This window comes from Methanofastidiosum sp. (genome assembly GCA_035362715.1).
In the GTDB taxonomy this organism is placed as follows: Archaea; Methanobacteriota_B; Thermococci; order Methanofastidiosales; family Methanofastidiosaceae; genus Methanofastidiosum.
Genome location: DAOSDU010000010.1, coordinates 1 through 56,977 on the forward strand (window position 1 = coordinate 1; position 56,977 = coordinate 56,977).

At 34.9% G+C, this 56,977-nt stretch carries 69 protein-coding genes, 3 tRNA genes and 1 pseudogene (1 of these 73 cut by a window edge); 55 read left to right on the plus strand and 18 right to left on the minus strand.

What is annotated here, in order from left to right; genetic code table 11:
- Window positions 1-4 precede the first annotated feature (4 nt).
- The 33 genes and pseudogenes from PLI06_07015 to PLI06_07175 all read left to right on the plus strand — a co-directional run bounded on the left by PLI06_07015 (window position 5) and on the right by PLI06_07175 (window position 15,892).
- A complete protein-coding gene (locus PLI06_07015) occupies window positions 5-148 on the plus strand; it encodes an uL22 family ribosomal protein (GenBank protein HOI77344.1) in 144 nt (47 codons plus the stop codon).
- Entirely contained in the window at window positions 148-741 is a 594-nt protein-coding gene (locus PLI06_07020) for a 30S ribosomal protein S3 (GenBank protein ID HOI77345.1), read from the plus strand. Before PLI06_07015 ends, PLI06_07020 begins: the two co-directional genes overlap by 1 nt.
- Window positions 742-754: 13 nt before the next feature.
- Window positions 755-964 carry a 50S ribosomal protein L29 gene (gene rpmC / locus PLI06_07025; GenBank protein HOI77346.1) on the plus strand — a complete coding sequence of 70 codons (210 nt, stop codon included), beginning with the start codon at window positions 755-757 and terminating at the stop codon, window positions 962-964.
- The gene (gene yciH, locus PLI06_07030; GenBank protein ID HOI77347.1) at window positions 957-1,265 is read left to right on the plus strand and encodes a stress response translation initiation inhibitor YciH; all 309 of its coding nucleotides are present in this window, start codon (window positions 957-959) and stop codon (window positions 1,263-1,265) included. Before rpmC ends, yciH begins: the two co-directional genes overlap by 8 nt.
- Window positions 1,262-1,495 (plus strand): ribonuclease P protein subunit, encoded by a 234-nt coding sequence (locus PLI06_07035; protein ID HOI77348.1) that lies wholly within the window; start codon window positions 1,262-1,264, stop codon window positions 1,493-1,495. Before yciH ends, PLI06_07035 begins: the two co-directional genes overlap by 4 nt.
- A gap of 4 nt (window positions 1,496-1,499) precedes the next feature.
- Complete coding sequence (locus PLI06_07040) at window positions 1,500-1,811, plus strand: 30S ribosomal protein S17 (protein HOI77349.1); 312 nt, start codon at window positions 1,500-1,502, stop codon at window positions 1,809-1,811.
- Entirely contained in the window at window positions 1,808-2,233 is a 426-nt protein-coding gene (locus PLI06_07045) for a 50S ribosomal protein L14 (GenBank protein ID HOI77350.1), read from the plus strand. The genes PLI06_07040 and PLI06_07045 overlap by 4 nt, the downstream gene beginning before the upstream one ends.
- A 12-nt stretch (window positions 2,234-2,245) precedes the next feature.
- Complete coding sequence (gene rplX / locus PLI06_07050) at window positions 2,246-2,614, plus strand: 50S ribosomal protein L24 (GenBank protein HOI77351.1); 369 nt, start codon at window positions 2,246-2,248, stop codon at window positions 2,612-2,614.
- 9 nt (window positions 2,615-2,623) lie between these two features.
- Window positions 2,624-3,337 (plus strand): 30S ribosomal protein S4e, encoded by a 714-nt coding sequence (locus PLI06_07055; GenBank protein HOI77352.1) that lies wholly within the window; start codon window positions 2,624-2,626, stop codon window positions 3,335-3,337.
- An 11-nt stretch (window positions 3,338-3,348) separates the two neighbouring features.
- Entirely contained in the window at window positions 3,349-3,879 is a 531-nt protein-coding gene (locus PLI06_07060) for a 50S ribosomal protein L5 (protein ID HOI77353.1), read from the plus strand.
- Window positions 3,876-4,019 carry a 30S ribosomal protein S14 gene (locus tag PLI06_07065; protein HOI77354.1) on the plus strand — a complete coding sequence of 48 codons (144 nt, stop codon included), beginning with the start codon at window positions 3,876-3,878 and terminating at the stop codon, window positions 4,017-4,019. Before PLI06_07060 ends, PLI06_07065 begins: the two co-directional genes overlap by 4 nt.
- A 10-nt stretch (window positions 4,020-4,029) precedes the next feature.
- Window positions 4,030-4,416, plus strand: a complete 387-nt coding sequence (locus tag PLI06_07070) for a 30S ribosomal protein S8 (protein HOI77355.1) — start codon at window positions 4,030-4,032, stop codon at window positions 4,414-4,416.
- A 9-nt stretch (window positions 4,417-4,425) separates the two neighbouring features.
- A complete protein-coding gene (locus PLI06_07075) occupies window positions 4,426-4,974 on the plus strand; it encodes a 50S ribosomal protein L6 (GenBank protein ID HOI77356.1) in 549 nt (182 codons plus the stop codon).
- Window positions 4,975-4,984: 10 nt separating this feature from the next.
- Window positions 4,985-5,356 (plus strand): annotated as a pseudogene (locus PLI06_07080) (50S ribosomal protein L32e).
- A 160-nt stretch (window positions 5,357-5,516) separates the two neighbouring features.
- Window positions 5,517-5,978: a 50S ribosomal protein L19e gene (locus PLI06_07085; GenBank protein ID HOI77357.1), complete on the plus strand. Its 462-nt coding sequence runs from the start codon at window positions 5,517-5,519 to the stop codon at window positions 5,976-5,978.
- A gap of 4 nt (window positions 5,979-5,982) precedes the next feature.
- Entirely contained in the window at window positions 5,983-6,555 is a 573-nt protein-coding gene (locus tag PLI06_07090; protein ID HOI77358.1) for a 50S ribosomal protein L18, read from the plus strand.
- A 274-nt stretch (window positions 6,556-6,829) separates the two neighbouring features.
- A complete protein-coding gene (locus PLI06_07095) occupies window positions 6,830-7,486 on the plus strand; it encodes a 30S ribosomal protein S5 (protein HOI77359.1) in 657 nt (218 codons plus the stop codon).
- An 8-nt stretch (window positions 7,487-7,494) separates the two neighbouring features.
- The gene (gene rpmD / locus PLI06_07100) at window positions 7,495-7,956 is read left to right on the plus strand and encodes a 50S ribosomal protein L30 (GenBank protein ID HOI77360.1); all 462 of its coding nucleotides are present in this window, start codon (window positions 7,495-7,497) and stop codon (window positions 7,954-7,956) included.
- 10 nt (window positions 7,957-7,966) lie between these two features.
- Entirely contained in the window at window positions 7,967-8,422 is a 456-nt protein-coding gene (locus PLI06_07105; GenBank protein HOI77361.1) for an uL15 family ribosomal protein, read from the plus strand.
- Window positions 8,422-9,795, plus strand: coding sequence for a preprotein translocase subunit SecY (secY, locus tag PLI06_07110; protein HOI77362.1), 1,374 nt, complete (start codon window positions 8,422-8,424; stop codon window positions 9,793-9,795). Before PLI06_07105 ends, secY begins: the two co-directional genes overlap by 1 nt.
- 9 nt (window positions 9,796-9,804) lie before the next feature.
- Window positions 9,805-10,359 carry an EMC3/TMCO1 family protein gene (locus PLI06_07115; protein HOI77363.1) on the plus strand — a complete coding sequence of 185 codons (555 nt, stop codon included), beginning with the start codon at window positions 9,805-9,807 and terminating at the stop codon, window positions 10,357-10,359.
- 12 nt (window positions 10,360-10,371) lie between these two features.
- Window positions 10,372-10,647: a 50S ribosomal protein L34e gene (locus PLI06_07120; protein HOI77364.1), complete on the plus strand. Its 276-nt coding sequence runs from the start codon at window positions 10,372-10,374 to the stop codon at window positions 10,645-10,647.
- Entirely contained in the window at window positions 10,647-11,189 is a 543-nt protein-coding gene (locus PLI06_07125; protein HOI77365.1) for an AAA family ATPase, read from the plus strand. The genes PLI06_07120 and PLI06_07125 overlap by 1 nt, the downstream gene beginning before the upstream one ends.
- A 15-nt stretch (window positions 11,190-11,204) precedes the next feature.
- Window positions 11,205-11,459 (plus strand): 50S ribosomal protein L14e, encoded by a 255-nt coding sequence (locus tag PLI06_07130; protein ID HOI77366.1) that lies wholly within the window; start codon window positions 11,205-11,207, stop codon window positions 11,457-11,459.
- Window positions 11,456-12,427 (plus strand): RNA-guided pseudouridylation complex pseudouridine synthase subunit Cbf5, encoded by a 972-nt coding sequence (locus PLI06_07135; GenBank protein ID HOI77367.1) that lies wholly within the window; start codon window positions 11,456-11,458, stop codon window positions 12,425-12,427. The genes PLI06_07130 and PLI06_07135 overlap by 4 nt, the downstream gene beginning before the upstream one ends.
- Entirely contained in the window at window positions 12,428-12,997 is a 570-nt protein-coding gene (locus tag PLI06_07140) for a methyltransferase (protein ID HOI77368.1), read from the plus strand.
- Window positions 12,997-13,081 (plus strand) — tRNA-Ser (locus PLI06_07145). Before PLI06_07140 ends, PLI06_07145 begins: the two co-directional genes overlap by 1 nt.
- A gap of 13 nt (window positions 13,082-13,094) precedes the next feature.
- Window positions 13,095-13,550: a 30S ribosomal protein S13 gene (locus PLI06_07150; GenBank protein HOI77369.1), complete on the plus strand. Its 456-nt coding sequence runs from the start codon at window positions 13,095-13,097 to the stop codon at window positions 13,548-13,550.
- 5 nt (window positions 13,551-13,555) lie between these two features.
- Window positions 13,556-14,092, plus strand: coding sequence for a 30S ribosomal protein S4 (locus PLI06_07155; GenBank protein ID HOI77370.1), 537 nt, complete (start codon window positions 13,556-13,558; stop codon window positions 14,090-14,092).
- Entirely contained in the window at window positions 14,093-14,488 is a 396-nt protein-coding gene (locus PLI06_07160; protein HOI77371.1) for a 30S ribosomal protein S11, read from the plus strand.
- Window positions 14,488-15,273: a DNA-directed RNA polymerase subunit D gene (locus tag PLI06_07165; GenBank protein ID HOI77372.1), complete on the plus strand. Its 786-nt coding sequence runs from the start codon at window positions 14,488-14,490 to the stop codon at window positions 15,271-15,273. Before PLI06_07160 ends, PLI06_07165 begins: the two co-directional genes overlap by 1 nt.
- Before the next feature lie 3 nt (window positions 15,274-15,276).
- Window positions 15,277-15,361: transfer RNA gene (locus PLI06_07170), tRNA-Leu, on the plus strand.
- 384 nt (window positions 15,362-15,745) lie between these two features.
- On the plus strand, window positions 15,746-15,892 hold the full coding sequence (locus PLI06_07175) for a hypothetical protein (GenBank protein ID HOI77373.1): 147 nt from the start codon (window positions 15,746-15,748) through the stop codon (window positions 15,890-15,892).
- An 85-nt stretch (window positions 15,893-15,977) separates the two neighbouring features.
- On the opposite strand, the gene PLI06_07180 is transcribed toward PLI06_07175, so the two are convergent.
- The 3 genes from PLI06_07180 to PLI06_07190 all read right to left on the minus strand — a co-directional run bounded on the left by PLI06_07180 (window position 15,978) and on the right by PLI06_07190 (window position 19,118).
- Complete coding sequence (locus PLI06_07180; GenBank protein ID HOI77374.1) at window positions 15,978-17,993, minus strand: CARDB domain-containing protein; 2,016 nt, start codon at window positions 17,991-17,993, stop codon at window positions 15,978-15,980.
- Window positions 17,994-18,104: 111 nt separating this feature from the next.
- Window positions 18,105-18,560, minus strand: a complete 456-nt coding sequence (locus PLI06_07185; GenBank protein ID HOI77375.1) for a 30S ribosomal protein S15 — start codon at window positions 18,558-18,560, stop codon at window positions 18,105-18,107.
- The gene (locus PLI06_07190; GenBank protein ID HOI77376.1) at window positions 18,561-19,118 is read right to left on the minus strand and encodes an XTP/dITP diphosphatase; all 558 of its coding nucleotides are present in this window, start codon (window positions 19,116-19,118) and stop codon (window positions 18,561-18,563) included.
- 49 nt (window positions 19,119-19,167) lie between these two features.
- Here PLI06_07190 and PLI06_07195 point away from each other — a divergent pair, with 49 nt between their 5' ends.
- Window positions 19,168-20,097: a hypothetical protein gene (locus tag PLI06_07195; protein ID HOI77377.1), complete on the plus strand. Its 930-nt coding sequence runs from the start codon at window positions 19,168-19,170 to the stop codon at window positions 20,095-20,097.
- On the opposite strand, the gene PLI06_07200 is transcribed toward PLI06_07195, so the two are convergent.
- Together PLI06_07200 and PLI06_07205 are read right to left on the minus strand one after the other, a co-directional pair.
- Window positions 20,094-21,449 (minus strand): hypothetical protein, encoded by a 1,356-nt coding sequence (locus PLI06_07200; GenBank protein ID HOI77378.1) that lies wholly within the window; start codon window positions 21,447-21,449, stop codon window positions 20,094-20,096. The genes PLI06_07195 and PLI06_07200 overlap by 4 nt on opposite strands.
- The gene (locus tag PLI06_07205) at window positions 21,373-22,830 is read right to left on the minus strand and encodes an STT3 domain-containing protein (GenBank protein ID HOI77379.1); all 1,458 of its coding nucleotides are present in this window, start codon (window positions 22,828-22,830) and stop codon (window positions 21,373-21,375) included. The genes PLI06_07200 and PLI06_07205 overlap by 77 nt, the downstream gene beginning before the upstream one ends.
- Window positions 22,831-22,888: 58 nt before the next feature.
- Between PLI06_07205 and PLI06_07210 the strand changes: the two genes are divergently transcribed.
- A complete protein-coding gene (locus PLI06_07210; protein HOI77380.1) occupies window positions 22,889-24,214 on the plus strand; it encodes a cyclic 2,3-diphosphoglycerate synthase in 1,326 nt (441 codons plus the stop codon).
- Here PLI06_07210 and PLI06_07215 read toward each other — a convergent pair.
- From PLI06_07215 to PLI06_07225, 3 genes are all read right to left on the minus strand, one after another.
- Window positions 24,211-24,564, minus strand: coding sequence for a carboxymuconolactone decarboxylase family protein (locus PLI06_07215; protein HOI77381.1), 354 nt, complete (start codon window positions 24,562-24,564; stop codon window positions 24,211-24,213). The two genes, PLI06_07210 and PLI06_07215, sit on opposite strands and share 4 nt — an antisense overlap.
- A complete protein-coding gene (locus tag PLI06_07220) occupies window positions 24,554-24,913 on the minus strand; it encodes a carboxymuconolactone decarboxylase family protein (protein HOI77382.1) in 360 nt (119 codons plus the stop codon). The genes PLI06_07215 and PLI06_07220 overlap by 11 nt, the downstream gene beginning before the upstream one ends.
- Before the next feature lie 191 nt (window positions 24,914-25,104).
- Window positions 25,105-25,353 (minus strand): hypothetical protein, encoded by a 249-nt coding sequence (locus PLI06_07225; protein ID HOI77383.1) that lies wholly within the window; start codon window positions 25,351-25,353, stop codon window positions 25,105-25,107.
- A gap of 109 nt (window positions 25,354-25,462) precedes the next feature.
- On the opposite strand from PLI06_07225, the gene tsaA reads away from it, so the two are divergent.
- Window positions 25,463-25,906, plus strand: coding sequence for a tRNA (N6-threonylcarbamoyladenosine(37)-N6)-methyltransferase TrmO (gene tsaA / locus PLI06_07230; protein HOI77384.1), 444 nt, complete (start codon window positions 25,463-25,465; stop codon window positions 25,904-25,906).
- A gap of 74 nt (window positions 25,907-25,980) precedes the next feature.
- A complete protein-coding gene (locus PLI06_07235; GenBank protein ID HOI77385.1) occupies window positions 25,981-26,175 on the plus strand; it encodes a hypothetical protein in 195 nt (64 codons plus the stop codon).
- A gap of 24 nt (window positions 26,176-26,199) precedes the next feature.
- On the opposite strand, the gene PLI06_07240 is transcribed toward PLI06_07235, so the two are convergent.
- Window positions 26,200-28,971, minus strand: a complete 2,772-nt coding sequence (locus tag PLI06_07240) for a cation-transporting P-type ATPase (GenBank protein HOI77386.1) — start codon at window positions 28,969-28,971, stop codon at window positions 26,200-26,202.
- A 149-nt stretch (window positions 28,972-29,120) separates the two neighbouring features.
- Between PLI06_07240 and PLI06_07245 the strand changes: the two genes are divergently transcribed.
- From PLI06_07245 to PLI06_07260, 4 genes are all read left to right on the plus strand, one after another.
- A complete protein-coding gene (locus PLI06_07245; GenBank protein ID HOI77387.1) occupies window positions 29,121-29,390 on the plus strand; it encodes a hypothetical protein in 270 nt (89 codons plus the stop codon).
- Window positions 29,391-29,456: 66 nt separating this feature from the next.
- On the plus strand, window positions 29,457-30,536 hold the full coding sequence (gene pdhA / locus PLI06_07250; GenBank protein ID HOI77388.1) for a pyruvate dehydrogenase (acetyl-transferring) E1 component subunit alpha: 1,080 nt from the start codon (window positions 29,457-29,459) through the stop codon (window positions 30,534-30,536).
- Window positions 30,537-30,541: 5 nt separating this feature from the next.
- The gene (locus PLI06_07255) at window positions 30,542-31,510 is read left to right on the plus strand and encodes an alpha-ketoacid dehydrogenase subunit beta (protein HOI77389.1); all 969 of its coding nucleotides are present in this window, start codon (window positions 30,542-30,544) and stop codon (window positions 31,508-31,510) included.
- Complete coding sequence (locus tag PLI06_07260; GenBank protein HOI77390.1) at window positions 31,504-32,703, plus strand: dihydrolipoamide acetyltransferase family protein; 1,200 nt, start codon at window positions 31,504-31,506, stop codon at window positions 32,701-32,703. The genes PLI06_07255 and PLI06_07260 overlap by 7 nt, the downstream gene beginning before the upstream one ends.
- Here the strand turns inward: PLI06_07260 and PLI06_07265 are convergent.
- Window positions 32,690-33,430: a biotin/lipoate A/B protein ligase family protein gene (locus PLI06_07265; protein HOI77391.1), complete on the minus strand. Its 741-nt coding sequence runs from the start codon at window positions 33,428-33,430 to the stop codon at window positions 32,690-32,692. The two genes, PLI06_07260 and PLI06_07265, sit on opposite strands and share 14 nt — an antisense overlap.
- Before the next feature lie 158 nt (window positions 33,431-33,588).
- Here PLI06_07265 and PLI06_07270 point away from each other — a divergent pair, with 158 nt between their 5' ends.
- Window positions 33,589-34,005 carry an arsenate reductase ArsC gene (locus PLI06_07270; protein HOI77392.1) on the plus strand — a complete coding sequence of 139 codons (417 nt, stop codon included), beginning with the start codon at window positions 33,589-33,591 and terminating at the stop codon, window positions 34,003-34,005.
- Window positions 34,006-34,125: 120 nt separating this feature from the next.
- On the opposite strand, the gene PLI06_07275 is transcribed toward PLI06_07270, so the two are convergent.
- Window positions 34,126-34,767 (minus strand): TetR/AcrR family transcriptional regulator, encoded by a 642-nt coding sequence (locus PLI06_07275; protein ID HOI77393.1) that lies wholly within the window; start codon window positions 34,765-34,767, stop codon window positions 34,126-34,128.
- A 130-nt stretch (window positions 34,768-34,897) separates the two neighbouring features.
- Here PLI06_07275 and PLI06_07280 point away from each other — a divergent pair, with 130 nt between their 5' ends.
- The 4 genes from PLI06_07280 to PLI06_07295 all read left to right on the plus strand — a co-directional run bounded on the left by PLI06_07280 (window position 34,898) and on the right by PLI06_07295 (window position 41,092).
- The gene (locus PLI06_07280) at window positions 34,898-35,329 is read left to right on the plus strand and encodes a nuclear transport factor 2 family protein (GenBank protein ID HOI77394.1); all 432 of its coding nucleotides are present in this window, start codon (window positions 34,898-34,900) and stop codon (window positions 35,327-35,329) included.
- 128 nt (window positions 35,330-35,457) lie between these two features.
- Complete coding sequence (locus tag PLI06_07285) at window positions 35,458-37,644, plus strand: MMPL family transporter (GenBank protein ID HOI77395.1); 2,187 nt, start codon at window positions 35,458-35,460, stop codon at window positions 37,642-37,644.
- A complete protein-coding gene (locus tag PLI06_07290) occupies window positions 37,631-39,130 on the plus strand; it encodes a hypothetical protein (protein ID HOI77396.1) in 1,500 nt (499 codons plus the stop codon). The genes PLI06_07285 and PLI06_07290 overlap by 14 nt, the downstream gene beginning before the upstream one ends.
- A 21-nt stretch (window positions 39,131-39,151) precedes the next feature.
- On the plus strand, window positions 39,152-41,092 hold the full coding sequence (locus tag PLI06_07295; protein HOI77397.1) for a hypothetical protein: 1,941 nt from the start codon (window positions 39,152-39,154) through the stop codon (window positions 41,090-41,092).
- A gap of 169 nt (window positions 41,093-41,261) precedes the next feature.
- Here the strand turns inward: PLI06_07295 and PLI06_07300 are convergent.
- The 7 genes from PLI06_07300 to PLI06_07330 all read right to left on the minus strand — a co-directional run bounded on the left by PLI06_07300 (window position 41,262) and on the right by PLI06_07330 (window position 46,693).
- A tRNA-Glu gene (locus PLI06_07300) sits at window positions 41,262-41,336 on the minus strand.
- Window positions 41,337-41,379: 43 nt separating this feature from the next.
- Complete coding sequence (locus PLI06_07305) at window positions 41,380-41,523, minus strand: YHS domain-containing protein (protein HOI77398.1); 144 nt, start codon at window positions 41,521-41,523, stop codon at window positions 41,380-41,382.
- A 12-nt stretch (window positions 41,524-41,535) separates the two neighbouring features.
- On the minus strand, window positions 41,536-43,956 hold the full coding sequence (locus PLI06_07310; protein HOI77399.1) for a heavy metal translocating P-type ATPase: 2,421 nt from the start codon (window positions 43,954-43,956) through the stop codon (window positions 41,536-41,538).
- A 105-nt stretch (window positions 43,957-44,061) separates the two neighbouring features.
- A complete protein-coding gene (locus PLI06_07315; GenBank protein ID HOI77400.1) occupies window positions 44,062-44,541 on the minus strand; it encodes a DUF2318 domain-containing protein in 480 nt (159 codons plus the stop codon).
- 45 nt (window positions 44,542-44,586) lie between these two features.
- Entirely contained in the window at window positions 44,587-45,459 is an 873-nt protein-coding gene (locus PLI06_07320; protein HOI77401.1) for a cation transporter, read from the minus strand.
- 87 nt (window positions 45,460-45,546) lie between these two features.
- A complete protein-coding gene (locus tag PLI06_07325) occupies window positions 45,547-46,038 on the minus strand; it encodes a MarR family transcriptional regulator (protein ID HOI77402.1) in 492 nt (163 codons plus the stop codon).
- Between the two features lie 157 nt (window positions 46,039-46,195).
- Window positions 46,196-46,693: a hypothetical protein gene (locus PLI06_07330; GenBank protein ID HOI77403.1), complete on the minus strand. Its 498-nt coding sequence runs from the start codon at window positions 46,691-46,693 to the stop codon at window positions 46,196-46,198.
- Between the two features lie 149 nt (window positions 46,694-46,842).
- Here PLI06_07330 and wecB point away from each other — a divergent pair, with 149 nt between their 5' ends.
- The 9 genes from wecB to PLI06_07375 form a co-directional block, all read left to right on the plus strand.
- Window positions 46,843-47,931 carry a UDP-N-acetylglucosamine 2-epimerase (non-hydrolyzing) gene (wecB, locus tag PLI06_07335; protein ID HOI77404.1) on the plus strand — a complete coding sequence of 363 codons (1,089 nt, stop codon included), beginning with the start codon at window positions 46,843-46,845 and terminating at the stop codon, window positions 47,929-47,931.
- Window positions 47,932-47,976: 45 nt separating this feature from the next.
- Window positions 47,977-49,101 (plus strand): AI-2E family transporter, encoded by a 1,125-nt coding sequence (locus PLI06_07340; protein HOI77405.1) that lies wholly within the window; start codon window positions 47,977-47,979, stop codon window positions 49,099-49,101.
- On the plus strand, window positions 49,088-50,161 hold the full coding sequence (locus PLI06_07345; protein ID HOI77406.1) for a flippase-like domain-containing protein: 1,074 nt from the start codon (window positions 49,088-49,090) through the stop codon (window positions 50,159-50,161). The genes PLI06_07340 and PLI06_07345 overlap by 14 nt, the downstream gene beginning before the upstream one ends.
- Window positions 50,162-50,226: 65 nt before the next feature.
- A complete protein-coding gene (locus PLI06_07350) occupies window positions 50,227-50,676 on the plus strand; it encodes a GNAT family N-acetyltransferase (protein ID HOI77407.1) in 450 nt (149 codons plus the stop codon).
- Between the two features lie 68 nt (window positions 50,677-50,744).
- Complete coding sequence (locus PLI06_07355; protein HOI77408.1) at window positions 50,745-51,062, plus strand: hypothetical protein; 318 nt, start codon at window positions 50,745-50,747, stop codon at window positions 51,060-51,062.
- Between the two features lie 46 nt (window positions 51,063-51,108).
- Entirely contained in the window at window positions 51,109-52,233 is a 1,125-nt protein-coding gene (locus tag PLI06_07360; protein HOI77409.1) for a DNA double-strand break repair nuclease NurA, read from the plus strand.
- Window positions 52,234-52,244: 11 nt separating this feature from the next.
- Complete coding sequence (locus PLI06_07365; GenBank protein HOI77410.1) at window positions 52,245-53,774, plus strand: ATP-binding protein; 1,530 nt, start codon at window positions 52,245-52,247, stop codon at window positions 53,772-53,774.
- Window positions 53,771-55,027, plus strand: coding sequence for a DNA repair exonuclease (locus tag PLI06_07370; GenBank protein HOI77411.1), 1,257 nt, complete (start codon window positions 53,771-53,773; stop codon window positions 55,025-55,027). The genes PLI06_07365 and PLI06_07370 overlap by 4 nt, the downstream gene beginning before the upstream one ends.
- Window positions 55,008-56,977, plus strand: the 5' portion of a protein-coding gene (locus PLI06_07375; GenBank protein ID HOI77412.1) for an SMC family ATPase. It continues 586 nt past the right edge of the window; the window shows 1,970 of its 2,556 coding nt (coding positions 1-1,970); it begins with the start codon at window positions 55,008-55,010; its stop codon lies beyond the right edge, outside the window. Before PLI06_07370 ends, PLI06_07375 begins: the two co-directional genes overlap by 20 nt.

The following is a 56,977-nucleotide window of genomic DNA, read 5'->3' on the forward strand; positions in this document are numbered from 1 at the left end:
GGGATTGAACACAACAAAACTAAGAATAATCCATGCATCTGCTTACAGAGGCAGAGTAATCCCAGGATTTATGCCAAGAGCTTTTGGAAGAGCTTCACCCTATAACAAGGAGCTTACAAATGTCGAGATAATTGTGGAGGAGAGATAATGGCCATCGAGAGAAAATTTATAGAAGAAAGTGTTTCCAATTTAACGATTGATGAATTCCTTGGAGATTCACTAAAGAGAGCTGGCTATGCAGGGATGGATATCAAGAGAAATCCCCTTGGGACTAGAGTTACAGTTTTCGTGCAGAAGCCCGGAATTGTCATAGGAAAAAGAGGAAGGGCCATTAAAGATTTGACAGACCAACTTGAAAGACCTCCTTTTAATCTAGAGAATCCTCAGATCGAAGTACAGCAAATTGAAAATCCAGACCTTAATGCAGATGTAATGGCATTTCAGCTTGCAAGTGCTATTGAGAGGGGAGAACATTATAGACGGGCAGCTTATAATTACCTTAGAAGAATAATGAGGTCTGGGGCAAAGGGTGCTGAAATTAAGATTTCAGGAAAACTCAGTGGAGAAAGAGCTCGTTCAATGAGATTTGCCGAAGGTTACCTAAAGAAATGTGGAGATCCAGCTATAGAGCATGTGAGAGTTGGGTATTCACCTGCAAAGAAGAAACTCGGTATAATCGGAATTGTAATCAAGATAATGCCTCAAGACGTATCACTGCCAGATGAAATAAAGTTTAAGTAATAGGTGTATAATAATGGCAATATATAGAGTAGACGATATAAGAGACCTTTCAGTTGAAGAAATTGAAAATAATATAGATGAACTTAAAAGCGAATTATCAAAGGAAAGGTCTTTACTTGCTACAGGCAGCGCACCAGAAAATCCTGGAAGGATAAGGGAGCTTAGAAGGACTATAGCAAGATTAAAAACAATAAAGGCTGAAAAGGAGAAGCAAAATGAGTGAGATTTGTGCAGTTTGTGGCCTTCCCAAAGATCTTTGCGTCTGCGAAGAAATCGCTAGGGAAGAACAACAAATACGCATTTTCACCGAAAGAAGAAGATTTGGAAAACTTATGACGGTCGTTGAAGGAATTGATTCATCAAATATCGACATTAAGGATCTGTGTACAACTCTAAAGACAAAATGTGCATGCGGTGGAACTTCAAAAGACGGAAAGATTGAACTTCAAGGGGAGCACAAGAACAAGGTTAAAAAAATATTAATTGACCTTGGATTTAGTAAGGATATGATTGTAGTTTCATGAATCACATAATACTCTTGGGGAAACAAGTCGAGGTAATCCAAAGCTCAAATAGATATGAAGTTGGTATTAAAGGATTGGTCATTGAGGATACAAAAAATACGATAAAAGTAAGGACAGAAAATGGAGTAAAAATCTTAATAAAAAATAGTATAATCCTGATGATTAACGATAAAAAAATTGATGGTAACTTACTCATAGGGAAGGAAGAAGAAAGAATCAAGAGGATGTGATGTGATGATCGGCATCGATGTAAAAGAACCTAAAAAAAGTTGTAATAATGAAAAATGTCCATTTCACGGAACTTTACCTGTCAGAGGCAAATTAATGGAAGGGAAGATTGTAAGCGATAAGATGAATAAAACAGTCGTCGTTAAAAAAGAGTTTATGACAAAACTCGACAAATACGAGAGATTTGAAAAGAGAAGTACAAGAATTTCAGCACATATTCCCGACTGTATTAATGCTAAAACAGGCGACAATGTGAAAATAATGGAATGCAGACCATTAAGCAAGACAAAAAAGTTCGTTGTCGTTGAGGTGATCTGATGGCGAAAGGTGCAGGAGCAACTCGTGGAAGGTCAACTGTAAGGCCTGGCAGATTTCACACAACTAAAACAAGATTAGTTTGTGCCGATAATACTGGTGCAAAAGAACTTGAAATTGTTGCGGTAATCAATTACAAAGGTACCTCTAGAAGATACCCAAAAGCCGGTGTTGGAGATATGGTAATGGTATCTGTTAAAAAAGGCAGACCAGATGTCAAAAAGAAGGTATTGCCTGCCGTTATAATAAGGCAGAGAAAAGAATACAAGAGAATAGACGGTACAAGAATTAAATTTGAAGATAATGCAGCCGTTATTACTGGTGACGACGGCGTTCCAAAAGGCTCTGAAGTAAGGGGCCCTGTTGCAAAAGAAGCAGTTGAAAAATGGGTTAGAATTGCTAACGTTGCAAGTATTATAGTATAGAGGGGGATAAGAATGATTAAAAAATACTCAGGAAAACCATCAAAGCAGAGAAAAAGGCACTTTAATGCGCCACTCCATAAAAAACACAGTTTAGTGTCTTCTCACCTAGCCACAAGCCTTAGAAATAAGGTAGAAGCAAGATCCTTACCATTAAGAAAAGGTGACAAGGTCAGAGTAATGAGAGGGGATTTCAAAGATCACGAAGGTGAAGTAACAAAGGTAGATCTCAAAGCAATCAAGATATATGTAGATGGTGCAGTTGTAGAGAAGGCAGATGGAACTAAAATTGAGTATCCTATACACCCTTCAAATTTAGAGATTATTGATATTGACAGAAAGGATGAGATGAGAGATAAAGCTATTGGGAGAAAGGGAGAATAAGGTGGTAAAGTGGGGAGAAAAGGACAGAGAAGATCATTAAAAAGATTATTTGCTCCAAAAAATTGGAGAATCGAGAGAAAAGTTAAGGAATGGACCGTAAAACCTATTCCAGGCCCTCATTCCAAAGAGGTGTCAATTCCGATTACAATCTTACTTAGAGATTATCTTGGGCACGCCACAAATAGGAAAGAGGTAAATTTTATCCTACACAACGGTGATGTTCTTGTAAATGGAAGGCCAATTAAAGATTCCAGTTTTCCTGTAGGTATTATGGACGTTATAGAAATTCCCAAAACAAAGGAATATTTCCGAGTATTGTTTGACAAGAAAGGGTCCGTAAATCTTCTTAAGATAGATGAGTCTGAAAAGAATACTAAACTCTTCAAATTGGTTAATAAGACGATTGTTACAGGAAAAAAAGTTCAATTGAATCTCCACGATGGAACGAACTTGCTGTCTGAAGAAGGATATAAAACATCTTCAACATTAGTAATGAAAGTTCCTGATATGAAAATTGTAGATTCACTCGAATTTAAAGAAGGTTACATTGGACTAGTCATTAAAGGTAAAAACGTTTCAAGGATAGGTAAGATTTCAAAGATAACTCCATTTGGAATATATAAAGATGCAGTATTATTAGAATCAGGAAATGACAAGTTTCAGACATTGAAAGATTATGTGCTTGTCGTTGGAAAAGATTCTCCCATAATTAAACTTGAGTGAGGCTGGCAAACATGGAAGAGATACTAAAAAATTGGGAAAATCCTATGAGAAAACCATACCTATCAAAAGTAACTGTCAATATGGGGGTAGGGGAATCAGGAGAAAAACTAGAAAAAGCTAGGGCACTTCTTGAATTTCTTACCGGTCAGGCACCTATTAGAAATAATGCCAGACAAACCAATAAAGAATTTGCAATTAGAAAAGATGAACCTATTGCAGTTTCTGTTACTCTTAGAAGGGAAAAGGCTAGTAAATTCCTTATGAGAACACTAGAAGCAGTGGAATTTAATCTAAAGGAAAGAAGTTTTGATAATCGCGGTAATTTCTCTTTTGGCATAAAAGAACACATAGATCTTCCTGATGTTCAATACGACCCTGAAGTCGGAATCTTCGGAATGGATGTATGTGTAAATCTTCAAAAGAGAGGACTTAGAGTAAAAGAGAGAAGAATTAAAAAGAGCCACGTACCCATAAGGCATCAGTTGACCAAAGAAGAAGGGATACTGTTCGCTAAGCAGGAGTTTGGGGTGAACATTATATGAATAAAAAGTTTGGAGTAGGCTCAAGAACATGCAGACGCTGCGGTACCCACCGTGCAGTCATTCGAAGATATAATCTTATGGTTTGCAGGCGCTGCTTTAGAGAAGTTGCCAGAAAAATTGGCTTCAAAAAATATCATTAGGTGATTAAAGATGAAAATAGATCCTTTGGCCGACGCACTTTCAAATATTTATAATTATGAAAATGCTAGAAAGCCCGATTGCGTTATCCCCGCATCAAAACTTATGGGCAATATCCTAAGAATTATGCAGAAATGGGGGTACATAGGAGCATTTGAGTTTATAGACGATGGTAAGAACGGCCTATTTAAAGTTGAATTAATGGGGGCTATAAATAAGTGCGGTGTTATAAAACCAAGAACCCCCGCAAAGAATAATGAACTTGAGGATTGGGAAATGAGATATCTCCCTGCAAAGGAGTTTGGAATATTAATAATGTCAACTCCAAACGGAGTAATGTCCCACAAGAAGGCCAAAGAGCAAAACATTGGAGGCATTCTATTAGCTTATGTTTACTAGGTGATGTTTATGGTACAACATGTCGAATGGTTTATTGATATCCCAGAATCTGTAAAAGTTACAATAGATGGGGCAAGAGTTAGTGTAGAGGGGCCAAAAGGTAAGTTGGAGAGAGATTTTCACTTAAAGAACCTTAAAATGGAGAAAATCGAAGGCGATAAACAAATTAGAGTCGCAATGCTCCACGCATACAAGAAAGAAAAGGCTATGATAGGTACCATCAGTTCGCATCTAAGAAATATGATAAAAGGAGTTTCAGAAGGATTTGAATACAAGATGAAAATTATATATGCACATTTTCCAATGAATGTTAAATTAGATGGAAAGCAGCTAGTGATTTCAAATTTCCTTGGTGAAAAAAGCCCTAGAAAAGCAAATATTTTTGGTAATGTAGCGGTAAAAGTTTCCGGTGAATTTGTTACTGTAAATGGTATTAACTTGGAAGAAGTTGGTCAAACTGCAGCCAATATAGAGCTTGCTACAAGGGTAAGAAAAAGAGACCCAAGAGTATTTCAGGATGGTATTTATTTACTTGAAAGGGATGGAGTCCCAATATAGGTGAGATGAAATGAGTTCACGATTATTAAGAGTGAGAAAAAAGCTTAATAGCAAGAGGCCAAAATTTCTAAGAACTGAAACATGGAAACATATATCCTTTAAGAATGATCCTAAATGGAGAAAACCTAGAGGTAAAGATAACAAGATGAGAATGAAAAGAAGCGGAAAGCAACCTCTAGTTTCAGTTGGATACAGGGGGCCAAAAGAAGTCAGAGGCAGACATGCGTCTGGCTTGGAAGAGGTCATGATTACAAATCCAGGACAAATTGATGGCCTAAAAAATGTCATAATTAGAATTAATGCGGCTGTTGGAAACAAAAAGAAGATTGAGATAGTCAAGAAAGCTGCTAAATCTAATCTTAAAATAGCAAATCCATCCTTGACACATGTAAAAGTTACCTCAGTAGAAGAGTTTGATGCTATTGAACATATTAAAGATCATATCCAGAAATTAATAGTTCCACTTAGTATTGATAGCGACACAAGGTCTGATATAGTGAGAAAGGCAGAAGATGCCGGTATATTGGTGGAGGAATGATCGCATGGATCTAAAAGTTCAGAAAAGACTTGCATCACAGTTATTAAAATGCGGTGAAGGTAGAGTTTGGGTTGACGGTAACAGCGCATCTGAGATTTCTATGGCAATTACTAGAGAAGACGTTAGAAAATTAATCGATAGCGGCAAGATTAAGAAGAAACAGGAAGCAGGCATATCAAGACATAGAGCAAGAGAAAGACACGTCAAAAGAAAGAAAGGAAGAATGAGTGGATTTGGATCCCGAAAAGGGAAAGCCACTGCGAGATATCCTAAAAAGAGGAGATGGATTAATACAATAAGACCATTAAGAAGAACTTTGATCGAGCTAAGAGAATCCAAAAATATTGATAAAAGTTCATACAGAAAACTTTATAGGATGGCTAAAGGTGGAGCTTTTAGAAGTGTTTCATATATGAGTAATTACATAAAAGAACACGGCCTTGTATCAGAAAAGAGGAAGAGGTGAAGCAATGGCAACTGGACCAAGATCAAGAGTACCTTTTAAGAGAAGAAGGGATGGTAAGACTAACTATAGGAGAAGGCTCGCCTTAGTCAAATCTGGAAAGAATAGGGTCGTAATAAGAAAATCACTAAATAATATATTAATTCAAATTGTAAGTTCTACATTTGAAGGCGATAAAACTCTTACAACAGCCTTCTCAAAGGAATTAAGAGATATGGGATGGAACTTCCACTGCGGTAACACACCAGCAGCATATCTTACGGGATACCTTTGTGGCAAAAGGGCTAAAAAGATTGCAGATGAATTCATACTAGACATAGGCCTTCAAAGATCCATAAAAGGTGGAAGGAACTACGCAGCTTTGAAAGGATTCGTTGACTCAGGATGTAACGTTAACGTAGATGAAAGTATATTCCCTCCAGAAAACAGATTAAAGGGAGAGGACATCTCCTCATACTATGAAGGTCTTGACGAATCTCTAAAAGAGAAGAATTTTTCTAATTATTTGAAAAATAAAACTGATCCTTCAAAAATGCCAGGGATGTTTGAAGAGATTAAAACTAAAATAGACAAACTATGAGGTGTATATAATGCCAAGAAAGAAAAAAGAAATCATCGAAGAACCTGTTGAGGAAGTAAAGGAAGAGCCATTAGAGACCCTTGAGGCCAAAGAGATAATTGAAGAACCAAGTGAAATAGTTGAAGACATCCCCGAAGAAGATGCATTAGAAGAAACTCCCCTGGAAGATGAAAGTGCTGAAGATGTCGTTATTAAAGATACAACCTCTGAAGAAGAAGTTATAAAGAAACTATCTATTGCTGAGAAGAAAAGACTTGAGGAAGAAAGAAAATCTATGGGAAATAGGTGGAATCCCAAGACAAAGCTTGGCAAAATGGTAGCAAACGGAGAAATTACTGATATTTCACAGATATTAAATAAGGGCCTTAGAATAATGGAGCCTGAGATAGTAGATGTATTACTACCAGAAGTTACAGATCAGAATAATCAGGAAGTCCTAAACATTAATATGGTTCAGAGAATGACCGACTCTGGAAGAAAAGTCAGATTTTCAGTAATGGTTGTTATAGGTAACAGAAATGGTTACGTTGGAATCGGTAAGGCCAAAGCAAAAGAAGTTGGTCCTGCAATTAGAAAAGCAATCAATAATGCCAAACTTAATGTTATCCAAGTGAAGAGAGGATGTGGCAGTTGGGAATGCAAATGCGGTACAGCTCACACAGTTCCATTTAGAGTAACTGGCAAGGCAAGTAGTGTCACAGTAACGTTAATACCTGCCCCAAACGGTTTGGGCCTTGCAGTAGGTGGAGTCGGTAAGAAGATCCTATCTCTTGCAGGAATAAAAGATGCATGGTCAAAAACCGATGGCCAGACACAGACAACAGTTAACTTTGCGAACGCAGTAATGGACGCGCTCTACCAAACAAACACAATGAGTGCACAAGAGAGAGACATTAAGGTCATAGGTATTGTCACAGGAAATACTAATTAGGTGAGATTATGAACAGATTAGCTGTTGTAAGAGTAAGAGGAAGGGTGGACGTAAGAAAAGACGTACAGGACACCCTAAAAATGCTTAATTTAACTAAGGCAAATCACTGCGTTATAATAGACGATAGGGAGTCTTTTGCAGGAATGTTACAAAAAGTTAAAGATTATGTTACATACGGACCGATTGACACAACCACTCTATCTAAACTCATAATTAAGTGGGGAAGATTAGAGGGGGATATTCGAATTACTGAGGAGTATGTTAAGGAAAAGACGGGAAAAGATTTAGCTACTTTTTGTAAAGATTTCTTAGAGTTTAAAAATGAACTTTCTGACCTTAATTTGAAAAAGGTATTCAGGCTTCATCCTCCTCACAGTGGATATGAAGCAACAAAGAAACCATATACATTAGGTGGAACTCTAGGTGCAAGAGATATTGAAATCAACAGCCTTATTCAAAAAATGATTTAGGTGTTTTAAGATGATCAGAGTAAAAAAGAAGAGTACAAAAATGAGAGGATTTAGAACATGTGGCGGTGGCTGCTCTAAGAAAAGAAGAGGTTCAGGTCATAGGGGTGGAAGAGGACTTGCTGGAAGCGGTAAGAAAAAGAAAACTAAATGGACAAGAACAATAATTACAATGCCCGGCCACATTGGAGCATACGGATTTTCTAGAGATTCTTATTTAAGAAAAGATCCATCATTCATAAATGTTGGAGCTATCGAAGAAAAGCTCAACTCTTTAATCGATAAAAACATTGCCGAAAAGAAGGATGGAAAAATATACGTTGATGTTTCAAAACTAGGCGTTAAAAAAGTATGCGGAAAAGGAAACGTTAAAGGAGTTTATGTTATAACAGCAAACGAATTCTCTAAAAAGGCAGAGGAAAAAATCTTATCTGCCGGAGGAGAAGCTGTAATTACAGGTGACAATTAATGGCGGCCATTGAAGGATTTCAGCAAAGTATATTTAGATTTTTACCTGAGGTTACATTACCTAAAAAGCGTATTAATCTAAAGAATAGGCTTATCTGGAGTGGATTGATGTTATTCATCTACTTTATACTTGCTGAGGTACCTGTCTATGGGATAACTGGAAGCCAGATTGATTATTTTGCAGGCCTTAGGGCCATTATGGCAGGAGAAAACGGCTCGATTCTAACCTTAGGTATAGGGCCAGTTGTTACCGCAGGAATTATAATGCAATTGCTAGCAGGGTCAGAAATTATAAAATTTGATCTTTCATCTCCTAAAGGAAAAGCAACTTTTCAAGGCACTCAAAAAATTCTAGCAATTTTTCTATGTTTTTTTGAAGCCGCAATATGGATATTAGGTGGTGCATTCGGTAGGCCTGAGAGTTCATTTTTGATAGGATTTATGGTAGTACAACTTGCTATAGGTGGACTTTTGGTATTAATGATGGACGAAGTTGTCACAAAGTGGGGATTTGGTTCTGGTATTTCTTTATTCATTGCAGCAAATGTTTCTCAGAGAATATTGTGGGAAGCATTCAGCTTTGCCAAGTCGCCGATAAATCCTGATGAGTTTATCGGGGCCATACCTGCATTTATAAAATCATTTATAGACGGGCAACCTGTTTGGATTAGAGGGGGCCTGCTTCCTGATATAACTCAAGTGTTCTTCACTCTAGTTGTATTCGCAATTGTAGTATACGCCGAAGGTATGAGATTAGAAATACCTTTATCATATGGTAAGTTCCGAGGAGCAAGAGGGAGATACCCAATAAAGTTCTTATACGCTTCTAACATTCCTGTCATTCTTGCAGCAGCATTATTTGCAAATGTTCAACTATTTGCTAGAATTTTAACTAGCAGAGGAATCAATTGGCTAGGAACATTTAATGAATTTGGGGGTCCAAAGAGTGGATTAATCTATTATCTGACCCCTCCTCAAAGCATTGAAATCTTAATTAATGAACCATTGAGGGCATTAATATATTTGCCAATATTCATAGGACTATGTGCTATGTTTGCAGTTCTTTGGATTGATCTAACTGGTATGGGTCCAAGAGAAGTTGCCAAAAAACTTCAGGGCTCGGGAATGCAAATACCCGGATTTAGAAGGGACATTAGGATATTAGAAAAAGTTCTTGACCGGTATATACCTCCAATCACCTTAATGGGGGGAATATTTGTTGGACTTCTTGCAGCATTTGCTGATTTCACAGGCGCTCTTGGTACCGGTACAGGAATTCTTTTAACAGTAGGTATAGTCTATAGAATGTACGAGGAACTAGCAAAGGAACAAATGGGTGAAATGATGCCCGCATTCAGGCAATTTTTAGGATAGGTGGAAATAATGAGTATATATGATGCCATATTAGAACCCATATATAGGGCGTTGGACGTAGCATTTGGATGGCTATTTGCCTATGGTTCAATGTACGCTATCTTAGGGGTAGCTATAGTAATAGGAACCACCCTAACAGTAGTTCAGGCGCTTCTTGTAGACCAAAAGGAACTCAAAATGATGAGGGATGAAACTACATCATTTCAGAAAGAAATGCTTAATGCACAGAAGTCAAACGATAAGAACAAAATAAAAAAACTTCAAAAAAGGAAAGGTAGAATTGACGAAATGCAAAAAAAACTAATGACAATGTCATTTAAACCCTTATATATAACTATGATTCCGATATTTATCTTCTTTTCCTGGCTTAGACAATCTCCTGCTGCAGATATTGTAGATCCTGTAGTTGTAAAACTACCTTTTGATACACTTCTTGTGCAGCTGTTTCACAGGAGTAGTCCAGCTGAATTACAGACTGGTGATTGGCTAGGCTGGCTTGGATGGTATATATTTTCAAGTTCAGTAGTATCAAATATACTTAGAAAGATAATGGGAATGGCTTAGAGGTGAGAAATTATGCCGAGACCGATGTATAGATCAAGATCTTTAAAAAGAAAAAAAGTGAGAACCCCCTCTGGAAAAGTAGTAACACATTACAGAGAAAAGAGAACTGGAACGCCTCACTGTGGTGAGTGTGGAGCTATTCTTGGCGGAGTACCACGAGGTTTGAGATCTTACGAAATGCGAAGATTATCAAAAACTAAAAAGAGACCAGAGCGGAAATTTGGAGGAGTTCTCTGTCCTGCTTGCACAAGTGACCTAATTAAAAAGGACGTAAGAGGACAACTTTAATGCGTGTGACTATCGGAGGGCCCCCTGGTAGTGGTAAAACAACTGTAGCAAAAATTGTTTCATCAGAGCTTCGATATGTTCACATCTACACTGGGGATATTTTTAGGAATCTTGCTAAAGAAAGAGGTATGTCTCTTGGGGATTTTTCTAGATTAGCTGAGAAAGATCACTCAATTGACATTGAAGTAGATCGAAGACAGAAGGAATTAGGAAATAAGGATAATATAATACTTGAAGGGAGAATGGCAAGATTTATGATCGTGCCTGATTTGAGTGTTTGGATTACCGCTCCTTTTGAAGAGAGGGTAAGACGAATATCTCAAAGGGAAAATCTCTCTTATGATGTGGTATTTAAAGATACGGAAAAAAGAGAAAAAAGTGAGATAAGTAGATATAAAAAGATTTATAATGTGGATATATCTAATCTGGCTTCATATGATCTTGTGATTAACTCACTCATATTGAGCGCTGAAGGAGTAAGCCAGATCATAATTGCGGCCATAAATAACATATCACCGGTACCAAAGGGCGACCGGGTATAAATTGGAGGTGACTTAATGGCAATGGAAGTAGGAAGAGTTTGTACAAAACTTTTAGGAAGAGAAGCAGATAAGAACTGCGTTATTGTGGAAATTGTAAACAAAAATTTTGTTGTTGTTTCCGGACCAAAGGAGTTAACAGGCGTTAAGAGGAGAAGATGCAATATAAAACATCTTGAGCCTTGGGGCGTAAAAATTAATGTTGAAAAAGGCGCGTCTGACGATACCCTTAAGGAGGCCATACAAAAGGCCAAGGTAGAGGGGTACAGTTGAACGGGTCCGATGGAGACATATTATACAAATCAAAGGACAAGACAAGTTCTAGGTATGGAAAAAGACCAGAAGACCGAAATCTAAATGAACTTTTGCAAAAGGGGATTGTCAATATAGATAAACCTAGGGGACCTACCTCGCATGAGGTTACTTCTTGGGTAAAGAAAATTCTTGGCATATCCAAAGCGGGTCATTCAGGAACACTTGATCCTAACGTTTCAGGAGTATTACCTGTGACACTTGGGAAGGCAACAAAACTTGTAAAACTTTTAATGACCTCTAATAAGGAATATATTTGCACACTTCATCTTCAAAAGGACGTTCCAAAAAATGATCTTATGAGAGTATTAAAAGAATACGAGGGGGTTCTATATCAGAAACCACCCGTTAAAAGTGCCGTCAAGAGAAGGGTTAGAAATAGGAGAATTCATTATCTAACGCCGATTGAGATAGAAAAAAAAGACGTGCTCATGAGAGTTGGTTGTGACGCTGGAACTTACATAAGAAAGCTTTGTTATGACATGGGGCTCTCATTGGGATGTGGAGCAAGCATGGAAGAACTCAGAAGGACTAAAACGGGAGTGTTTGGAGAGGAATCTACAATAAGACTCCAAGATCTTCTCGATGCAAAAGTTTTCTCCATAGAAGAAAATAACGAGGACATCCTGAAGAAGTGTATAGTGCCTTATGAAATTGTACTTGAACCATTAAAAAAGATTTGGATTAAGGATACTGCAGTGGAAGCACTATGCCAAGGGGCAATGCTTACTGCTCCTGGAGTATCTAAGCTTCAAAGTGGGATCTCAAAAGGAGATACAGTCGCTATACTCTCACTTAAAAATGAAGCTATTGCAGTTTCAGAGGCTGAAATGACTTCAGAAGAAGCATTAAAAAAAGACAAAGACATTGTTGCAAAACCCTTAACAGTGCTCATGGAAACAGGAACCTATCCAAGGACGTGGAACTAAATGCCGCACTATTACTCTGAAGATGTAACAGCACCATTGAAAATAGCAAGAATTTCAGAGATGATACTGGGTAAAATGTATCAATTTGACATAGCACCAGGCGTATTTTCTTCAAAGAGAGTAGATAAAGGTACTATGGCCTTATGCGAACTAATGGACTTGGACAAAAGTCACAAAGTACTTGATATGGGATGTGGATATGGAGTAATAGGGATTGTTGCATCTTCCTATGTTTCGGAAGTTCATATGAGAGACATAAATAAAAGAGCCGTCTATCTCACAAAAAGGAATATAAAGCTCAATAATATAAAGAACGCATCAGCAAGTCAAGGAAACCTTTATGAAGACCTTGATAAGTTTAATGTTATATTGACAAATCCACCGGTATCATCGGGGATGGACCTAGTTGGGCTTATGATAGACGAAGCACCAAAACATTTATATGAAGGTGGAAATCTACAACTTGTAATACGAAAAGGCGTAAATATTATAAAAGAGAGATTAGAAAAAAGCTTTGAAAAGGTGAATATAAAGAAGAAATATGGGTATAATATTATATTTGCTTCATAGCCGGGGTTGCTGAGCTTGGTACGGCGCGGGCCTGGAAAGCCCGTTCTCCTCTGGAGTGCATGGGTTCAAATCCCATCCCCGGCGCTATGGTGATTATATGGATGAAGAAGTAAAAGGTATTGTTCGTGTACTAGGTACAAACATAATGGGAAACGACATCTTTGAAGTTGGTGTATTGAAAATAAGAGGTGTCGGACCAGTTATGGCTAGGGCTGTAGCCCAAGTGGCAGGTATATCTCCCAAAACTAAGGTAGGAAATATACCACCAGAAAAAATAAAGATAATTGAGACGATAATTGAGAATCCTATAAATAATGGTATTCCCGTATGGCTTGTAAATAGGAGAAAGGATTATGAGACCGGCGAGAATGTTCATGTCGTTGGACCAAAATTATTAATGTCATTGAGGGAAGACCTAAACAGGATGAAAAAGATGAAGAGTTACAAGGGTGTCAGGCATCAACTTGGGCTTCCTGTGAGAGGACAAAGAACAAAATCCTCTTTTAGAAAAGGAACCTCATTAGGCGTCCAGAGAAAGAAAGCTACAAGGTGATTTAAGTGGGAGATCCAAAAAAAATCAGACGTAAATATGATAAACCATCACATCCATGGCAAAAAGATAGAATTGATTCTGAAAACGTATTGATGAAAAAATACGGACTTGCCAATAAAAAAGAGATATGGAAAGCTTTGAGTTTTCTTAGAAATGTAAGAAGGCAGGCAAGAGCATTATTGGCTAGTCATGATGAAGCGTCAAAAAGGCAGACTACTGACCTTATAACAATGCTTCAGAAGTATGGTATATTGAAAGAAGAGTCAACATTAGAAGAAGTATTGACATTGTCTTTAGAAGATATTCTTGACAGAAGATTACAATCACTTGTACTAAGGAAAGGACTAGCAAAAACACCAAAACAGGCGAGACAGTTTATAGTTCATAAACATATCATGTTAAACGGTGCCAAAGTATCAATTCCAAGCTATTTAGTTCCTAAAGCAATTGAAAATTCAATTGGATATGCAGTTAGATCATCATTAAATGATCCAAGTCATCCAGAAGTTCCGAAAAAAACAGTAATTGAGGAGGGTAATTAAATGCCAAAAGAAGGGGGAAGATGGGGAGTAGCCCACATATACGCTTCGTATAACAATACTCTTATTCACATCACCGATTTAACAGGTGCTGAAACTATAAGCAGAGTTACAGGTGGAATGATAGTAAAAACTGGAAAAGATGAATCCTCTCCTTATGCTGCAATGAAAGCAGCAGCAAAGGCAGCTGAAGAGGCTATAGAGAAAGGTGTAGTAGCAGTTCACATTAAGGTTAGAGCTCCAGGAGGAAACAAGGCAAAGACTCCGGGGAGAGGGGCCCAAGCAACTATCAGAGCACTTACTAGAGCAGGGTTAAGAATTGGTAAAATTGAGGATGCTACGCCTATACCCCATGACGGTACAAGAGCCAAAGGGGGCAAGAGAGGTAGAAGAGTATAATGGAAATAGAAATTTTCAAAAAAGACGATAGAGAATTAAGATTTTTGGTCAGAGGAGTTTCTGTACCATTAGTTAATGCATTGAGGCGTATATTTATTTCAGAAATGCCCTCTATGGCGGTTGACTATCTTAAATTTTATAAAAATAATTCTCCAGTTTTTGATGAAATAATAGCCCATAGAGTTGGTTTAATCCCTTTAAACAATGCATCTGAAATTTACATAACTCCCGAGAAATGCGGATGTAAAGAGGGATGCGAAAAATGCTCAGTTACTTTATCTCTTCATAAATCAGGACCATGTACTGTTTACTCAAGGGATTTGGTATCTGGGGATCCGGATATTTATCCAATGCTTGAAGATATCCCAATTACTAAACTTGGGGAAGGTCAGGAATTAAAGTTTGATGCATTTGCTAGAATTGGAACTGCAGAGGATCATGCTAAATGGCAAATAGCCAATGCCGCATACAAATATGTTCCTAAAATTGAATTTAACTTAGATAAATGTGACTTTTGTGAAGAATGCGTTCCTAAATGTCCTAAAGAGATTCTTTATAAAGAAAAAGACCAAATTAAAGTAAAAGATATTTACGAATGTACTATGTGTAGGGCTTGCGAAGAAGCCTGTGAGCAAAACGTAATTAAAATATCTTATGAGAATGACGCATTTATATTCTTTGTTGAATCTTATGAGAATATGAAAGTCAATGATTTAGTTTCAGAAGCTTTGGGCATGCTGTCCACAAAATTGGACAATTTAAAAAATCTCGTTGAAACCATTTGAAGCGCGGGGGTTGCCGAGCATGGCCAAAGGCGCAGGATTGAGGGTCCTGTTACGTAGGTATTCGTGGGTTCGAATCCCATCCCCCGCACTTTTTTATAAACAAAATGCGATAATAATCTCTTCTAGGCTAAAAATGACATTTGTTGAACTAAAATAATTAGGATATTATCCGAAACTACAGTTTTGTGATTCTTAGGATTTTTTTAAATTTTAGGGATAAGAAACTTTAATTTGTTATTAATTTTTACTTTCTTTGATAATTTTCATCAAATATTAGGGATAGGAAACTATTTTCAGTATTCCTCCATTTGCCGATATTGATTAATATTTTTTATACAATCAACGAAAAGTTTATATATTAAACAACATATCATAATATGTGATTATGTATTATGTGGCATAATTACTGGAGTTGAAGATAATGGGAACAGAAAAAACTTATTTAGATCTCCTGGAAATTATAAGAGAAGAAATGGGCGATGCTAAGAGCAATCCTGCAACGCGCAAAACTATAGACTCAGCTTTGGCAGAAATTTCCACGAAATATGGGGTTGCGGCTGCAAACAAAACATTCGATGCTTGCAAGCTAGAATCTTGCGGTATTTCAAGACCAAAATAATAGTTTCTAAATATTTTCTTTATTATTCTTTTTCTATTCTTAAACCACTTAAAAATATTTCTGGCATATATACGCCTTAATAATTCTATCTTAATCTAAAAATCTTTTTTACATTATCTAATAAAGTTGGATTGCTTTTTTCTTGAATATTTTGCCGATAATTAATAATAGTCGAATACAGCTCATTTGGTGAACCGTAAGGTGATTTTATTATGTTATTACTGGTGTCAATTTCAAAATAATAAAATAGATTAGTTTTTCCTAATGGCTCTACTTCTGCCGAATAGCTATAATTTCCTTCATTATCCATCTTTAGAATGAAAAAGGAACTATTTATGTCATAGTCATATTTGTAATATAGATATGCGTTTGATGAATTAATATCTTTTAATTTCATCGTGATTTTGAGCAAATTAGATATATTTACATCTTGAGGAGTTGTATTTAGTACCAAATCACTTCTCATTTCGAGTATATCTGATTCATTAATAACATTGGAAAAGTTCTTTGTAGCAATATTATTGTTTTTATCCATTTCTTTGATTTTATTCTCTTCATCAATTACTACCACAATATCTCCGTTTTCTGTAGCGGGCATAAATGTAATATTCTTTTCGACAATTTCATCTGGCTTTAAGGATAAATAAAATCTTTCTATAAATATGTTGTTTGAACTATTAGCATCCCTCTGGTATATGGTTACAGAAAAGTCATCTACACCAACACTTCCTTTATTTTTTATTTTAGTTTTAATTAAGAAAAATCCATTTTCTTGTTCTTCAATTATGATGTAGTAAGGATATATTAGTAAATCAATATTTTGGTATGCTGGTCTGTTATTTTGATTACTACCTGGGGTTGTAATTGAATTATTTTCTCGTGGCACCACTTTTATGGTGTAATTTAAGTAGTTGTTATATTTTGAGATTTCGCTTATACTATTATCCGGATCAATTTTGATATCTATGACATTTTCGCCAGTATTTGAAAATGTTAAATATAATGCCAAATCCATATAGGAAGATGGTAAGATCTGATTTATTGTCGAAGAAGTTTTAAGATCACCATTAAGGTATATTTTAACAGGCACTACAAAAGCTGCTGATTTTCCAATATTTCTTATTCTAAAAGATAATAATGAAGGTTCACCTTCATAGATTATTTGATTATATGAAATATCGCTTTTAGATATGTACAGATCGGGTTTATTGTTTTGATTGTTTGTTGACTTTTCTTCAGAAGTAGTCTGCGAATTTGTTGATTTTGCTGATAAAGGATAAGTTGCCATATTATTATTTTCATTTTCTTCATCAATATCGTTGTTATAATCAGCAACAAAGTAAATTGTATAGTTTCCTTCTGTAGGGGGGGTCCAGTAAAAATTAGCCGTTATTTTTTGTCCAACATAAAGAGAGGGAATATTTATTTTGCCTAATTCATTTCCTTTTTCAGGGGACCCCTCAAAAACAGCAAATACGAAATTACCTGCATTTTTCTTCCCCGAGTTGATCAATGTTATTTTCATTGATATCTGTTTTAAGGATTCAGCTTGTCCGGAAAAATCTATTCTTTCTATTATTATATCAGGTTTCCCGTGAGATTCTTGTGATGTTATAGCTGGAGTTGTCACACTATTTCCTGATTGCGTACCAAAGAGTTGAGTTATCATTTTTCCATAAGGCCCACCATCAACTATTCCTATCCCTACTTCTTTGTAGGATGGATTTAAAATATTGACTCTGTGAGAGGGGCTCCCCATAAGTGAAGAATGCCCAGCGTCAATAGATGGATTTCCACATATATTTTCTGCTAATGTAATGAATCTATACCCAGCATTTCTAGCTCTGTCTGAAGGTGTCAATCCATCAGGATTTATGTGGTTAAAGAAATTTCTGTTAATCATGTCCTGGCTATGAAGTTTTGCTGCAGTGGAAAGAGACGAATTCATTGTGAGGGGTTCAAGTCCTTGTGCCTGGCGTTCATTATTTATTAACGAAAGCATGTAATACTCTTCCGTACTATCTGAATAGACCATGGGAATTGTCCCAAATATGATAACTATTGAAATTAGGAACAATCGAAATTTCGTATATTTATCCATATAACAACACTTGAAATGTTCTTTTTAAAAATTTCTGAATAAAAAATAACTCTTATTAATATTTATATTATAATTTAAATGAAAATTTAATAAAATAGAATAAAAATAAATTTATCTTACAATAAGCTGAGCCTTTTCTGGATGGTATCTCCAATCTTTTGGAATTCTACCCTTCTCAGTATAGTATTTTCCAAGTCGTCTAATCTTTGACTCAATAAGATTCAATCCTCTTGTTGAGTGAAGATCGTTTGGATTAAGCTCAAGATGCTTCCTTAAGTTGACGGCTCTAGATATAAGATTGAAAAGGTCTTCTGGGTATTCACTTTGGAGATTATTTTCCTTTAATATTTCGTTAATACTCTTCCCAGCGATAAGTTTTACATCAGGAATTCCATGTTGGTCTCTTAATATAATTCCTACCATGCTAGGTCCATGACCTTCTTTTGACATAGTTAATACTAAATCAACAACCTCTTCTGGCCTTTTTTCAACCCAATGTGGCATCGATGTTCTTGCCGGTTTTTTTGAACCGGATTTTCCTCTTTTTCTCGAATGCATTCTTGCCATTTACTCAACTCCAGTTTCAAGGTATTTTGCCATTATCTCAAGAGCTTTGCCCCTATGAGAGAAAGCGTTTTTCTCCGTAGTAGTCATCTCTCCAAATGTCTTCAAGTTTTCTTCAGGGGCGAATATTGGGTCATATCCAAATCCCTCGTAACCTCTTATTTCATTTGTGATAGTGCCTCTTGAAATACCTTCAAATAAATGGGGGCCATCTTTGTATAGTCCCACTACTGATTTGAAATAAGCACTTCTATTCTTTACACCTGATAGAAGTTTCAAGATACCATCGTTCCCGATTGTATCTTGGACATACCTTGAGTACGGTCCAGGAAAGCTGTTTAGTTCTTCTACGAACAGTCCCGAGTCTTCTAAAAAGAAGGGACTTTTAAGCCTTTCGCTGCAAAAATTAATCCCGAATAAGGCTATTTCTTTAAGATCCGAAGCTTGAATCTCCGGATATTCCATCTTTGTTTGGATTAACTCAATATTGAGGCATCTCAGTTTATCTTTAGCTTCTTTGAATTTTCCTTTATTTCCAGTAATAAAATATAGTTCTTCCATATACCTACAAACAATAACCCTTATAAAAAAATTTCTCAAAAAAACTTTAATGCAACGGTCTAAGAAGGAAAGCGATTCGCAGAAGCTTAAGATGATGGTCATAGGAATCGGAGATGCGAGCTTTAAGATAATAGAGACTAAACCCCAAAATTTAGATCTTAGAACATTAGCGATAGGATATGACAAGGAGCAATTAAAATTCTTAAAAACAGAGAAGAAATTCTTTGTCAATGATACATTAAAAAATAAAATAGATTCATCTGAAAGCATTCAAGGCATATCAAAAGTAGTCTCAAAAATAGAGGAAGAGTTCCGTGGATTTTTTAGTATAGCAAATATTGTATTTGTTTTAACTGATCTAGCAGATACAAATATCAAATTGGCATCAATTCTTTTAAAATTGGCAAATGATAGTAAAGCAATCCCCATACCTGTGATAATGGCAGATGACATATTGAGCGATGGTAAGGAGAATTCAAAAGCGAAGTTTTCAGAATTGAAGTTATATTCAAATTCTTTTATTATACGAGAGGACGAACAACGAACAATATTTTCTCGAGGCTATTCTCCTTTTTGGGAAAAAATCGAGGGATTGTACCTTTCCCTTGCACTACCAAGTCTAGTCAATATCGATTTTGCCGATTTTAGGACTGTAATAAATAAGGGCGGAGCTTGCTACATTGGAGTTGGAGAAGGGAAAGGGGATAAAAAGACTATAAATTCTTACGAACGGGCATTGAAATCAAAGTTTGATTTAGAATTAGATGATGTCAAAGGTGCACTTATTAATATCATAGGGAGCAAAGATCTGGCTCTAAAAGAGTCCACAAATGTAACTGGACACATAGAAGAAAGGATACATAAAAATGCTGAGATAATATGGGGCGTTTCGCTCACCGATAACTCACCAGACATCTTGAAGGTTGTTATTGTTTTAACTGGAGTTAAATATCCGGAATTGGAAGATTATCTATCTTAATTTATATCTATTGCAGGTGCGTTGGGCCTATCTTCTGGAATTGTAGGAACTAAAATTTTTTGATCCATAAGTAATCTTACAACATCATCTAGTATCTTTCCCTTTTCTTCGATTTTAGACTCAGTTGCTTCAGTTAAAGGTAAATCAGGGTCAATATATATCCATCCCTTATTCCTAATGCCAAACTGGTCATAAAGGAAGTTTATATCTGAGATATTAGTTTTATCTCCATAAAAGTCGATTACAGCTTCAAACGGATAGTATTTATCTGCTCCATAATGCTTGTAAACGTAGGGGCCAATAATAATTCCTATAATTATATCATATTCTCCATCTTTTTTATAATCATAAAGAACGCACTCTTTGTAAAAGTCAGTGGTAATGGGATACTCTCCAGTATTTCTGTACTCCTTCTCAAAATTAGAGAAGTTTCTCCATACTTGTGCATCATAATTGTATATTTTTTTTGCTTCAAATCCATTTTGTTTATCGAAATTCCAATATTCTTCACTTAAACTACCTGAGATGTATCGACTCCACTTGTCTATCACACCATCTTTCCCCTCATCAATATAGAAGGATTTTTCAAATGGATTCTGCATAATGAGTGTTATATTGGTGTTAGTCATGTTATATTCAAAATCAGATTGTGCAACATTGTCGACTAAAAATTTATTTTTATCAAATATTTTTAAAAACAAATCAGCTAGATTGATGGCATCAGTAGAGGGCTGTGGGAATTTGATTTGCATGAAGTCTGAAACTGTAGGAGGTAGTTTTTTCAAGTAACTGTTGTACAATTCTAGTCTCTCTTTTGATTGGGCCTGCGTAGTTATAACGCTTAGAATTATTTCATTTAGAGTTGTTTTTGAAAAACTATCTTTGGAAATAAGATTGTTTAATATTACAATATTTTGATCTTCAGGGAACCCTCTATATTTTAGATAATTTCTGCAATAATCAAGATTTTCAGGTGTTTTTAGGTCAGATACAAGGTCCCTCTCTGTCAAGGGATCAATAATTAACATATTGAAATCAAAATATCTTCTCGAACCTTTAAATGCAAGATCAACATAATAAATATCCTCGATCCTCTTAATTTTTCCCTCGTTAATCTTCAGGTTTATATAGGCCTCTCCAACAATACCCTTTGCTTTCTCGAACTCATCTATTGTAAGTTTGGCTTCAAATTCGTCTAAATCTGTTTTTTGAGTAGTACAACCTACAGAGAATATTGAGATTATAAGTATGGCCAGAGTAGAGTATGTTAAAACTTTATTTATAATTAACACCCCAGAATATGTACAGAGAGGTTTTACCTGTGCTGTATAACTTATCAATTGAGGAAGCATTTAAATAGTTTTCACTATTTTTGAACTCTACACCCTCTCTTGGTCCAAGATAGGCATATTTTATTTTATATGTATCTATGGCCGAATAATTTCCTGAATAAAAGGCTTTTATATCTTGGCTTCTTTTGACATAATCCCAACTCCCAGAAGAGTATCCCCCCTCAACTGTTTTCAACTCTGAAACTTTTCCAAGAATCGGCGAATTAAACCAAGAAGAAGCAACTGTGAAATTATCTTGAATTGAATTTTCATTTAGATAAGAAAAGGCCGAATATTCCTCGCCCCCTAACATGGGCTTGACTTTTGAAACGTATTCTGCGGCAGGGAAAGAAGAGATAATCATAATGCCAATAATCGTTGCAAGAACAGCTTCCTTTCTTTTATCTTTGACAAATTCAAATATGGCAAAAGAAGCATAAAAAGCAATAGGATAAGCCAAAAATTCTATGAATCTGAATGGGAGAAGGTCTAGGCTTGTTATGTAATTTCTTGAAAGTAAAAAAGCCACTGCGCCCCATGAAAATAACATCAGGTCTTCTTCCCTTTTTCGGAGTATTAGGAATATTGCACCAGGTAAAGCTAAGGCCATTGTTATGTATCCAAGTTTTACAGGATAAAACGATAGCTTGAATATACCTCCGTATGGGATGTTTGATGCGACGCCATGGGTTAAAAGCTGGATAATCCAAGGAAATGATAAAATAATTGTTATTAGAGTAAATATGAAAAAATTCTGGAGTTTAATTTCTCGCTTGAGTAAATACAAAAGAAATGTGAATAAAATAATTGATAGAAAAAATACTATGAATGAAAGTCCATGCGTATAAAAAACGGCCGACGATAAAAATCCTGAAGCGTATAGGTATTTCCTCTCTTTTAGCCCTAAGAGGTATGTAAGAAAACTTAAAGGGATTAATGCCAAGGCAAGCGATTGTGGTGAGGCGATTATCCCTCTATCAAGGGATACAGGTATGACGAGTACAAAAAATGATGATAGGAGCCCTACCCCTTTTCCATAAAATTTGTTTATTAGTAGAAATGTTGAAATCGCTGATAATGGGAACAATATGGCTGGCATTATCCTTGCAACATCCATAATGGAGAGCCCTCCAAAATTTAATATTTTATATAATCCCCATAAGAGAATATGGAAAAGAGGAGGGTAAGTGTGGATTCTTCCTTCTGGGCCAAAAGATACTGGATCAAAAGTAAAATATCCATTAGAAAAGTTTTCTACTATCCGCATGTGGTACCATATATCCCATGAAAGAGGATAAGGAAATCTGCCGTAAAGTGGATAAGTTTCACATACTGCAAGTATAACTATAAGAACTATGGGGATAAGAAAATATTTTATATTTTTTATTTCCGGCAATGCCATTAACAAATTAAATAGACATCTTTTTATATAGTTTAGCGTATAAAAAAGAGGAGATAAAATGAAGAAAAAAGTAATTATTATGGGCGCAGCCGGTAGAGATTTTCATGACTTTAATACTTATTTTAGAGATAATCCAAAATATGAAGTTGTTTGCTTTACTGCAACACAAATACCAGATATAGAGGATCGTGTTTATCCAAAAGAGCTTGCTGGTTCTTTATATCCAAATGGAATACCAATATATTCTGAGAGTCGATTGAGAGAATTGATTAAAAGATATAACGTGGATAAAGTATTTCTTTCTTACAGTGATATCTCCCACAATTATGTGATGGACAAGGCATCTGTTGTTCTTTCAAGTTGTGCAGATTTTTCTATTCTTGGTCCAAAGTCTGTAATGCTAATATCAAAAAAACCAGTCATAAGCATATGTGCAGTAAGGACTGGAAGCGGCAAGAGTCCAACAACAAGAAAGATTAGGGACATATTGAAAAGTATGGGATTGAAAGTTGTTGTTGCCAGGCACCCAATGCCTTATGGGAATCTCTTAAAAAGTGCAGTTCAAAGATTTGAAACATATGATGATTTAGATAAAGCAGATTGTACGATTGAAGAGCGAGAAGAGTATGAGCCCCATATTGAAAATGGTACAGTTGTATTTGCTGGTGTTGATTATGAAAGAATATTGAGGGAAGCTGAAAAAGAGGCAGATGTTATTCTATGGGATGGAGGAAACAATGATCTTCCATTCTTCAAACCTGATTTGCACATTGTTATTGCTGATCCATTGAGGGCTGGTCAAGAACTTACATACCATCCTGGGGAGGCGAATGCAATGATGGCCGATGTAATTATTATTAACAAAGTTGATTCTGCCACACGTGATCAAGTAGAAACTATAAAGAGAAATATTCAAAAAATTAATCCCACTGCAACGATAATCGAAGCAAATTCTCCAGTTTTTGTTGAAGATCCAAAACTAATAGATGGTAAAAAAGTTCTTGTTGTTGAAGATGGACCTACACTCACTCATGGAAATATGAGTTTTGGTGCTGGAACAGTCGCTGCAAATAAATTTAATTCTCAAGAAATAGTAGACCCACGACCTTGGGCAGTAAGTACAATAAAAGAAATATTTGACAATTTTAAACAACTTGGAAAAGTATTGCCTGCAATGGGATACAGCAGAGAGCAGGTAGAAGAGCTTGAAACAACAATAAACAATGTTCCTTGTGATACTGTAATCGTTGGAACTCCTATAGACATAGGTAAGCTCATGAAACTAAATAAACCACTGGTAAGGGTGAAGTATTCTATAGAAGAAGTCGGAAAACCTGATTTAACAGATATCCTAAAATCATTTAAGAAAGAAAGAGGGATTTAATCTTCCATTTTATCAATGACTTTCCTGTATTCTCTTAAAGACATACCGAGAGCAGAGGATTCAGAGATCAGGGCACTTATTTCGATAACATTGAATAATTCATCAACTGTTGCACCGGCACTTATTGCATTTCTTATATGAACATCAAGACAAAACGGAGTCTTTAATGCAGTAGCAGCAGCCACAGCAACTAGTTCTGCAGTCTTTGTATCCAATGCGCTTCCGCCCATAAGATGAATGACTCTTTTTGTTCTTGGAACAAAGTATTCTTCGTCTCTTGATATCTCTTGCGTAATGAACGGAATTTCTCCATATTTTTCCTTAATCTTTCTTAGTAATTCATCTTTCATTTTCTATCTCCTTTAATTTTCTAAGCCCCATTGCAAGTGCTGAAGATTCACCCATTAAGGAAGCTATTAAAATGACTTGAAATATCTCTTCTTCACTTGCTCCAAAATTTAGAGCTTGTTTAATATGAAATGCAAGGCAATGGTTGCCATTATGCCCAACAGCACCGGCTATTGCAAAGAGTTCAGTTTCTTTTGACGAGAAAACCTTGTTTGATCCCATAAGATAAAAAAGTTTTTGTACTGAAGTAATGAAATCTTTTTCGTCTTTTGATATCTCTTTTAGAATAAAAGGAACCTCTCCATAGAACTCCTCTATCTTCTTTAGAGTTTTCTCAACGTTTAATGTCATAAGAGCACCGTTAGAAGGTCAAAAATAAATATCTTTAAATATTTTTGGGGCCATAATTTTTCAAAGGAAATAATGCCATATTGAATTCATTTCTAACTATGGGAAAATAAAATTAATGGTCCAAAGACCCTTTTATCGATCAAATAACTAGATAATAATTTTTATTATATAAATAAGAGAATACAGGAAAGTTAATCCTCGGATGATTCTAATAGTCTGTCAAGTTCTCCATAGAATCCCATTTTTCGGGGCCCATACATGAGCCTTTTGAAAAGATCCATGTCATTTCCTTCCATAATTATTGTTATAACTCCCGATACCCCATCCTTTGCATCTTTTTCTGAAATAACAAACTGAAGACTACTAACATCTGTTTTCCAGGAATATATTTCATATACGCGCTCTATATTTTCTTTATCTAGTTTTATTATGGCTTTCATAAATGTTAATGTAATTCTTTTTTTAAAAACATTCTTCTTTTAATTTAATAGTTACATAAATGATTCCTGTGGAGAAAATAAATATATATCTCTTCTGAAAAAGCAATGTATGGAAGAAATAATATTAAAACCCATAGGAATGGTTCATTCTCCTTTTAAAGAGCCTGTTGGAGTACCAAAATATCCAACAGATGGAAAGGATCATAATGGAACTATCGAAATATTTCCAGAATACAGAGACGGTTTAAAAGATCTTGATGGATTTTCTCATATATTGGTGCTTTTTTATTTTCATAAATCAGAATATTCTCACCTTATTGTTAAACCTTATCTTGATGACCACTTAAGGGGCGTATTTGCCACAAGATCCCCTCACAGGCCAAACTTTATTGGATTATCTCTTGTTGAGTTATTGAAAATAGAAGACAGGATATTATCAATAAGAGGTATAGACATGATTGAAGGAACGCCTGTTTTAGACATCAAACCTTATATTCCCGAGTTTGACCCAATTGAAGATGTAAGAATTGGTTGGCTTGAGAGAAAAATATAATACTTAAAACGGCTGGCCAAGCCATCCATCAAAAAAGATTTATAGTATCTAGTATAATATTATTGGGTGAAAATATGAAATTCTGTCCCGATTATGCTAAAATTGATTCTAAAACTCTCGACAAGATAAAAACATTGGAGAATGAAATTGGGGTAATACTATTGGCATACGAAAAGCCTCCTGCCTATGCTAAAATCCCTGATAGAGATGTTGTCAAGTTAAAAGAAGTTGAAAGGTCAATGGGAGTAACACTTGTAGCATTTTCTTAACGTAGAAAATTTATTTTTATTTTTCTAATTATTACCTAACTTTTTTCGTTTAAATTCTAATCTTTTTACAAACTTTAACAATTCAAATACGATTAGGTATATCCCAGCAGAAATGAAGACATAAATCCAATCTAATATAGTTATACTTTCAAAAGATAATAAATTACTAATCACAGGAACATATATCGCTGTGAGTACTAAACCCATTGAAGCAGCTATTGAACCTAACAATAACTTATTGGAAAAGAAGTTCCTATTAAAAATAGATGTATACCAATATCTTCTTTCTAATATGTTAACAAACTGACAATAAACAATGATACAGTAACTTATTGTACTTGCTTTAAAGTAGAAAATACTACCAAGATTCTCCATTGTTAGTATAACTCCTTCTCTGTTCATAAATAAAAAGAAATTCATAAAAGCTAAGGCCCCTATCAAGACTCCCAAGAATATAACTTCCATGCCGGACCTTTTATGGAATATAGGCTTATTAGGATCTCGGGGGGGTTTAGTCATAATATCTGGATCTGCAGGGTCAAAAGTAAGAAAGGCCAGAGGCATTATCTCCCCAAGAAGATCTATTGCAAGTATTTGCACAGCAAGTATTGGTATTGGATAATCCCAAAGAGCGGCTGCTAAAAGACCTAGTAAAACTAATGCCAATTGGCCACCGTTTGTAGTCATAGTTGCGAAAAATGTTTTTCTTAGATTATTGTAAATAGTTCGGCCTCCTTTTATCGCATCAACTAATGTGGCAAAGTTATCGTCAAGTAATACAACATCTGACGCCTCTTTAGTGACTTCAGTGCCTTTTAGACCCATTGCAACCCCTATATGCGCTCTCTTTAGTGCGGGCGCATCATTAACCCCGTCTCCTGTAACAGCAACAATTTCTCCTAAATTTTCTAATATTTTGACAACTCTAACTTTATCTTCTGGATCTACTCTTGAAAAAATAATTGACCACTTCCCTTTAATAAACTCAATTAATTTTTTATCGTTCAATTCTTTCAATTCTTTTCCAGTTATAATCGGGGTTTCATCGTCTTCAGAAAGACCTATCTCTTTTCCTATAGCCTCAGCAGTAAGCGCATGGTCTCCTGTTAAAATAAAGATTTTTATATGGGCTTTTTTTGCATCAGATATTGCTTGTTTGACCCCTTCTTTTGGTGGATCCATCATTGATACAAGTCCCAGAAAAGTAACGTCTTTTTCGGCTTCTTCAGCTAGGCATTCTCCTTTATACTCTAATGACTTGTAGCCTACAGCTAGAACTCTCATTGAATTCTCAGCGTAAAGTTCATTTACCTTTTTTATGTTGGAAATGTGTTCTTCTGTCAATGGTATGTCATTACCATCGAGGTGGATGTATTTACTTATAGAGAGAATACTTCCAACTGATCCTTTAACATACAATACATGACCTGATTCTTCTTTTCTTATAGATCCCATCCTCTTTCTTTCTGAAGTAAAAGAAAATTCTTGTATTTCAGGAAATGCTTTATCATAATCCTTGCAATCAATACCTGTTTTAGTTGCTGCAGTAATAAGTGCAGCTTCAGTTGGATCACCAATAGGATACCATTCATTGTGTTCTTTGTCAGGTGGATGTATCTCTGCATTAGAAGCTGCAGATCCTGCTCTAAGGATTTTTTTTATCCCTTCTATATCTTCTTTAGCAGGGGAGTTGCCTTCATCATCTAAAATTCCTCCTTCTGGTTGGTAACCAAGGCCAGACATCTTATATTCCTTACCATTGAACCAGATCGACCTTACCGTCATTTCATTTTTTGTAAGCGTGCCTGTTTTATCGGTACAGATGACCGTCGTTGAACCAAGTGTTTCTACTGCGGGCAAAGATTTTACCACTACTTTTCTATTTGCAAGATAGTTGCTGCCATTTGACAGCGCTACTGTTACTTGGGCAGGCAAGGCCTGTGGTACAACTGACATTGCAACGCCTAGTGCATATACCAAGCTTATATAAATGGAGAATTCCTGCAATAATCCCAAAATGAAAAGACCAATAGAAATGACGATAGCAATAATAGTCAATTCTCGTGCCAGTATCCGAAGTTCTTTCTGTAAAGGAGTTTGAACAACGCTAGTTTCTTCAGTTAAACTTGCAATTTTTCCTGTTTCAGTTTTCATTCCTGTTGCAACGATAACGCCTATTGCGTTCCCTGACGCTACAGTAGTACCTGAATAGGCCATATTTTTTCTATCGGCAATTCCTACTTCATCTATGATGAGCTCATCATTCTTTGTTTGAGGAAGAGATTCACCCGTCAGCGCGAATTCATTTGTGTTGAAATCAGAGCATTGGATAATCCTTATGTCTGCCGGAACTTTATCTCCTTCTTCTAATTTGATAATATCTCCCGGTACAAGTTCCACTTGAGAAACTTCCACCAAAACTCCATCACGGATAACTTTTGCACGGGATTTAACAAAGCTCTTCAATTTTTCTATTATTTTATTTGCCTTATATTCCTGGATAAATCCTATTATTGCGTTTACAATAACTATAATAAAGATGATTATTCCATTTTTATAACTACCAATCAAAATTGAGAGTAGCCCCCCAACGATTAAGATTAATACGAATAATTCTCTGAACTGAGATAAAAGTAATAACCACAAAGGAATTTTAATCTTTGCTTCCAGTTCGTTGTTCCCATATTGGGTTAATCGTTTCTTAACTTCTTTTGGACTTAAACCTTTTTCTTGAGAAGTGGATAATTCAGAAAATATTTCTTCAGGTGTCTTATGGTAATAATCATTGTTTGACATTTTTTCAGCTAAAATAATTTAGATAATTTATTATTTAAATATAACTTATTTCGACATATCATATGCATCATTCTATTCTTAATTATACAAAAACTATTTAATATCAAATGTCCTCTATTATGTTGTTTGCCGGGGGTGTGTAAATTACTTTGGAATCAGATTTAATGGAATTTTATGGTGCGGAGTGCCCGACCTGTAAGGAAATAGAAAAACATTTACAAAGATTGCAAGAAGAGGAAGGAATTGAAGTAACACGATTTGAGGTATGGCACAATGCAATAAATCAATCTATAATGATGAAATATGCAAAATCAAGGTGCATGGGAGTGCCTTTTTTATTTAATAAAAAAAATGAAAGTTTTCTCTGTGGCTTAAATGATTACGATGCAATTAAAAAATGGGCTAAGGGTGAAAAATAATAATAATATAAAAGATTGAGAGGTGCTTGAATTATAATTGAAGATAATAATCACTTAAAAGAAAAAATGTTTCAAATAATAGATAGTAATGGGAAGCTTGTAGGATTAGATCCAAATTTAGATGAAAAACTTTTGAAAGAGATGTACTGGTGGATGGTATACGCGAGAATGGCAGACGACAAAGCTTTGAAACTTCAACGACAGGGTAGAATTGGCACATTTCCCCCAACAACAGGACAGGAAGCAACACAAGTTGGCAGTGGCTTAGCAACAGACAAAGAAGATTGGATATTTCCAGCTTTTCGAGAACTTGGAACTTATTTATTAAGAGGAATACCCCTAGAGAAGATGTTTCTTTACTTCATGGGAGATGTGAGGGGTAATATAATCCCTGAGAATGTTAGAAATTTACCTATGTATGTACCAGTGAGTACACAGATTCCTCAAGCCGTAGGTGCTGCGTATGGGATGAAATTGTCTAATAAAAAAAATGCAGTAGTATGTTTTTTTGGCGATGGAGCTACATCAAAAGGAGATTTCAGTGAAGGATTGAATTTTGCAGGGATATTCAATACCCCAAATGTATTCATCTGCCAGAATAATCAATGGGCAATAAGTGTTCCAAGAAAGAAACAGACTGCATCAAAAACTATTGCACAAAAAGCTATTGCATATGGATTCCCGGGAATACTTGTAGATGGAAACGATGTTTTAGCCATGTACCTTGCTACAAAAGAAGCTCTCGAAAGGGCAAAAAGTGGGAACGGGCCTACACTTATAGAAGCATATACTTACAGACTAAGAATGCATACAACAGCAGACGATCCAACAAGATATAGAACAGATGAAGAACTTAAAGAATGGGAACAAAGAGATCCGATAACTAGATTTAGGATATATCTTGAATCTTTAGGTATATGGTCAAAGGAATGGCAAAAAGAACTAGAAACTAAAGCTGAAGATATGATAAAAAAAGCTATTGAAAAAGCCGAAAATATCGAAGAATTAAAGCCTGAAGACCTGTTTAGTTATATGTATTCAGAGATGAATCCCTCTTTGACCGAACAACTTGATTATCTAAAAAAAATGCTAGCTACCAAGGAGATTGAAGAAAATTCTGAGAAAATTGAGGGGGGATTCCCATAAGTCAAATGAACATGGTCGAAGCAATTAACAATGCTTTGCACAATGAAATGAAAAGCGATGACAAAGTATTGATTATCGGAGAAGACGTAGGTAAGGACGGAGGAGTCTTCAGAGTAACTGATGAATTAATCCAAGAATTTGGGGAAGATAGAGTAATAGATAGCCCTTTAGCTGAATCAGGAATAATAGGATTTGCGATAGGTCTTGCGCTTTATGGATTTAAACCGATTGCAGAAATTCAATTTATGGGGTTTTTGTGGTCTTGTCTAGATCAACTTTCGTCTCATGCATCAAGAATTAGAAATAGAACATGGGGAAGATACACAGTTCCTTTAGTTGTAAGAGCTCCATATGGTGGGGGGGTTCGAGCCTTAGAGCACCATGCTGAGAGTTTTGAAAGTATTCTTGCGCATATTCCAGGTCTAAAAGTAGTAATCCCTTCAAATCCCTACGATGCAAAAGGGCTTTTGATTTCTTCAATAAGAGATCCAGATCCAGTTGTATTTTTAGAGCCAAAAAGAATCTATAGGGGCTTCAAAGAAGAAGTTCCGGAGGAAGCATATATAGAAGAGATAGGCAAAGCCAAAGTGTTAGTAGAAGGAGATGATTTAACATTAGTCGGATGGGGTTCTATGATTCCAAAGATCCTTAAGGCAAGAGAGTTAATGCTTGAAAAAGGAATAAAGGCAGAAGTTATTGATATAAGATCTATCTCACCATATGACTACCATACAGTTCATAAATCTGTTGAGAAAACTGGAAGAATCGTAGTTGTGCAAGAAGCTCCTCGAACATTAGGATTTGCATCAGAAATTATTTCAAGAATAAACGATAATGAAATGTTAAATCTAAAAGCGCCTGCTTTTAGAGTTACAGGTTTTGACGTGCCTTTCCCGTATTATAAAATGGAAGAGTGGGCAATGCCAGACCTTGATAGAATTATAAAAGCTTCCAGGCAGGTCTTAAAATGGTAACAGAATTCAAATTCCCAGATGTCGGAGAAGGCATTAAAGACGGAACTGTAAAAAAATGGCTTGTAAAAGAAGGAGATTATGTAAAAGAAGATCAAATACTGGGAAACATTGAAACTGATAAAGCAGTAGTTGAAATCCCTTCTCCTGTAGCAGGTAAGATACTAAAGGTAAACATATCTGAAGGAAATATAGTTAAAGTTGGAGAATCGATGATTGTTATTGGTGAAGAAGGAGAAAAAGTTCCTGAATCAGATAAAAAGCCATCAAGTTTCAAAGAAGAAAAGAAAGCAACTAAATCAGAAGAAGCTATCCCTACTCAAACTGGAATTAAAATACAAGCTCCACCTTGGATTAGAAAACTAGCAACAGAAAAGGGAGTTGATTTGTCTCTTGTTGTCCCAACAGGAGAAAACGGGAGAATTACCGAGCAAGACATACTTAATTCAGTTAAATCTGAATCAAAGATTAAAGTTAAACTTAATTATGATTTTTACGGACATATTGAGCATATTCCTTTTGGAGGTGTAAGAGAAGTAATTGCTAATAGGCTATCTGAATCTCTGTACACAGCGCCACATGCAGTAGCAATGGATGAAGCAGACGTAACAGAGTTATGGAATCTAAGGAAAGGCATGAATGAAAAAATGCAAGAAAGGGGGATAAAACTAACATTTCTGCCATTCATAATAAGGGCGTTGACGCATGCTCTTAAAAAACATCCTTTGATAAACTCCGAACTTGATTTAGAGAATAAAGACATAATCCTAAAGAAATACTACAGTATAGGAGTTGCTGTTGATACAAATGACGGACTTAAGGTATTAGTCATCAAAAAATGTGAAGATAAGAACTTGATGCAAATACAAAAAGAAATTGTTGAGCTTTCTGAAAAAGCAAGAGAAGGTACAATAGATCTTGCTGATCTCAAAGGAAGCACTTTCTCTATAACAAACTATGGGTCAATAGGAGGTATGTATGGCATGCCTATTATAAATCCACCAGAAGCTGCTATTTTAGGAATAGGAAAAATTAAAGAATTGCCGAGAGTTATTGATGGACAAATAGTTGCAAGAAGGGTAATGGGTTTAACTGTTTCTTTTGACCATAGAATTCTTGACGGAGCAGAAGTTGCAAGATTTATTAATACTTTGACTCAGTATCTTGAGAATCCTTGGATGATTATCCTTGAGTAAAGGTCCATTCATTCTTTTTATATTTTTTTTCAATTAATTCTTCTGCCATCTTCATTTCATCTGGGGTCCAATTACTAACTTCAAATTTCTTATCATTTAGAAAGGCATTTTTTATTTTAGTATATGCATCAAAATATGAGATATCTTTGTGATTTTTTATGCAGGTTATTGGTCTGTAAATAGATTTTGTGCCCCCACTAGCGCCTGTTGTATGAACTGTTAAATATGAGAAAATATCGCTTTCATCGACCTCGTATAGAATTGTTCCATGTTGCATCGAAACATCAATCTTATTTAATTTACAGTTACCCGATATTTTTTTTCCATTTACGTTAATATTGCTTTGAGATTCAATATATGAGTTGATTCCAATATCTTTTAACCCCTCTATAATCCAAGAAAAAATATGAGTGTATGATATTCCGATATCTTTTGGAATTACAGTATATGGTGCAATGACGCTGTATACAATTTCTCCTGGCGAATTAAATACTGCCCCACCACCAGATAGTCTACGTAGCATAAGTATTTTTTCTGTATTGCATTTATCAATGTTAACTTCATCTTGAAGAGTCTGAAAACGACCTATAGATACAGCTTTTTTGTTCCATCGCCAGAATCTAATTATAGGATTATTTGTTCTTTGCACATATTCAAGACCCACTTCTTCTAAAGCAATTGCCATAAGAGGATCTAATTCTTTAAGTTCTATGAATCTCCAAATCATTAAATCCCATATCTAATTTTTCAAATGAATTACATGAAATTTTAAAAATTCTTTTGTATCTTCTGAATCTAGCCATCTCTTATCTAAATTCTGTTGTGTTTAAGCTTTTTTCTATCTTTGATAAAAATCTTTAAATATTTTTGGGACTAAGTAGCTATATGAAAAAAAGAATATTATTCATATGCACCCACAATGCAAATAGGTCTCAGATTGCCGAAGGATTTGTAAATAATCTTTATTCAGATAACTATGAAGCATACAGTGCAGGTATGCAACCTACCGAGATTAATCCAATTTCAATTGAAATAATGAAGGAAATTGGAATTGATATTTCCAAATACAAATCAAAAGGAATTGAAGATTTTCTGGATAAAGAATTTGAATATGTGGTAATGCTTTGTGACTCCTCAGTAGGATGCCCATTTTTTCCAGGAGGAAAGGAATACATTCATATGAATTTTGAGGATCCTTCTATTTTCAAAGGAAATGAAGAAGATATAATGGCTTCATACAGAAAACTTAGGGATGAAATAGGAAAATGGATAAAGGACACTTTTATTGATTCCAACAACTAAATAATTAATCCCTACATTAGGGCCATGGTCCTTTCTGTTATTTCTGAGGCCGAAGAAGTACTTAATAAATAATTATTATATCTTTATTTTTATTATTATTCTTATCTCATATACCCTTACTTAAAGTACAATATTAGGGCTATCACTTTTATATACAGAGATTAGATCGATTATCATATCCGTCAGCATATTGGCCAAAGATTCATCAGTATCTGTAACAGCAAAAAGACTGACATGTCTATGGATAGTTGCGTCAACAAGTTGGACTATAAATTTTGAAAAGGATGTATCAATGTTAATTCCAGATATATGATTGGCGACGAGCTTTACAAATAAGTTTGCAACTTCATCGTTATACATTTCATATTTATCTAGGGCGTATGGTCCGCCCTCTGGATTTGCTAGATATATCATTTCTAGAGCAAGATTAAGATTTCTATTTCTTCTGTGGATATCTATTGAAAAAAGAGTGTTTTTATAGATAAATTCTCGTATATCCTCAATATCCTCAGGGAGCTTCATCTGCCCTGTTTCTATGGGGTACTCTTGCAGCATTATTTTGGCTTCTTCATCTGCAAGACCCTTGATTAATGAAATCTTGCCATCGGGGTAGTATTTGTAGAGTAGAGCTATGCTTACCCCTGCCTTTTTTGCGATTTCTTTTGTAGTGATGTCGTAGTAGACATTCTTCTCTAATAAATCCTTAGTAGCATCAAGCAAAGCTTTCTTTTTTTGCTCTTTATCACGGTTCCAATTCTTCATAGTAGTACCCATTCAATTCACTTCAAAGTATGAAAATTGGTATATAAATCTAGTACCGAAATCTTTATAAGTAAGTGGTACTAACTTAATAAGTAAGTAGTACTAACTTATAGTATAGGAAGGTGATAAAATGGTTGAGCTACTCGGGTTTAAATATAAACAATGTGATGCCATGAATGAAACATATTGTAAAATTATGGAGAACTATATCGATGCTTACAATAAATTTGATATTGATAGGATGATCTTAGATGTAGACAGAGACATAAAATTTCAAAATATTACAAATAATAATATTGACATGGAAATCAATGGCATTGAAAACTTTAAAGATCAGGCGATAAAGAGCAAGCATCTGTTTAAGGAAAGAGAACAAAAGATCATCAACATGGAATTTACTGGTAATCAGGTAAAAGTTGACATTAATTATCATGGCATATTGGCATCTGATTTGCCAAATGGACTAAAAGCCGGGGATAAGATTGAACTTAAAGGAGTATCTATTTTCATATTCAATGACAATAAAATCGTTGAAATATTAACTGCCCTAAATGCAGATTAGCGAATTTAGAAGCTGAGAGTTCAGTTGAGAAGGTACGTTGCCCAAAATGCGGTGCCATATTTCCTTTAACAAATTAAGATGTTTCCCATAAATTGGATATTAAGATAAATGAAAATTAGGTCAATTATATGAAACAATTAAAAAAAATTACTTTTGAAAAATGGGCAGTAACTCAATACAGATATTCTAAACTCATCGTAATTGTAATGTTAGTTCTAACTGTATTTTTCGCTGCCCAGTCACTTAATCTTAATATTGAATCTAATTTAATGAACGAAATTCCACAAAATTTTGATGTTGTAAAGACTCAACAGCTAATCACAAATGAGTTTGGTGCAGAAGAAGCCATAATTATTCTTTTAGAAACTAATCTTGATGAAGTTTCAGATATAAGAAACAAACAATCATTGGAAAGTATATATAGGTTGGAGCAGAGATTAAAATCTCGTCCAGAAATATTGGATACTATAGGTCCTGGAAAGGTATATTACTCTATATTTGGAGAAATACCCGATAATGAAACCTCTTTGAAAGATGTTGCAGAAACTATCCCCCAATTAATCTCAAGTGATCATTCTACAGCGATTGTTTTTGTCAGGACCACAAGCTTTGTCTATGATCAAGCAAGCATTAAGTCGATAGTTAAAATAGTTGAGGAAGAAGTAGAAAAAGAAAATCTTTATGGCCTAAATTATAAGATTACTGGGACCCCAATTCTATTAAAATCTATGGTAGAGATTTTGCAACAAGATATAATAAAAACTACCCTTCTTGCATTGCTTACTATATTTATACTTCTAACTGCTGTTTTTAATTTAAAATCATTTTTTGTTATTGCCCCCACAATTATAGGTATTATTTGGACTACAGGACAGCTATCAATGTTGGGAGTCCCAATAGGTGTGGTCACAGGATCTTTTGGAGCTATTATTATCGGTCTTGGAACTGAATATGGAATCTTTATGATGTCTAGGTACAGAGATGAAGCAAAAAAGAGAGTATCGAATGAGAAAAGGGTAGTTGCAATGATTGCTGATGTTGGAAAAGGTACTTTTGAATCAAGTACAACTACTATTGCAGGATTTGTCGCTTTGACCTTTTCTTCTATGCCTTCAATGATTCATCTAGGTCAAATCCTTTCATTAGGCATACTTAACTGTTTAATCGGGGCTTTTTTCTTTTTACCATGCCTAATGGCTTTAAAGGAATGGAATGTTGGTGGAATTGAAATAAAAAATAAAAAATTAGGTAATAAAATTACTAGATTTTCTGATTTACAGGCAAAAAAACCAAAATCATTCTTACTAGTAGGAATTGTTCTAACACTACTGATCGCATCTGGTGTGAGTTATATCAAAGTAGTAGAAGAAACAGAAGAGAGCACATTGCCAGTAAATAGCGAAGTAATGTTGGCGTTCAACACATTAAAAGATAAATTTCAAAGATATGACTCAATGTTAGTTCTAATAAACTCAGAAAATGTACTCTCTTCAAATGTACTAAAAGAGACATATCTATTAAATAATCAGTTGATTAATGTTTATGGTATAGAAGGTTCTTCTTTCAATTTAGACCTTGAAGATATATATCTCCCAAAAGAAGATTTGAAGAAAAGGCTTGAAGTCTCGGATAGTCTAGGGTATCTTATTCTAAGATTGGACGTTTCTAAGGGTGCTGATCAGTTGCAAGTTTATGATGATGTTAAAAGTGTATTAACTATGACACCCCTTCAGGTTCGTTTAGGCGGAACATTGGTAATGATTAGAGAATTAACTGACCTTGTTATGCCAGAGATGTCAAAACTCTCACTAATAGGGCTAGTTGGAATCCTTGCCTGTGTAATGCTGAGTTTGAGGTCAATTCGCTATGGCCTCGTACCTATCATATTAGTCGCACTTGGCATCACTTGGATGATGGGTATAGCAGGTTTTATGGGTATAACCATAGATTCGGGCCTTATTGGAATTATATCGATGACAGCAGGAATTGGGGACGATTTTGCTATTCAGACAATAAATAGATTTAGGCATGTGAAAAGTTCTGGGCTAGTTGAAAGAATGACAAATACATTTGAGGGTATTGTTGAACCAGTAATACTCTCTTCAGTTGTGGCCGGACTTGGTTTTATTGCTATTCTTAGTGCTACTCTTAGCTCTTTAGATGTTGTAGGGATATTACTCTTTGTCGGAGTATTCAGCTGTGCGGGGATTACACTTTTGTTTTTACCACCCTTTTTGATAGTCCAAGAAAAAGTATTTCAAGATACAAAATATTTAATCAAGAAAAAAATGGAGGTTTATAATGAAAAAAATTAGTATATTTTTAATCGGAGTTTTTTTAATTAGTGTTTTTGCGCCAAGCGCTAATGCAGGTACAGATGCTGTAATTTATTCGGGTTACCTTTATGATAACGAATTTATTTTTGTTGGGCCCTATGCTGTGGCACTTACAGACTATAAGAACACTATAGCCTCGTTTATGGTCCTAGAAGGAACAGCTCCTGTTAGTCCTTTGGGTGTTTATATATCTGAAGGGGAATCACTCAAAGCAAATGATATAACCATAAATCTAATTGACGTTTCAAAAGTTGGGGTCAATGTAATAATCAAAGGGCCAGTAGGATACAAAATCGGCAGAAGCCAGTATGAATTTGTTATAAATGAGGTAAAAACAAATCCCTTAAGAGTAGAACCTGGAGAGGCCTTTGATCTAGAAATTTTGCTTTCTAATGAAGGCTCAATGAAAGCCTATACCGTGAAAGCGAGTTTGACTGTTCCACCTGCAGGCACAATAGTTCCTTTTATGCCTGAGAATACTTCTGATTCCATTTATATAGGAGATTTTGAAGCGGGTACAGAACATTTGCTTTCGTTCAAGCTCAGAGCAAACGAAAAAATAACAGCCGGAAATTATCCAATGACTCTTGTACTTTACTTCTATGATGGAACAACTCCCTATCCAAGACCATATACAATCCAGTTTGGTCTTCGAGTGAGTGGAAGAACAGAATTAATGGTAGTTAATTTCTCTTCTGCTCCAGAAACTATAAGGCCTGGAAATGAAAATGTGAAGATAAAAGTAAATCTAGCAAATCAGGGCACTGAAGGTGCAAAATATGTTAAAGCTTATCTTGATCTAGAAGAGCCTTTTTCATTATCAAAATCTTATGAGAGCTCATACAATCTAGGGACACTTTTAGGTGGGCAGGGAAAGGATGCAGAGTTTTTGATAAATGTTGACAAAGAAGCAAAGAAAATGACCTACATGGTACCAATAATTGTTGAATACAGAGACTCTTCAAATAATCTCCTAAAAGAAGAGTTTGAATTGAACTTGGATGTAAAAGGAAAGCCGGAACTTGAAATAACTGAATATCGCCTTGTTCCAGAAACAGTAAGGGCAGGGGGAAGTGCAAAGATCTACCTAACAGTAGTAAACAAGGGAGAAGAGAAGGCTGAATCAATAATTTTTGAAGCGATTGAAAGGTCAGAGCAACCATTTGACTTCACATCAAAAAATGATTATATTGGTGTTCTTGAACCAGGGCAGAAAGCAGAAGTTGTATTGGCCACAGATATAAAATCAATAGCAGAGGAAAAGACATACCAACTAAATCTAAGAATTAGGGCAGTCGGTGACAAAGAAAAGCAGGATCTAAGTGTCTATCTATTTCAAAAGAACATTGATGTTCCTGTCCATAAGTCTGGTGGTAATTTCTATATTGGCCTTATTATTGGGGTGGTAGTTATTCTTTTAATAGCTGGATACTATACATACGATAAGCGCCTAAAGAAAAAATAAAGAATCGATATCGGTGTATACATGAAAAGGGGCCTAATATTACTTTCAATTATTTTTATTTCTATATTCTTACCTTCTAATGTTAGCTCCTCTTCCGTACCGAGAGATGATTTCTTTTTTGACGGAGATACAGTAAAATCTATGATAGTTGTTGGTGAAACAGCAACCTCAAAAGACATCATATCTGCTTCTAAACTTGCTTTTCTTATAGCCAACAGACACACTGAGAGAATTGAGAATACAATATATGAGGAATACAAAGTTTCTTTAAAAAATCTAAATGCAAGCGACACGATAAGAATAGACCCCGCTAATGCTACAGTGAATTCAGTTAGGGTGGCAGACGGATTAAAATCACTTTGGTGGGATGATGGATACAAGTACTCATCATTTTTGTACCCTTATGGGGATGGTGACAAGGCATTTGATTATAACGAAACGCATGAAGAGAGTATAATAAAGCTATCAGATATTGAGGTCCCTGATGATCACTGCCTTGACTTTAACATGTCCGACATCATTTATAGAGTAACATATATCCGTACGCCTTTCCAAAGGAAAGTTTTTGCTGGATGTGGCGGCCCTCTTTATGATATACCCTATAACTCTTACAAAATCAGATTATTTGAAAGGGAGTACCCAATTATTAATAACGGTGTTTACCATTCTAAAGATCAAAATATAAGTTACTTCATTTATGGAATTCCTATCTATTCTCCCGAAACTATATTTAAGGTAGGAGATACCAGAGTATTTGGATGGTACACTGTAACGCTTCTAGATATTCACAGCCCTACAACTGAAGAAACATCCAAGGATGACAAGTTTAAAGTTAAAAGCGGCGAAAACTTTTCAGGAGAGTATAAAGTTTACCTCAGAGTGTCTGATTTCACCGGGAAAAGCAATGACTTTCTTATGTTAATGGACGCTAATAGTTCAAGGTGCTGTACCTGTGTGGGGCTTTGTGACCCTAAAGGAGGGTGCGGCTCATTTACAACCGTTCCAACAAGGCAATACGAGAACGATCCATACTTCTTATTTGAGAAGGGAACAAGAGACATTGATGGCCATGAAGAGACCATCTGGACTGTGCCAGTTTTCTATATTGATGGAATAAAAGTTTTTGAGGGTGCAGATAATAGCTTACTTGCAGAGTTTGATGTTTATTCGCTAAAAGATTATGGTGCAATTGAAGAAACGCCTTGTTGCATGCCATTTGTTACATATCCAAATGACTATAATCTTACCATATCTAATCTTTGGGAAGATATTATTGCGTTGGGCGTTGACCTTAACGGCGATGGAAATCTATCCCCTGAAGAGCAGCAGATCCCTGTATTTGAAACTCCTGGAGAAGAATGCAATGCTTCAATTAAAATTCCATTTTTCGCTCCCGCCTATGTAAATCCAGGAAAAGATGGAAAATATGGGACATGTGATGATTTTCTTGATTTAAATCCATTGCATCCAAGATTTAAGAAGTGCACCTATGACACAATCAATGTAATATTGTGTGATAAAATAGACCTAACATGCTGTGACCCTCAGACTTTTTATGGTCCAAAGAACTATTTCAAAATAGACATACTTGACTCAAACTACAAGCAGAAAGATGGCAATGGTATTGAGCTTGAAGTAAGCCAGAGAAAGTCAAAATTGTATTTGTATTACGATTCAACAGTTAAGATTGAGCCCGCCTCACTTATAAAAAGAGACATTGATGTTACAGGCGAAGATAAGGCAAAGAAGAACTTAATCCTAATTGGAAATGAAGAAAGTAATCTAATAATAAAGGAGCTATACGATTCAGGCATGTCAAAAGTAGTATGGTCAAGATCATTTGGACAGCGGGAATATATAATAAATGTATTCTACGAGAACAATGTTTTAATAGTTGGTGGAAGAAACGGCGAGGCAACAAATAAGGCTCTAGAAGACCTTATGGGTTTACTGTTTGTTTGATTGCCAGAACATCTTGGTTCTAGAAGAAACAAATTTAATAAAGCTTTTTTCTTTCTTTTTCTGACTTTTTTGATATAGTATTATTTATTTGTTGTTAATCTTATTCAACAAAGTTTTTTTCAGAATTTTTTGACCTTTTTCAGCCGGGGGATTTCAACTGCTGTAAAAGTGCCCCGTACGGGATTTGAACCCGTGCCACGGCCTCGAAAGGGCCGCATTCTTGACCGGACTAGACTAACGGGGCTTAACAAACCATTTTTATAAATACTTATAAAACTTTTGGTTATTTAATTCAAGTATTTTTCTGGATTCAGATCAAAACTCTTCTTGCACCCGGGGGCACAAAAGTAATATGTTTTGCCTTTATAGTCACTCTTAAACTTCGCAGTTTTTTCATCAACTGTCATTTTACAAACTGGATCAATAGCCAAAATATCCCTCCTCTAATTTTTTCCTGGATTAAATCTTTTTAGCATGAGTGAAAGTGTTACAACTGTAACAGAACTCATAGCCATAGCAAAACCTGCAAACTCAGGCCTTAAAGTAATCCCAAAAGTTGGGTACAAAATACCTGCTGCAACGGGTATGAGCGCAGTATTATAAGCAAATGCCCAAAAAAGATTCTGTTTAATCCTTTGCATAACTTTCCTACTTAACTTAATGGCAGACACAACATCTCTTATATCATTCTTAACTAGAACTATATCTCCACTTTCTATTGCAACATCAGTTCCGCTGCCAATTGCTATACCTACATCTGCTTGAGCTAGAGCGGGCGCATCATTTATGCCATCTCCAACAAAGGCTACAATTTCCCCATTATTTTGGAGCCTTTTGACTTCTTTGGCCTTATCTTCTGGAAGGACTTCTGCAAGTATGTTCTTTATTGACAAAACTTTGCCTATTGCAGAAGCAGTACGTTTGTTGTCTCCTGTAATCATGTACACCTTAATTCCAGAATCCATCAGTTTTTTAATAGACTCCTTAGAAGTTTCCTTTAGAGTGTCTGCAATTCCAATTACCCCTGAAAGCTTGTTTTCAATTGATATTAAAACTGCGGTCTTCCCTTCATTTTCAAGCTTTGTTATTTGTTCTTCAATTTCATTTATAATTGAAATTTTCTTCTCATTGAAAAGAGTTCTATTTCCAATTATTACTTCTTTTCCCGAAACAGTTGCCTTTACTCCTTTTCCTCCGAAGGTATCAAAATTTTTACTTCCTGATAGCCCAATACCGTTTTCTTCAGCTCTTTTGACTATTGCATTTGCTAAAGGATGGTCTGAATTTTTTTCTACACTTGCAGTTATCCTGAGAAGTTGATCTTTGTCTATACCAAATGCGAGTATATCTGTGACATCTGGCTTACCTTTGGTTAAAGTTCCAGTTTTATCAAACAAGACTGCAGTTAACTTCTCTGAAAGCTGCAAAGCATCTCCATTTTTAATTAGAATTCCTAAATCTGCTCCTTTTCCAATGCCGACTGTAATTGCAGTTGGAGTTGCAAGCCCAAGAGCACAGGGGCATGCGATAACAAGAATTGAAATTAAACTTGTTATTGCAAATAAGAATGTACTGTTAAAGATATAATACCAGCTTACAAAAGATATTGCAGCAATTGCTAAAACTGTAGGTATAAAGTAACTTACAGCCTTATCTGCAATTTTTTGTATTTCGGGTTTGGACCCTTGAGCTTCTTCTACTAGCTTTATTATCTGAGAAAGCACCGTATCCTTCCCGACCTTTGTGGCCCTAAAATTTAGAATACTATTCTTATTTATAGTTGCGCCAATTAGTTTACTTCCCTTTTCCTTGAAAACAGGGATAGGCTCTCCAGATATCATTGATTCATCAACATAGCTTTGTCCGGAAATAGTCTCTCCATCAACAGGAATTTTTTCTCCAGGTTTTACTATAACTATATCCCCAACAATAACATCTTCTATTGAAATATCTACTTCTTTCCCATCTCGAATAACTGTAGCACTCTTTGCCTGTAGTCCCATCAATCTTTTTATAGATTCAGAAGTCTTTCCTTTTGCCCTCTCTTCAAGAAATCTGCCTAAGGTTAAAAATGTAGCAAGCATCACAGCAGCTTCATAGAACATGAACTCACTGCCCAATAAAACATTGAAAGTACCAAGAATACTTGAAAAAAAGGCAACTCCAATACCCATAGAGTACATAACGTCCATGTTCAGGTTCCTATTCTTAAGTGACCTGTAAGCCGCATTAAATATGGGGTAACTTAAGTATATGAAAGCTGGCAGGGCTATTAAAAACATTAGAAATGACATTGATATGCCATGCGGTAGCATAACCATTGGGGCGTACATTAATCCCATCAATATAGCAGAGACTACTGCACCAACAATTATCCTGTGTTTCTTATTTTTCTGATTTTCTTCTAGTTTAAGCTCCTCCAAGGCTTCGCCTTCAACTCCCAGATATTGATAGCCTGATTCTTCTATTGCTTTTTTCATATCGGATATTGAAACAACTTTGGGATTAAATGTCACATACACTTTCTCAGAGGATACATTCACGTTGACTTCCACAACACCGTCTAATCTTCCCAAAGCACTTTCAATTGAGTTGGCACACATAACACATGTCATTCCACCAACTTTTAGAATAGCTTTTTCATTTATCACATCGTAGCCCGCATCCTTTACAGCACTGTCAAGGTCATTAATCTTCAGTATTTTTGGGTCATATTCTACAGATGCTATTTCCCTTGCAAGATTAACTTCTGCCTTAGAAACTCCATCTAAATCTAGAAGAGATTTCTCTATAGTTGTCGCGCATGTCGCGCATGTCATGCCAGTTACTTTAATCTCTGCTTTTTTAGTTTCTTTCCCCAACATTTTATTCCCTCGTAATACTTATCATTGTTAAAAGTATTTATATCTATTTAGTAATAATTATTTAGAGCGATACCTATTAATAATAAAGTAAAAAATTAAAATTTATTAAAATCTCCACTTGCCGTTTTCTAAATTTTGTCTGCTAATTTTTAGATAATCGCCTTCTATTGTCGCAGGCAAGTATCCTGGCCAGCATCCACCGCTTGCTTTATTTTCTGTTCCGATTCCCCCTATGGCAAACTTTAGTCCACAATTGTTACAGACCATATCACTTCCTAATTGCCTATAGCCTTTCTTTTCTGGATAGCATACGTCACATGCGTCAAAAGCAACCTTTATTCTCCCATCAGATGCTTTAACGGCAAAGTACGAAATTGTTTTATTGTCAATTTCATATTTGTACCACTTGGCCTTTTCAGTTATTTCGGATAGAGGTATACTAATTTGATTAATCTGTGTTTGTACGCTAGACTTACTATCGGTATTTGCACTAACCTCTTTTGCAGAATTACATCCAGAAAATAAAACTAGTGAAATAAAAAAGGATGTAATTATCAAAGATTTAAGCATAATTATTTTTTTCATATATTCACCTTTTATCATATTACTGAATCTTTCAAAAAATTACTTTCACCTGCAGAATGCACATCCGGATGTCGAGTTGTTAGTTGAAGGGGTGATTGAGGAATTATCCTTCAAAGAGGTTTCGTTTAATACTGTCGCAGGATACTCTCTAAAAACTGCGAGATTCAATATTTCTATTTTAGTAGTTCTCCCAGAATCGTATTTAACAGCAAATGTATTCGGTGTGCTATATTTAACTTCTTGGACTCCGTTGATACTCTTTAGTTCCTCCGATATCAAGGGAGCATGACCTGAACATGGTATATTAACTTTTAAAGTGATGAATTCAACTGTGCCTACTGTTGTCTGATCTCGTCCAGTTGAAGCAGAAACATTTGCAAGCATCGGGAAAACTATCAAAAATAATGTCAAATTTATTCCAACTGTTGAACCATATGTTATTGAAACATACTTCCATTTTCTCTTTAATCCATTCATAGATAGAAGTTCGTTATTTTTCAAGTATAGTACTACTGAAATAGTTGCAAATCCAAGAGATAGTGCAACAAGCCCGTAGAAAAAGTATCTGCTCATTAAAAGAGGTCTAAAAAACTGCATGAGTAAAGATACACCAAGTACTGATCCAACAATGAATCCTATGCAACCAATGTGAGGAATAATTCCATAAACCAGAGCTTTTAGAATATTATTTGATTTCTTTTTTTTAGAATTTAGTCCAGTCGAATAACCTAGATTTTCTATCTCAATTTGAATTTTTTCTAAAGTTATGATGTCTGAATTAAACTCTATAATGGCATTATTGTCCAACAGATTGACTTTAACACTTTTTACCCCTTTTAGCGATGATACTTTGTCTTTAATAGAGTGTACACAGCTTTTACAATGCATCTCTTCTATTTTTATTGTTGTTTTTTCCATAGCTTTACCTCCTATTGATTTTAGCTATAGAAAAAATTGTAATGAAACTCTTTATTAGGCATTGTTTGAAACTAGTTTCGGATAGTTTCAGTGTTTCAATATAACAACGTTAGTCATGCCACGTCTTCTTCGCTCTATTATTCCTCTTCCTTCCAGTTTGTCTAAAATTCTAGTTACTTTTACCTTGTTAAAGTTTGTTTCGTCTGTAAGGCCAGATTGGAAAATAGTGCCGTTTGCATCTATAATCCTTTCTAATACTGTTTTTTCCTCATCATTTAAGGTTTTCATGATTTTTTCATAAGCTTCTTTTTTAATGGATGCATCCTTTATTTCTCCTTTAGCCGGGTTTCTTTCTTCTTTTCCAAAAAAGATAAGATAGATCCCTATTATAACTACAAAGCTCATTATAGCGATGCTGACATTGGTCTGAAAATCAATTGTTCCCCACATAGGACATGATGACCCGTGTTCACATGACGTATTTACTATTTCTGTCATCGCTCGGTTAAAGGAGAAAATAATAAATCCCATTAATAGAGCCACAAAAATTATCAGAACGCCTACTATTCTATTTCTCATACTACTGATGAATAAAATTAGATTATAAATATAATTACAATTAAAAATTACCAAAAACAGCGAAAGGCATATATAGAATAAAAAAGAAAAAATGTCGAGGGAGAACTTAGAGTCTCCAATGGAATTTTCGACTCATAAGATTCTTCCTCAAATTATTTTAACAGTTTGTGCAACTACTGGTGTAACAGCACGAGCATGAACTTGGGCAGTACCAGTCATAGTAGCAGTATCCATTACATGTGCAGTTATACTTGTAGTATCCACATGAACAATATGAAGTATATGTTGTAATCTTGGGAGTTTTATGCTCACAGTTGTAAAGCTGATCCTCTAACGATTTCACCCGAGTTTCATAGTTGTCAACAACCTTTTGTTTCAAATCAACGTTTCTTTGGGCAGAATCGTACTGAGATTTAAGAGATCTAACCTCCGACTCAAGGTCTGTTATTTTCTTATTTTTATCTGATAGCTGTGATTCTAACAAAGATATTTTATTATCAAGTCCAATCTTCTCAGTAAGCAAAACATTGTACTGAGTTCCTTGTCCCGTGTCTGAAAGTGAACGATACAAGAAAAAGAAGTTTCCTATTATTGATACTAATAAAAGCACTGCAAGTACTGCAGATAAAACTTTCAATCCATCGCCATTACTCATAGCATACCTCCTTGTTATAATTTAATTATTACACTATAAATAAAGATGAAACAATATATAAAAGTTTAGATGAAATAATAGTAAAACCGTTTCATATTTTGAAAAAGTCAAATCAAAACTTTTAAAAGCATAATTTTTAATCATTTCTTATGAAAATACTCTCAATAGTGGGTGCAAGACCTAACTTCATGAAAATAAAGCCCATTTATGAAGAGCTTAAAAAAAGAAAAATAGATCAGGCCCTCGTGCATACAGGTCAACACTATGATGAGAACATGAACAGGGTTTTTTTTGAAGATTTAGAACTGCCAAAACCTGATGTTTTTCTAGGTATAGGTTCTGGAACGCATGGAGTTCAGACAGGCACTATGATGTCACGAATAGAGGAAGTATTACGTCTAGAAAAGCCTGATTTGACAGTTGTTGTAGGGGATGTAAATTCTACACTTGCCGGTGCGATATCTTCTATTAAAATGCAGATTCCTGTGGCTCATGTGGAATCTGGATATCGTTCATTTGATATGAGGATGCCGGAAGAAATTAACCGGATACTTGTTGACAGAATATCTCAGTTTTTATTCGCACCCACAGAAGATGCAGTAAATAATTTGATATCTGAAGGGGCAGATAAAAAAAGGATATTTTTCGTTGGAAATGTAATGGTTGAGACATTGTTATCCCATCTCCAAAAATCAAAAAAATCCAATATTCTAAAGAATTTATCTTTAGAATCTGAAACTTATGGGCTAATGACTATTCATAGGGCTGAAAATACAGCCGATCCCGAAAAACTTATTGAATTATTCGCTTCTTTAGCTAAGATTGGCCATAAGATTATTGTTCCCCTCCACCCACGAACAAAAAAAGTTTTGGAAGAACTTGGGCATCTAAAGAAACTTGGAGCAAATATAGAAATAATTGAGCCGCTAGGTTATCTTGACTTTTTATGGTTGATGTCGAACTCAAAATTTGTGATGACTGATTCTGGAGGAATTCAAGAAGAGGCCTTAATGCTGGATATACCTTGCATTACCCTTAGGGAAAATACTGAAAGAATAGTTACTCTAAAAAATGGTGCAAATATCCTTGTCGGAACAGATACATTAAAATTAACTTCTGCGTTACAAGAAATCCCAAAAAGAAAGAAAATATATCCAAAACCTCCGCTATGGGACGATAAAGTTTCAAAAAGAATTGCCGATTCAATACTTGCTAATCCTGAACTTTTCGCCCTTTAAATTTATATACCCCTATACTATTTATAATTAAAAAGAGACGATGCTATGGAAGAAATAGAGTATAAAATTGCAATTGCCTCAATATTCACATTCTTTCTTATAATTGCAGCACTTACTCTTTTTCCTCTTGTAGATGCGCTAATTGTAACATTTGTACTAGTTTACCTTATGAGGCCAATTAACATTGTATTGATTAAATACATGAGCAAAACATATGCAGCAATACTTTCGGCCATAATAATCATAATACCTACTTTTTTACTTTTCTTTTATCTTGCAGCTGCAACTATCAATTATGTTATCAAAGAAAAAATTTTTGAGAAATTAATGATGATATTTAATGACCTGGATACCTATTCCAAGAATTTATTCATCTCATTTCTTAACTACTATGGCATAGAATATTCAAATGACCTTGACAAGATTGCAAATATATTAACTGCAAAATTACATGAACTAATATCTTATATCTCTGAAGAAATAATTGACCTTACAATTCATATACCTGAATTTGCAATGAAACTTTTGCTTGCATCAATACTTGCATTGTACCTATTAAAAGAAGGCGGAACTATTAAAAATACATTTGTTACTTTGTTACCCGAAAATAAAAAGAAGACAATCTCATCCCTTCTCCACGGGATTGACATTGTTTTTGAAAGTATTATCCTCGTTAATATTTTAAAAGCAATTTTCACTACAATAATTAGTTACTTTATCTTTTTAATATTTGGAATACCTTACCCCTTACTTCTGGCCATCATGTCTGGTTTTATGGATTTTGCGCCAATATTGGGCCCTTGGATGTTATTTTCAGGAATTGCTGTCGTCTACATAATGAAAGGGCAGGCAATGACCGGAATTTATGTTTTTATCCTAGGTCAGGTATTAGTAACTATAATACCTGAACTTTACATCAAGCCAAAACTTGCAGGAAAATACGCCAAAATACATCCAATGATATTTTTATTTGGATTCTTTGGAGGACTTTTAGCCTTTGGAGCAATAGGAATCTTTGTAGGCCCAATAGCAATTGGAATTGTGATGGTATTCATTAAATACTATCTGTTGGGCAAAGAAATCGAAAGGAAAAATTCTTTTGTTGATAAAGTGCTAACCCAAGTAGACAAGATGATAAAGTTTGAGGGAACTAAAAATGGTAAACTATAAGACCATTCTACCTTTTACCGCAGGAATAATATTAATACTAATTTTTGTTCAATTTGTAGGCTATAATGAATTCATTACTTTGATAAAGAGTGCTAATCCGTTATATTTAGGCCTTGCAGTTGTATTCCAATTGCTTAATTTAATTTTTGAGGCCTATAAATGGAAACCTCTTCTTGAATCCTTAAAGCCAAAAGTTTCTATGAGAAATGTATTTGTTGCAACAATGGTTGGTGTTTTCTTCAATAATATTACTCCTAGCGCTAAAACAGGGGGGGAGCCCATGAAGACATTCCTTATTTCTAAGGAAGAGAATATCAGCCCAATTGAAAATGTTTTTGCCACAGTCACTGCAGATAGGTTTGTAGAATCCCTGCCTTTTTTCGTTCTAGCGATATTCTCTGTGATGTATGTTAATCTTTTCTATAGTGTAAGGTGGGCTACGATTGCTTTATTGTCATTTGTAATCATTATCTATATATTTGTACTTTTGGTAGCTACTTACGTTTGTTTCAACAAAGAAGCTGGTGAAAAAGTCGTTTTTAAGTTTTTAAGAATACTAGGAAAATTTTCTAAGAGAATTAATAAATATGAAGATCTAGCGGTATCGATGGTAGAAAATTTCCATCAACAATTTCAACTAATTCTAAGAAGTAGAAAAGTTTTGTATAGGTCTATTGCCGCATCAGTAGTAATGTGGACCTGCTGGATACTTAGAACATATTTTGTCTTTTTAGCACTTGGGAAACCTTTGAACCCATTGCTTGTTGCACTTGTATCTACAATAAGCCTTCTCATGGGATTGCTTCCGTTACTGCCTGGAGGTCTTGGAGTTGTAGAAGTAACAATGACAGTTTTATATGCCTCGCTAAAAGTGGGGAAAAATATTGCTCTTACAGCAACAATTTTAGACAGGATCCTTTCATTTTGGCTTGTTTTAATTTTCGCTGGAATTATTACTTCTTATACTCTGCCAAAGCTCAAGCCTATGAAATCCGAAGCTAAAAGTAGAATGATAAGCCATAATGAAGAAAATGAGTCAAATAAACAGATTAATATTTAAATAGAACCGATAATTATAAATTAATTTTATATACTTTAAATATTAAATTTGATAAGGTGAATTCGTTGAGGGTTAGAGAAGCTTCGTTTAGAGACAGATATAATATATATGATCTTATTGATAGTTTGCACAATGTGCCCCTAAAGTCTCCTGATGAAATTGCTAATTTTAATAAAATACTTACTGAATATATCAAAAATCCGAACATAAAAATATTTGTTGCCGAAGAGAATTTACTTGACAGTGTTGAAATTTGTGGGTTCTTATCTCTTTTCGTTAAACCAATACTGTTTTACAGTTACAACGTATGTCATATTGAAGACATTGTCATAAAAGATGAGTACAAGGGAAAAGGTGTTGGGGCAGAACTTTTAGAAGCTGCAATTAACTATGGAAAACGGGTCAAATGTAAGTACATAACAGTATCCATTGAGGGTGGAGACCCCATGACAAAGAAATTCTACAAAGCATGCGGGTTTGCTGAAAACTCTCTTGAAATGAAATACTATTTATAATTTTTTCCCTATTTTAATTTTATACGAAAATTATTTATTTTGATGCATTTTAGATGTTCTGTGATTTAATGAATAAAGAGATAAAAAGATTTGATATCGGTTCAGTCGCCAAAATGTTTTTCTTTATTGGGCTAATTGTAGGTTTAATTGCAGGTATAGTCTTTGCAATTGCTTTTGTAATTACTGGAGTATTTGGCTCCCAACTATATCCTGATGTGTACGCTAGTATCCCGCCTAATACAGGTGCACTAGTTGCTTTAATAGGAATAGTAGCTTTTCCAATAATATATGCCATTTTAGGAGCAATTTCGGGGATAATATTTGCCGGATTTTACAATATTATCGCTAGAGCAGTCGGTGGCATTAAGGCAGAATTCATAGAATAATTTTAGAAGATAGTTTTTTATATTCAGTTTTCATTTTTAAAATAAGATGAATATAGAAATAATAAAAGATATTATTAATCTAATAAAGAGTGAAGAAAACTATAACCGTGATGTCCTGGAAGGTGAGGAACCCCAGTTTAGTGATAAAAGATATTCTCCCTTTCCTTTAAGCAAAAGCAATGTGAGAGAATTTAAGCAATGTGATCCAAATAGAAAGGTCACCTATATAGATGGAGGAAACATTGAGTTGCTTTCGTCACCTTCTGTTTACTTGGGACTTGTCAGGATATACTTTAACATATTTAAAAATAATAAAATTATCATTCCAAATAGTTTATCTCAAAAATTTGAGTTTTATGTATTTGGCAAAGCGATAGGCAAAGGAAAAGACATTAATTTTAATTTCAAACTATTTCCCTTTTCAAAAGATTACGGAGTTGATATCGAAGAGGCAGATAAGACCATAAACTCTCACGACCCCACAATATCAAATAGAAATTTCAGAGCTGAGTTGGGGTCTGTTTGTGGAGTTGCAAGACGATTTCTTGAATGGAAAATTTCTGAACTAATAATCCAAAAAGAGCTTGAAAAAGGCGATATCTTGGTAAGAGACGGTTCTCTACAAACAGCCATTACAGGAGAACATAACTATTCTAAAAAAGCCTATGAGGCCGCATCTGAAAAAGAAGTCACTTTTTGTGGGATTGCTAAAAGGTCTAGACTTTACACTTCAAAAGGGAGATCATTACCATACGCAATACGGCTCTTGGGAAATAAAATGTGCCCTAAGAAAGTATGGTACTATCATCCTGTAGCAGAAATAAACCATCCCGACCATAATGCAGAAATGTATTTTGTGAAATTTCACCCTTCATCAAGGTACACTTTTAGATTTGAAATAGAAAAGAATAGAGCAAAAGCATTGGGAAGAGAAGGAGTTGAGGAAGTCTTGGGAACAATAGCTTCTAACTCTGTTGACCTTAGATTTCCGGGTTACCCCTACGGGTTAGTTGATGCAGATTATATTGCTAGGATTAGGGGCGATGAAAAAGAAACACATAAGGCGCTTTTCTTGTCTCTTTGTGATGATGAGGAAATTCTAAAATTTATTGATGAAAATATCAGCGTTGAGGACGCTCATGATGTTCTCGATAGTTTACAGTGGATGTAGGAGTTGTTAAATTGGACGTTGTAGGAAAAATTGTATCAGGTGATTTTAGCGGGATAATAATCAGGCAGAAAACAGGAGTTGACATAGAACTGGGTGAATTACTCGTCGCAAGGGAGGGCAACGGATATTTCATACTGCAGGTTTTTGATATATCTTATGGATCACAAATACCCGAAAGAATTAGAAGTTTAGCGGCAGGTTTAAAGTTAGAGGAAGTCTCGAACCTATCTTTTTTAGATAGTGAGCTTTCTAATTTTATTCTTATTATTCTAAAGCCCATCCTTTTTGTCACTCCAAACCGTTATCATCTGCCAAAAAAACTTCCTAAGTTTTTTTCTGCAGTTGAAAGGATAAAAGAAGAAGATCTAAAATTCCTTGAAAAGCCGAATAGGCCACTCTACTTTGGGAAAATAAGAAGTGGTTCGAGAGTTCTAGACATTGATGTATTCCTTAGGGGAGATGATGTTATTACCCACCATATGTTAATCTCGGCTTCTACAGGCAAGGGAAAATCCAATCTTGTTAAAGTCCTTACCTATAATTTGTTGAACGAAACTTATGCTGGTTTACTAGTCATTGATCCTCATGATGAATACTATGGGAGGACAAAAAAAGGATTAAAGGATCATCCCAACGCTAGAAATAAACTTATCTACTATTCCACAAATCCACCTCCTGGTGCAAGTACTCTTATCCTTGATTTAAAAACAATTAAACCTTGGCACCTCACAGGCATAGTATCTTTGACAGAAGCCCAAATAGAATGTATTTATCTATTTTATAATAGGGATAAAGAAAACTGGATAGAAAATATCGTACTTGCAGAGAGAGAAGAGGGGGTTTCTGCGGTAACACTTGATGTTCTTAAAAGAAAATTCAACAATGTGTTTGGGATATCTTCAGAAGATGGACAAATTTCTTTTAGAAGCAGTTTATTCTCAAATAACAGTGGCGTTACTACAATAAAGAATGTAGTTGATAATCTAGAAAATGGAAAAACAGTTATTATCGATACCTCAAAACTTGGGGGGGAAGTAGAACTTTTAATTGGGGGGATATTTGCCGAGGGTATTTTTTCTCGGTATCGTGATTTGAGTTCTAAAGGACATCTTCAAAATAAACCATGTGTTAGTATAATAATTGAAGAGGCACCAAGGGTACTTGGTAAAGAGGTACTTGATAAAGGAGCAAACATTTTTGGGACGATTGCAAGAGAAGGAAGAAAATTCAGAGTAGGCATTGTAGCCATAACTCAACTTCCAAGCCTTATACCAAAGGAGATACTTGCAAATATGAATACAAAAATAATTATGGGAACTGAAATGTCGAATGAGAGAAGCGCATTAATAGAAAGCTCACCACAAGATATATCTGAAGAATCAAGAAACATTGCTAGTCTTGACATAGGAGAAGCACTCCTAACATCCACATTTTCTAAATTAGCAATACCTTTGAAAATACCTCTTTTTGAAGACATCTTCAAAGACGATATAACATTTGTAAAAGATAGAACTACCGTTAGAGGGGTCGACTTAGAGTGAAATTTTCGCATATGGCCGATCTTCATTTGGGAGGCTGGAGAGAAGATACTTTAAGAGAAATCGGAATAAAAACATTTGAAAAAGCCATCGATATATCTATTCAGGAAAATGTTGACTTTATATTGATTTCCGGAGACCTTTTTGATTCTTCCAACCCTACAATTGATGTTATGGCAAAAGCTGCAAAGAAATTATACGAGCTTAAGGTAAAAGAAATACCGGTCTATGTTATTGAAGGTTCCCACGATTTTTCCCCTACAGGCAGAACAATACTAAAAGTCTTTCATGAAGCAGGACTTCTAAAAAGAGTTACTTCTGGAGAGCAGACAAAAGAAAAACTAATCTTGAAAGGAGTTGTAGATGAAAAAACAAAAATTAAGCTTTATGGTATATCGGGAATTAGAGGTAGTCTAGAGAAGGCCACATACACTTTACTGGATAGAAAGGATCTAGAAAATCAAGAGGGGCAAAAAATATTCTTATTTCATTCCGCTATACAAGAGCTAAAACCAGATAATCTTTACCAAATGGAATCAATGCCAATTTCTTTGCTTCCTAAAGGATTCTTTTATTATGCAGGTGGGCATATTCATGAGAAAGGGGAATTTGAAATCGGTGACTACAAGAACATCGTATTTCCGGGAGCATTATTCCCTAATAATATTGATGAACTTTTATCTTTCAAAATGGGCGGATTTTACTTAGTTGATTATAATAATGGGATTCTAAACAAAAAATATATTCCAATAAAAGTTGCGCCAGTTATTCTTTTAGAAATCAATTTGGAAGGAACCCATACAATTAATGTTGAAGAGAAAGTCAGACAGGCAGCTGATAAAAATGTTTTAAAAGATAGCATAGTTGTCCTAAAGTTTAAGGGAAAAATTGAGGGCAGTCTTTCTGATATTAATTTCAAAAAGATCAATTTATATCTAGAAAATAAAGGTGTACTTTTAGTAAAAAGAGATACAAGAGAAATTAAAGCCAAAGAGTTTAAGGAAATAAAAAATTCTTCATTAACAAAAGAAAAACTTGAGGAAGATGTGATAGTCCGACATAAAGATCAGATTAAAATTAAAGATTGTCAAACAGAAACAGTTTCTTTTGTGAAGACTTTTATGAATATTCTATCAAGGGAGAAAAAAGAAGGCGAAAAAAAAGATGATTATAACAAAGGAATTCTTAGCGAGTCCATAGAGTATCTTTCAAAAAATAATCTTCTGGAGGATTTGGATGAAACTTCTCTCACTTGAAATGCTTAATATAAGAAGTTACCAGCATCAAAAAATAGATTTTCCAGAAGGATCATTTTTATTGTCAGGGGATATTGGATTTGGCAAATCAACTATACTATTATCAATAGAGTTTGCACTTTTTGGTTTGGGAGATATTTTGGCTTCTTCCCTCCTTAGGCGGGGTGAGCGAGAGGGAATGGTCCGTTTAGAATTTGAATTAGCGGGAAAGGAAATAATAGTTGGGAGAAGTCTACAAAAAAAAGGGGATGCAATCTCACAGACAACTGGTTATATTTCAATTGATGGTAACAGAAAAGAAATGACGCCCAGCGAACTTAAAGTAGAAATACTCTCTTTATTGGGATACCCCAAAGAATTGTCCTCAAAACAAAAAAATCCGATTTATAGGTACACAGTTTACACTCCTCAGGAGGAAATGAAACAAATTCTATTATCTAAGAGAGATGATAGAATGGAGATACTTAGGAGGATCTTTGGGGTTGACAGATATAAGACAATAAGGGACAATTCTAACAATCTAAGGCTTGAACTTAAAAGAAATGCATCAAGTTATGACCTTCTATCAAAAGGATTAAATGAGAAAAATGAGGAGCTTAAAATTATTTCTGGGAAAAAAGAGAAACTAACTAGTCATGTAGCAGAAATAAAAAAATCTTTAGAAGATTTCAGGATAAAAGAAATTGCAACTATAAAAAAATCTGAAGAAATAGAAGAAAAATTTACACAATTTCAATCTATTTCAAAAGAAGTTGCGGCTAAAGAAGGAGAATTAAAAACTTATGATCAAAATCTATCTAGTCTTGAAATAAAGATTAAACAGATTCTAACAGGCAAAGAAGAAATTGATATTGAAAAGGAAATTTCTTATATTGAGAATGATATTAAAATTATTTTAGACAATCTTAAAAAATCTAAAGAGAAAAAGGAGAAGCTTAATAATTGTAAAATTATTGCCGGGAAGCTTGAAGTTGAATTATCACAAAAAAAAGAATCACTTGATAAGATATCTAAAGAAATAAAATCGAAGAAAGATTCCATTTCTTCTCTAAAAGATATCTATGATAGAACTATCGATGAAATAAGAAATGAAATATCTGGGATACAAAAAAATATTGAGGATATATACCAAAGAAAAGAAGGAATTAACACAGAAATCGATAGCTTGTTGAAATCTAAGGAAAGATACAATACGAAGATCTCTGAATATAAAGAACAAAATTCAATAGTTATGGGAAGTCTAAGATCTCTTGAATCTGATTTATCCTCATTATGTACTCTAAAAGGCGTTGGATTGTGCCCCCTGTGCAAACAGAATATTTCTGAGGGCCACAGACAGAATGAGATAAAAAGAATTGAGAAAGAGAAAAATGACTTCAATATTACTTTAAATGAAACAATTAAACTAATTAAAAAAGTAGAGAGTAAGTTAAAAGAAATTGATACTGAGATAGATTATAAGTCCAAAAACCTAATTGCTTCTGAAAAAGATAAAATAATAAAACTTGAGCATTTAATCAAAGAAACAGATTCATTTACCATTCTATCAAAGGAGCTTAATAGTTTAAATTCTCAACTTTCCCCTTTAGAAGAATTAATTAATAATAAATCTCAGGAACAAAAACAAATTCTAGCTGAAATAGAAATACTCGCCCCAATTGAATCGGAGATAAATGAACTTGAGAAAAGAAAAGATTCTAATCTTGAACTTATTGGCAAATACAGAGAAGCTTTGAATATTAAGAAAGATATAGAAATTTTAAATGATAAAAAGAATAATCTATTGAGGGCCATAATTAATCTAAAAGAGAAATTAAAACAATTTTTAGGCATAGATGCTGAAAAACAGGCAATTTTTCAAAAATTAAAAGAAATAACTGAGGAAAAAATCAAAAAAGAGAGAGAAGAAGCAGAGAAATTAAAAGAGATTGAACTCCTCGGAAACGATCT

Coding starts and splice junctions, on each gene's coding strand:
- PLI06_07020 (HOI77345.1), top strand. CDS start 148: ATGGCCATCGAGAGAAAATTTATAGAAGAAAGTGTTTCCAATTTAACG.
- rpmC (HOI77346.1), top strand. CDS start 755: ATGGCAATATATAGAGTAGACGATATAAGAGACCTTTCAGTTGAAGAA.
- yciH (HOI77347.1), top strand. CDS start 957: ATGAGTGAGATTTGTGCAGTTTGTGGCCTTCCCAAAGATCTTTGCGTC.
- PLI06_07035 (HOI77348.1), top strand. CDS start 1,262: ATGAATCACATAATACTCTTGGGGAAACAAGTCGAGGTAATCCAAAGC.
- PLI06_07040 (HOI77349.1), top strand. CDS start 1,500: ATGATCGGCATCGATGTAAAAGAACCTAAAAAAAGTTGTAATAATGAA.
- rplX (HOI77351.1), top strand. CDS start 2,246: ATGATTAAAAAATACTCAGGAAAACCATCAAAGCAGAGAAAAAGGCAC.
- PLI06_07060 (HOI77353.1), top strand. CDS start 3,349: ATGGAAGAGATACTAAAAAATTGGGAAAATCCTATGAGAAAACCATAC.
- PLI06_07065 (HOI77354.1), top strand. CDS start 3,876: ATGAATAAAAAGTTTGGAGTAGGCTCAAGAACATGCAGACGCTGCGGT.
- PLI06_07070 (HOI77355.1), top strand. CDS start 4,030: ATGAAAATAGATCCTTTGGCCGACGCACTTTCAAATATTTATAATTAT.
- PLI06_07075 (HOI77356.1), top strand. CDS start 4,426: ATGGTACAACATGTCGAATGGTTTATTGATATCCCAGAATCTGTAAAA.
- PLI06_07085 (HOI77357.1), top strand. CDS start 5,517: ATGGATCTAAAAGTTCAGAAAAGACTTGCATCACAGTTATTAAAATGC.
- PLI06_07090 (HOI77358.1), top strand. CDS start 5,983: ATGGCAACTGGACCAAGATCAAGAGTACCTTTTAAGAGAAGAAGGGAT.
- PLI06_07095 (HOI77359.1), top strand. CDS start 6,830: ATGGGAAATAGGTGGAATCCCAAGACAAAGCTTGGCAAAATGGTAGCA.
- rpmD (HOI77360.1), top strand. CDS start 7,495: ATGAACAGATTAGCTGTTGTAAGAGTAAGAGGAAGGGTGGACGTAAGA.
- PLI06_07105 (HOI77361.1), top strand. CDS start 7,967: ATGATCAGAGTAAAAAAGAAGAGTACAAAAATGAGAGGATTTAGAACA.
- secY (HOI77362.1), top strand. CDS start 8,422: ATGGCGGCCATTGAAGGATTTCAGCAAAGTATATTTAGATTTTTACCT.
- PLI06_07115 (HOI77363.1), top strand. CDS start 9,805: ATGAGTATATATGATGCCATATTAGAACCCATATATAGGGCGTTGGAC.
- PLI06_07120 (HOI77364.1), top strand. CDS start 10,372: ATGCCGAGACCGATGTATAGATCAAGATCTTTAAAAAGAAAAAAAGTG.
- PLI06_07125 (HOI77365.1), top strand. CDS start 10,647: ATGCGTGTGACTATCGGAGGGCCCCCTGGTAGTGGTAAAACAACTGTA.
- PLI06_07130 (HOI77366.1), top strand. CDS start 11,205: ATGGCAATGGAAGTAGGAAGAGTTTGTACAAAACTTTTAGGAAGAGAA.
- PLI06_07140 (HOI77368.1), top strand. CDS start 12,428: ATGCCGCACTATTACTCTGAAGATGTAACAGCACCATTGAAAATAGCA.
- PLI06_07150 (HOI77369.1), top strand. CDS start 13,095: ATGGATGAAGAAGTAAAAGGTATTGTTCGTGTACTAGGTACAAACATA.
- PLI06_07160 (HOI77371.1), top strand. CDS start 14,093: ATGCCAAAAGAAGGGGGAAGATGGGGAGTAGCCCACATATACGCTTCG.
- PLI06_07165 (HOI77372.1), top strand. CDS start 14,488: ATGGAAATAGAAATTTTCAAAAAAGACGATAGAGAATTAAGATTTTTG.
- PLI06_07175 (HOI77373.1), top strand. CDS start 15,746: ATGGGCGATGCTAAGAGCAATCCTGCAACGCGCAAAACTATAGACTCA.
- PLI06_07180 (HOI77374.1), bottom strand. CDS start 17,993: ATGGATAAATATACGAAATTTCGATTGTTCCTAATTTCAATAGTTATC.
- PLI06_07185 (HOI77375.1), bottom strand. CDS start 18,560: ATGGCAAGAATGCATTCGAGAAAAAGAGGAAAATCCGGTTCAAAAAAA.
- PLI06_07190 (HOI77376.1), bottom strand. CDS start 19,118: ATGGAAGAACTATATTTTATTACTGGAAATAAAGGAAAATTCAAAGAA.
- PLI06_07195 (HOI77377.1), top strand. CDS start 19,168: ATGCAACGGTCTAAGAAGGAAAGCGATTCGCAGAAGCTTAAGATGATG.
- PLI06_07200 (HOI77378.1), bottom strand. CDS start 21,449: ATGCTTCCTCAATTGATAAGTTATACAGCACAGGTAAAACCTCTCTGT.
- PLI06_07205 (HOI77379.1), bottom strand. CDS start 22,830: ATGGCATTGCCGGAAATAAAAAATATAAAATATTTTCTTATCCCCATA.
- PLI06_07210 (HOI77380.1), top strand. CDS start 22,889: ATGAAGAAAAAAGTAATTATTATGGGCGCAGCCGGTAGAGATTTTCAT.
- PLI06_07215 (HOI77381.1), bottom strand. CDS start 24,564: ATGAAAGATGAATTACTAAGAAAGATTAAGGAAAAATATGGAGAAATT.
- PLI06_07220 (HOI77382.1), bottom strand. CDS start 24,913: ATGACATTAAACGTTGAGAAAACTCTAAAGAAGATAGAGGAGTTCTAT.
- PLI06_07225 (HOI77383.1), bottom strand. CDS start 25,353: ATGAAAGCCATAATAAAACTAGATAAAGAAAATATAGAGCGCGTATAT.
- tsaA (HOI77384.1), top strand. CDS start 25,463: ATGGAAGAAATAATATTAAAACCCATAGGAATGGTTCATTCTCCTTTT.
- PLI06_07235 (HOI77385.1), top strand. CDS start 25,981: ATGAAATTCTGTCCCGATTATGCTAAAATTGATTCTAAAACTCTCGAC.
- PLI06_07240 (HOI77386.1), bottom strand. CDS start 28,971: ATGTCAAACAATGATTATTACCATAAGACACCTGAAGAAATATTTTCT.
- pdhA (HOI77388.1), top strand. CDS start 29,457: ATGTTTCAAATAATAGATAGTAATGGGAAGCTTGTAGGATTAGATCCA.
- PLI06_07255 (HOI77389.1), top strand. CDS start 30,542: ATGAACATGGTCGAAGCAATTAACAATGCTTTGCACAATGAAATGAAA.
- PLI06_07260 (HOI77390.1), top strand. CDS start 31,504: ATGGTAACAGAATTCAAATTCCCAGATGTCGGAGAAGGCATTAAAGAC.
- PLI06_07265 (HOI77391.1), bottom strand. CDS start 33,430: ATGATTTGGAGATTCATAGAACTTAAAGAATTAGATCCTCTTATGGCA.
- PLI06_07270 (HOI77392.1), top strand. CDS start 33,589: ATGAAAAAAAGAATATTATTCATATGCACCCACAATGCAAATAGGTCT.
- PLI06_07275 (HOI77393.1), bottom strand. CDS start 34,767: ATGAAGAATTGGAACCGTGATAAAGAGCAAAAAAAGAAAGCTTTGCTT.
- PLI06_07280 (HOI77394.1), top strand. CDS start 34,898: ATGGTTGAGCTACTCGGGTTTAAATATAAACAATGTGATGCCATGAAT.
- PLI06_07285 (HOI77395.1), top strand. CDS start 35,458: ATGAAACAATTAAAAAAAATTACTTTTGAAAAATGGGCAGTAACTCAA.
- PLI06_07290 (HOI77396.1), top strand. CDS start 37,631: ATGAAAAAAATTAGTATATTTTTAATCGGAGTTTTTTTAATTAGTGTT.
- PLI06_07295 (HOI77397.1), top strand. CDS start 39,152: ATGAAAAGGGGCCTAATATTACTTTCAATTATTTTTATTTCTATATTC.
- PLI06_07310 (HOI77399.1), bottom strand. CDS start 43,956: ATGTTGGGGAAAGAAACTAAAAAAGCAGAGATTAAAGTAACTGGCATG.
- PLI06_07315 (HOI77400.1), bottom strand. CDS start 44,541: ATGAAAAAAATAATTATGCTTAAATCTTTGATAATTACATCCTTTTTT.
- PLI06_07320 (HOI77401.1), bottom strand. CDS start 45,459: ATGGAAAAAACAACAATAAAAATAGAAGAGATGCATTGTAAAAGCTGT.
- PLI06_07325 (HOI77402.1), bottom strand. CDS start 46,038: ATGAGAAATAGAATAGTAGGCGTTCTGATAATTTTTGTGGCTCTATTA.
- PLI06_07330 (HOI77403.1), bottom strand. CDS start 46,693: ATGAGTAATGGCGATGGATTGAAAGTTTTATCTGCAGTACTTGCAGTG.
- wecB (HOI77404.1), top strand. CDS start 46,843: ATGAAAATACTCTCAATAGTGGGTGCAAGACCTAACTTCATGAAAATA.
- PLI06_07340 (HOI77405.1), top strand. CDS start 47,977: ATGGAAGAAATAGAGTATAAAATTGCAATTGCCTCAATATTCACATTC.
- PLI06_07345 (HOI77406.1), top strand. CDS start 49,088: ATGGTAAACTATAAGACCATTCTACCTTTTACCGCAGGAATAATATTA.
- PLI06_07355 (HOI77408.1), top strand. CDS start 50,745: ATGAATAAAGAGATAAAAAGATTTGATATCGGTTCAGTCGCCAAAATG.
- PLI06_07360 (HOI77409.1), top strand. CDS start 51,109: ATGAATATAGAAATAATAAAAGATATTATTAATCTAATAAAGAGTGAA.